Genomic DNA, 57,671 nt, shown 5'->3' with positions numbered 1-57,671 from the left:
TTTAATGGAACAGGCAACGCACCTGATCTAATGAGGGTAGCTAATTTTGACGCCTCTTCAAAGGTCTGTAAACCTGTTATTATAGCGTTTCCATCAGTTATATGAGCCTGTACCACAGGATTTGATATCATTTTTTTATCTAGGTATATAGCGATAGGTTGCCCCAAAAACTTTTGTGTCGCATCAGAAAATAATTTTGTTCCCTTGGCATTGAATACTAAAGTCACCACAGGCTCTTCCAGACCCGCATTTGTCCTCTGCAATTCCGCTTTAGAAGTTTTTACTTCCGCACCTGTCAATATAGTCTTACCATCCGGTCCTACAAAACGCAGCTGAGCAGTTTGTCCTAAAACTTTTATCGCAGATTCAGGATCCTTTATGCCAGGCAGCTGAACCATAATTGCATTACTGCCGACAGGTGTAATTACAGGTTCTGTCACTCCCAGCATGTCCACCCTATTTCTCACAATAGCTATAGCTCTGTTCATAGTATCTGAATCAACTTTGCCTTGTGCAACAAGGGTTGCATAAACCCCGCCTTTAAAATCAAGTCCGAGTTTGATGTAATCTTGAACAGGTTTTATCTTTAAGCTCCCTATATTTATTCCGAAAGCCGTACCCAGTGCTAATATGGCTATAATAGCGACGGCTACAAGGAACTTCAAAGCATTTTTATAGTTCATTTATATGCCTCCTTTACACGTTCTAATTTGACAAAACAGCCTTTATCATAAGCGCATATTCTGTCCTTATCTTTAATATGTCACAGCTTAATTTGTGGGGCATATTGATGTTACCGTTATACTGATACGCATTGGCATGGCATCCACCACTGCAAAAATACTTTGCCCAGCATTTACTGCATTGGGGCTTTGTATAGATATTCGTCTTCATAAAATCAATCTGCATGTTCTGGTTAAATTCACCTGTTATGACATTTCCCATTTTGTACTCCTTTATGCCTACGAATTGGTGACATGGATAGACATCGCCTTCAGGTGTTACAGCAAGGTATTCATTTCCAGCACCGCAGCCTTTTATCCTTTTATACAGGCATGGTCCCTGAGTCAAGTCTACATTAAAATGGAAAAATATAAATGGTCTTCCTTCTTTATATCTCTTAATATATTCTTCTGCCAGTATTTTATACTGTTCTTTTATAACCGGCAGGTCTTCCTCTCTTAATGCATAATCCGCACTTTCTGGTGCCACAACTGGTTCAACAGATACCCTATCAACGCCGAGATCTACTATATGCAAGACATCCCTAGCAAAATCAAGATTATAACGCGTATAAGTCCCACGTACATAATATTCTTTATTTTTTCTCATTTCGGCCATCTTGACGATTTTATCCACTATATGTCCATAGCTGCCTGCACCATCTAGATGCACTCTCATCCTGTCATTTACTTCAGGTCGTCCATCAAGACTCAATACCACATTGTAGAAATTCTCGTTTATATAGCGCATATTTTCATCGTTTAACATAACAGCATTGGTAGTTATAGTAAAATTTATTGATTTGCCATATTTTTGGGCCTGTTCTCTGCCATATTCCACTACTTCTTTTACCACGTCAAAATTCATCAATGGTTCTCCGCCAAACATGTCAACTTCCAGATGATTACGCGAAGCAGAATGTCTTATTAAAAAATCTATGGCTTTTTTACCCACTTCAGCGCTCATCAATTGTCTTTGACCTTTAAAATCGCCTGCAGACGCAAAACAGTATTTACACCTTAGATTGCAGTCATGGGCTACATTGAGGCATAAAGATTTTACTACCGGCTTCCCATAAGGTATTTCTATATTTTCAAAAGGATCCTGCGTAAAAAGCATACCTTCCCGTTTTAGAGAGATCAATTCCTCATATGCCTCTTTTATGTTTTCAATATCATAAAAGTTTCCTAAATCCCTTACCGCGTCATCCAGTAATTCCTTTTCGATGTAATCAATAAGGTCATAAGACAAATCATCCAGCATATACAAGGCATTGCTATTTACATCCAGAGCTATTTTATTGCCATTGGCTTCAAACTTGTGTACTCCCAAATCCCTCTCTCTCCTTAAATATTAATGACATACACAAATAGCAGTAATAATAAAAATTATTACTGCTTTTATGTATTATATTATTTATTGTTTAAACAAACCTGATTTGCAACCGTGCACGATGTCTTACATGCCGACTGACATGATGACTGGCACTCTCCACAGCCGTACTTTTCTAAATTTTTATTCATAGAACCTTTGTTTATTATTTTGACATGCTTCACTGTAATTCCTCCCTTCCTGATAGATTATAGCATAACAATCAACGATTGTCATCTGTATCATCATAGATTTATTCCAATCATTCCACCAATGCAACCGCAAACCATACTTATTAGCAAATCGGTTAAAAAACTCTTTAAAGTCAAATCATCGTATATAAGCACATTTAACAACAAAAGTATTAATACATAGCATAGCCCTGCCACCAGACCATTTAGCCATCCCATGTTTTGAGCAATTTTAGCAGCTATAACACCTGATACAAAAACGCTAATCGCCACAACTACATGTATAAACATAGGTATGGTAGATTCTGAAATGGATGTAAATGAAAGCAATGTTGAATAAAACAAAAACAACACTAAAGATAAAATTAACCCAAATAATGTTCCCTTGATTATACCTCTAATTCCTATTATGCTATCAGAAGAATGCTGAACCTTTGCCATAAAATTCCCTCCTTCTACAAACGTCTTCAATAAAATCTATGACAGGAGGTACATTTTATGACAATTTATCTTTTAGTCTTTTATAGTCAATATTTTGCCAACAGCCCATTTGGCTATTTTTAATTTTACTTTATCAGCTCCCACTTCTATGGTAATGGTATCATCTTTTATATTAAGCACCTTTCCGTATATTCCGCTTTTTGTAATTATCTCATCGCCTGGCTTAAGAGATTCTAACATCTGTCTTTCCTTTTTATCTCTTCTCTGCTGTGGCAAGATGAGAAACAAATAAAAGATGGCTACAAACAGCAAGAGCTGCACAATTACTGCCACCGTGGCACTTGTCTGTTGTGACATATACATTCCTCCCTTTTTTTATATCATTTATTTTAATACACATAGCCATATTTTGTAAAGAATTCTTTTCTAAATTCAAGCAATCTATCTTCTTTAATTGCCTGTCTGATTTTTTCCATGAGTTTCATAAGAAAATACAGGTTGTGAATTGTAGCCAGCCTTGCAGCCAAGATTTCACCGGCTTTAAATAGATGTCTTATATAAGCCCTGGAAAAATTTCTGCAAGCATAACAATCACATTCTTCATCCAGTGGGCGAAAATCCTCAGCATATTCGGCATTTCTAATTACAAGCTTGCCGTGGCTCGTCATTACTGTTCCATTTCTGGCAATTCTGGTGGGTAAAACGCAGTCAAACATATCTATACCCCTTATAACACCTTCTATAAGTGCATCTGGGCTTCCGACTCCCATGAGGTACCTTGGCTTATCAAAAGGCAACAAAGGTGTAGTATATTCAATAACTTCGTACATGAGTTCCTTTTCCTCACCTACGCTCAGTCCACCAATAGCATATCCTGGAAAATCCAAATCAACCGTCCGCCTGGCGCTTTCTTCTCTTAAATCCCTGTAAGTTCCACCCTGTACAATGCCAAATAACGCCTGTTCATCAGGGCGCTTGTGGGATTCTTTACACCTCTTTGCCCATTTAAGGGTAAGTTCCATAGAATTTTTCACATAGTCATAATCAGCTGGATATGGCACGCATTCATCGAAGGCCATTATTATATCCGCTCCAAGAGCGTTTTGTATCCGCATATTTTCTTCTGGCCCGATGAAATGCCTGGAACCATCTAAATGAGAAATAAATTCAACGCCATCTTCAGATATATTCCTTAATTTATTTAAACTGAATATCTGAAAACCTCCGCTGTCTGTCAAAATAGAACCATTCCAGCTCATAAATTTATGTAATCCACCGGCTTTTTCTATAAGCTCATGGCCCGGCCTTAAATATAGATGATAGGTATTGGAGAGGATAATCTTGGCCCCTATATCTTTCAATTCATCGGGTGTCATAGCCTTTACTGTAGCTTGAGTCCCTACAGGCATAAAAACAGGCGTCTCAATAGTTCCGTGGGAAGTCTGAAGAAGGCCTAAACGAGCCATTGTATTTTTTTCCCGTTTGTGTACTTCAAATTTCAGCAAAAACCCTTCATCCTTTCCTGTATATAATATTAAAATTAAATTACAATTAAATAATCAACATAGCATCGCCAAAACTGTAAAACCTATATCTTTCTTCAACAGCTACACGATAGGCTCTCATTACATGATCATATCCACCAAAAGCGCATACCAGCATTATCAGCGTTGACTCGGGTAGATGAAAATTGGTTATAAGTCCATCCACCACCTTATATTTATAGCCTGGATATATAAAAATGTCTGTCCACCCTGAACTACTATGTATTACACCTGAATCATCTGCCACAGTTTCTAAAGTTCTAACTGAAGTGGTTCCTACGCATATGATGCGTCCGCCTTTTTTTCTAGCATCATTTAATGTCTTTGCGACCTCATCTGTTACAACATAAAACTCTGAATGCATCCGATGTTCCTCTATCTTTTCCACCTTTACCGGCCTAAATGTGCCCAGACCTACATGCAACGTGATAAAAACCACATGAACACCTTTTTCTCTAATCACATCCAATAACTCATTGGTAAAATGAAGACCCGCAGTAGGTGCAGCAGCAGAGCCTTCATGTTTAGAATATACCGTCTGATACCTTTCTTTGTCTTTTAATGACTTCTTTATGTACGGAGGAAGAGGCATCTGTCCCAGTTTATCCAATATCTCTTCAAAAACTCCTTCGTAGTAAAATTTAGCAATCCTTCCACCTGCATCTGTATTATCAATGACTTCTGCTTCCAATTCACCATCGCCAAAAACAAATCTCGTACCTATTTTTGCTCTACGCCCTGGTTTTACTAATACTTCCCACGTGTCAAGGGCTGTTTTCCTCAGCAGCAAAAACTCTATAATACCACCGGTATCCTTTTTATGGCCTATCAGCCTGGCTGGAATCACCCTGGTATCATTCAACACTAGGCAATCTCCTGGATTTAAAAACTGAACGATATCCCTAAATATCTTATGCTCTATGCTGCCATCTTTTCTATGAAGAACCATCAATCTAGAACTATCCCTTCTTTCTAACGGCTCCTGAGCTATCAGTTCCTGCGGTAGCTCGTAGTAAAAATCGTGTACATTCATTTTAGTATTAACTCCTTTTACAAAGATTTATTGGCTGTAGTATCAAAAACCGTTATATCTTTATAATAATACTTTAATATATCTATAAAACTTTTACCAGCTTTCTCGGCAAGCCCTCTGGCACCGTACTGACTCATGCCTACCCCATGACCCGAACCGCTACCGACAAACGTAAAACTCTCGGGTATGCTTTGGTTTTGTGGTTCATTAACAGCATCATTTAATTGCCCTAACCCGAATTTGCTGATAACAAAAAGGTTTCCCGATACTTTCGACGTCGACCAATCGCCTTTTATAGCATAAAGACTTTCTATATCTTTTGCAATAGTCATCCTACCATCAGTAACAGTCACAACTCTATTAACGGTTTTTTCTCCAGCTTTTGCTATGCTCTTGATCATTGCACTTTTTAGTCCGAGGCTCATCCTAATATTAGTTTCTCCCTGCAATGTATAATTATTTTTTGTTCCACTAATAATCACTGAAGTAGCTCTGCCCGACGAGCTTTTATCAGTAATCTTAATATCCAATATATCTCCTACATCAATTCCCTTCTTTTTAAGCATATCTTTTAATTCTGCCTGTGTGTATGTAACACTCCAGTTATCCAGATCTGGGTTATAACCCAGGGAATACGGGTCGTTAACACTTCTATAATAAGGTTCAGCGTATTTAAATACATCTTCGCTATTTTCGGTATATCCACCGCTATGAGAAAAATACAATGCATCAATAACTTTGCCGTTATATATAAGTACAATCCCTTTAGTATCATCAACAGCTTCGTTAGTTCTTGAACTTTCACCGGAATATTTATTGCCATTGTAGGTGTAAATATACCCGTTATACGCCTGGCTTGATACGTCATTGCTTACGTCAAAACCATATTTTGCATATTTAGAATTAGCGCCCAAATTTGCAACAGCATAACTTCTGGCTGCTACAGCCTGAGCTTTAAGCGCTTCCATAGGCCACGACGAGGGCATCTCCGAAGGCACTACACTGTATAAATACTGCTCTAAAGGGAGATAATTGATCACGGTCATATCACTGCCATCTTGCCTTACAAACCACAACTCGCCTCTATACGTCGTATCGTTATCTATCTCAATAAAGTTATTAGATGGCCTTACAATAAGCCTATCCGTTCTAACAGAGATCTTCTGAGATGTGATTATATAAATAGCTTTTGCAGGATTAACAACTGTAAGTTTTCGATCCAAAATGATATTTTTTAAACTATTTAGAGCATTGTTTGCATCTTCTTGACTCATGTATTCACCTGTTACTACCGAATATCCTCCTTCGTCGTACATCAAAAAACCATCTACATTTTTCTTTCTAAGTTCATCTATATATGAAAGACCTTTGTCCAAATCGCCACCAAAACCGGCAATGACTATATGATAATAATCATCTTTTTTGATAACTGCCTGTTCTCCCTCTTTACCTTTATATAAAGGAATAAAATTATCACCGTTATATACACCATAGGTTATAATACCTTTGGTATACACCTGCGAAGCATTGACCGCCTTGCTGCCATATTTTAAACCAACCCGTATGTACTGCGTTTCAACATGTAAATTTTCAGATGCACCCCTATTAAACCCCGTAATTGAAAAGGTGATAATCATCGTTAATATAAATAACGTTAATTTTTTCATTTCATGGTAATCCCCCTTGTGACTAATAATCTCAATGTCTGAATATCAGGTTCAATATAATTGTCAATATAATGCTCAACAAAATACCCGAGACAAGCGGGAAATAAAATGTAACATTACCTTTTCTTATTACAATATCCCCTGGCAACATTCCAAAACCTAATTTTTTACCCACTATAAATGCAATGCCTATCAAAATAAAAATAACTCCTACCAGGATAAAAGTTCTACCTAAACCGTCAAACATTATAAACCATCCCTCCCTATAGGGCAATCTTTAAATGCTCTAAAGCCAGGGGAGTAATTGTTCTCCCGCGGGGTGTTCGCTTTATAAATCCTATTTGCAACAAATAAGGTTCATAAACCTCTTCAATAGTTCCTGTATCTTCTCCTATAGATGCCGCAAGGGTCTCAAGCCCTACAGGACCTCCACCAAACTTCAATGCGATAGTTTTTAAAAGCAATCTATCGATTTCATCTAATCCTAATTTATCAATATCTAACATCTCAAGAGCAGCCCTTGTTATTTCCTGGGTAATATTGCCATCAGATTTTACCTGAGCAAAATCCCGGATACGTTTTAAAAGCCTGTTGGCAATCCTGGGCGTACCCCTTGAGCGCCTTGCTATTTCGTATGCGGCATCATCATCAATAGACACACCCAATATACCAGCAGATCTCTTAACAATTTTATATAGATCATCCTCGTTATAATAGTCCAATCTACTCACAACACCAAACCTATCTCGCAGTGGAGATGTCAAAAGGCCTGTTCGCGTTGTCGCTCCTATAAGAGTAAATCTAGGCAAATCGATCCTTATAGACCTGGCACTGGGTCCTTTACCTATTACTATATCCAGAACGAAATCCTCCATAGCAGGGTATAATATTTCTTCCACAGCTCGATTTAACCTATGTATTTCATCTATGAATAAAATGTCATTTTGACGAATATTGGTTAAAATAGCCGCAAGATCTCCTGCTCTTTCAATAGCAGGTCCTGATGTAATTCTAATCCCAACTCCCATCTCGTTAGCAATTACATTAGCCAATGTGGTCTTACCCAACCCTGGAGGGCCATAAAGTAAAACATGATCAAGGGGTTCATGTCTTGCCTTTGCTGCATCTATATATATTGTCAATAGCTTTTTTATTTTCTCTTGCCCAATGTATTCATGTAGATACCTGGGTCTTAAATTATACTCCAAACCACTATCTTCATTACTCATCTCCGCGGCAACTATTCTTTGCTGCACTATCCGCTCAACTCCTTTAACGCCATTTTTATAGCGTCGTCAATTTCGAGTCCTTCGATCTTATCCACGACCTTCGCAATCTCGCTTTTGTTAAAACCTAATGCCATCAGAGCCTGAACCACCTCTGAAGTTGCCTCTCCAAAAGAAGATACACTACTTATAAGGTCTTCCTTATCTACCCTGTCTTTTAATTCCACAATAATTCTTTGAGCTGTTTTCTTGCCAACACCAGGTATACTCGTCATGGATTTGACATCATCTGTCGCTATAAAGGTTAATATTTCTGTAGGAGTATATTTCGAGAGAATATTTAAAGCCACTTTTGGTCCTATCCCTGAAACTGAGATAAGACTTCTAAAAACTCTCCTTTCATTCTTATCATAAAACCCAAAAAGCTTTATTTCATTTTCCCTTACATGGAGATACGTATACAGCTTAACTGTATTGCCAAGATTTAACATTTTTGCTGTCGCTTTTGATATATACAGTTGATAGCCTAACCCCGATACTTCTACAACCACACTTTCATCATCGATTTCCACTACTTGTCCCCAAATATAATCAAACATACCACTAAACCCCAAAATTATAATTTGAATATGTTCCTGTGCTGTGACAATGACAAATAGCAACAGCCAACGCATCCGCGACATCATCAGGCTTTGGAACTTCCCTTAAATTTAACAAGGCTTTAACCATGAGCTGCACCTGTAATTTCTCTGCTCTTCCATAACCTACCACTGCTTGTTTAACCTGTAAAGGGGTGTATTCGTAAACTTCTACATTTTTTTTAGCAGCAGCAACTATTGCCACCCCTCTTGCTTCTCCTATTACAATAGCTGTTTTAGCATTTTTATTAAAAAATAATTCTTCTATTGCGAAAGCATCGGGTCTATATTTATCGATCAGATCGCCCATTTCATCGTAAATTTCTCTTAGTCTATCAGCCAAACACATATCTGAAGGCGTTATTATAGCTCCATATTCAATAACATTAAAATGATTGTATTCGTAATTTACAATACCATAGCCTAACGTAGCGAGTCCCGGGTCGATTCCCATTACAATCATTTGACAAATCCCCTCTCTTTTCAATTTTAGCATCAAAGGAGGACTTTGACAAGAAACAAAAAATAAAACACGTAATTACGTGTTTTTAAGTACTTAAATCTGAGAGTACCCGTGTAACTTCATCTTCGGTATCCACCACTATATTATCCTTTAAACGCCTCTGTTGTTGTTCATTTAACGAGCCATAAAAAATATCAGTTTTTTGAATTTCCTCCAAACCTTTATCAGCGTCATTTTTAAACACGCCTACATAGCCATTACTATCAATCTTTATAATAAAATGATTAGGACAATATCCTTCTGCTGTCCTATATAAAATAACTATTTTATTATCAAATCGCTGCAATTGCCAATTCGCAAATTTATTTTTTACTTGCCCCTCATTCATGCCTACTTCATCAATGTTTGCATCTCGCTCAGTAGTTATAATATGCCCGCACGCCATATACTTAGTTTTAAAGACAATTTGAGTTTTGGGGTATACCGTCGTTTGCATCATAACCTGTCTATCCGGTTTTTTCTCAGCAATGTTTCTACTACGGCTGTTACTCATATTTATATAATAACCATACCCGAATCCCAATAATAAAAACAGTATATAAACTATTACAAGTGGACCAGAAAAAAGTCTTTTTCTCATTTTTATTACCTCCATTTATATGTATTACCATATTATTGTCAATTATACATTATTTATATAAAAATATGTTTTTGTACACGACCTAAAACAAAGTACAAAGTGATATTAATTTAATTCAAAAAGGTACTGGTAAATTGGCAAGATTTTTGTTATCTTATTATTATAAATGTAGTATCATAAAAAATACTGTTCAGAGGTGTATGTAGTATGGAAAAACAGTTTATCGTATTTAAATTAAATGATTATAAATTTATGGCAGACATAATGGATGTAGTAGAAATAATCAATTATAGAGAGCCTACATATGTTCCCAATGCCCCATCTTTCATATCAGGTATTATCAAAAATCGAGGCGTTATTGTGCCTATAGTCGATTTAAAAAAGAGGTTTCACCTCGAACAAACCTCTAATATTAATATAAACAAAAAAATTGCTGTTATACAGGTAGACGAAATTGTCGTAGGGTTGATAGTTGATGACATAACTGAAATAATTGTAATAGATGACAACAATATCAAGGATGTCCCTGAAATTGTAAAAGAGATCGATAAAAAATATATCATAGGTTCTCTGGAATACAACGACCAGCTTATATTAGTCTTCAATTTACGAGAAATTTTATCTCGCGACGAAAAAGAAATGATAAAGGAGATAGGGTGATTACTCTATCTCCATCTCATCAGTTATCTCCAGATTATGATATACGTTTTGTACATCGTCGTGATCATCAAGGGTTTCTATAAGTTTTAATGCTTTTATAGCCTGTTCTCCCTCAAGCTTTACTGTGTTTTGCGGTATAAGTGATATCTCCGCCGATGTAATATTGTAACCGCTCTGCTCTAAAGCTTCTTTAACCTGATATAATGCTGATGGATCTGTTATTATCTCATAATCCTCATCTTCCACCGAAAAATCTTCGGCTCCCGCATCAATGGCTTTAAGCATTAACTCATCGCTATCTATATCATTGCTTTTTTCAATAGAAATAACACCTTTTCGCTCAAACATCCACGACACACAACCGGCAGCACCTAAACTGCCACCTCCTCTGTCAAAAAGGTGTCTCATCTCACCAGCTGTCCTATTTCTGTTGTCAGTAAGTGCTTCTACAATTATAGCAACACCGCCAGGCCCATAGCCTTCATAGGTTATACTTTCGTAACTGACACCTTCTAACTCACCTGTGCCTCTCTTTATAGCCCTCGTAATATTCTCACTAGGCATGTTAGCTGCCTTGGCTTTAGCAATAGCATCCCTAAGCTTGCTATTGGCATTAGGGTCTCCTCCGCCTTCCTTTGCTGCCATTATTATTTCTTTTGTTAATTTAGTAAACAATTTACCTTTTTGAGCATCTGTTTTCTCTTTTTTGTGTTTTATATTAGCCCATTTAGAATGTCCAGACATATATAAAAACCTCCTCAACATCTCTCAAATGCCAAATTACATTTTATCACACTATGTCAACGGTGTAAACTCATGCTGCCCATGTATATACTGATAACTTCTGTAAATAATATAAAAGGTGATAAAATGAAAAAAACAATCAAACTGTTAGCACTAGGATTTATAACGGGTATTTTAAATGGACTTTTTGGATCTGGAGGAGGTACTATTGTGGTACCTGCCCTCGTATTTCTATTCCTCATCGAGGACCACAAGGCCCATGCATCGGCTATAGCTGTAATCTTGCCCTTTGCTCTTATAAGCTCGTTTATCTACATAAAAAATGGCATTTACGATGTGCCTTTAACTTTTAAAGTTGGTGCAGGAAGTATATTAGGTGGATACATTGGAGCGAGGTTATTAAATAAATTATCTTCAGACTCATTAAAAAAAATATTTGGTACTTTTATGATAATCGCTGCTTTAAGGATGTGGTTTTCATGATCCTTTTTATAATAGGGATCTTATCTGGAATCATAGGCGGAATGGGGATAGGCGGTGGCACCATACTTATCCCCGCTCTGAGCATATTTAGTCGCGTCGACCAGCACATAGCTCAAAGCGTAAATCTCTTGGTTTTTATACCAATGGCGACCGCCGCATTGATCACCCACTATAAAAATAACAACCTCATTTTCAAGATTATTATATCACTAATTCCAGGAGGCATAATGGGTAGTATTTTAGGAGCTTACATAGCTATATGGCTGTCGTCAATGATTTTAAAAAGGATGTTTGCGGTGTTCTTGATCTTAATGGGTATATATGAAATACTTTATAAAAAAAGCGGGAAAAAACACTGGTGAAGAGGGATTATTTTGATTCCAAAAGTACGCAGGCGTTATATATAACCTTTAAACCCTTTGACTTTGCGGCCTCTATAAGTTCATCACTCTCTGCCCCTGGTTGAAACCATATATATTCTACTCCTAAAATCCCCGCTTCATCTACATAATGCATGCCAAACTTAGGTGCAACTACCATGTCTATAACCCTGGGAACAACAGGAAGCGATTTGAGGTTTTGATAGCAGGTATCTCCATCAATACTTTCATACAGAGGGTTAACTGGGTATACCTCATATCCGTTATCTTTTAGCTTTCTGTATATCTTATAACCATATTTCTCTTTATTGGGAGTTGCTCCCACCACTGCCCAGACTTTTTGGTCTAATGCATCTTCTATATAGCTATACATATTCATCACTCCATTTCATAATATTCATAGCCGGTTATATCAATTTTAGCTTTTCCATAAGTCATATCCATTATAGCGTGATTAACATAATTGATTTTATCATGAGGTACAGCAATAATAAGATCAACTGTTTCTGAATACTGAATGTCAACAACCCTTAATCCTTGTTTTGATAAATAGTTCTGTATTTTTCCCAGTGAAGTATAATCAATTTTAATTTTTACAATGGCATGTAAAACCTTTTTCACAATTCCTGCTGCATCAATGGCTATTTTTGCCCCTTTACTATAAGCCCTTATAAGCCCCCCTGCTCCCAACAATATACCACCAAAGTAACGTGTAACCACCACAGTCACATATATCAGTTGTTCCCTTTTTATCACCTCTAAAACGGGCATACCTGCAGTACCAGAAGGTTCCCCATCATCGCTAAACCGTTGTATTTCCCCACTATCTCCTAATATATACGCATATACATTATGAGTCGCATCATTATGCCGTTCTTTTATATTATTTATAAATAGATGAGCACTTTTCTCATCGGGAGTATATTTTGCATATCCTATAAAACGAGATTTATTAATAATTATTTCTGCACTGCCCTCGTCTTTTACAGTTATAAATTCGCTTAACATAAACCAACCCCTGTTAAATTATATAATAAAAGAAAACGCGTTACAAGCCAACAACGCGTTTTACCACAAAAGATTTTAAAAATAAATTTTAAACAAGGGCTTCTTGAATTATGTTTCGATATTTTTTATACGATAAATTAACCAACGCCTTATCCTGGCTATAAGTGATTTTCAACAATGCTTCATCAATTGGATAAAATCCTCCTCCTGTAAAACCGTCTTTTTTGCTGATATTAAATGATTGATCATCTGTTACCATTATATACCATGTGATTTCATTGCATACAGGAATTTGCCTTGTAATAGAAAAGAACTCATAACTTGTTTCCCCAGCAGACGAGATAATTGTTAGGTGATTTAAGCCAGTTTCTTCTTTTACACGCCTTAATGCCACATCAACAGCCAGTTCGCCGTTCCTGATGACGCCCTTGGGAAGCACCCATTCGTTTTTCTCATTTCTCAAGAGAAAAACGCTATCACCTCTAAAGACAACTCCCCCCGCGCAAATTCGTTTTAACATGGCTACACTCACCTTTCTTTTATCATATTTGTAATTAATATATTCTACATAAATTTAAAAATTCCTCTAAAAACTTTACGAAAACTTAACAAATTTATATTTTTATGAATAATCACAAATGAATAAGAACTATCATGAAGCTTAAAATAATATTGAGGTGATGTTATGATTATCCTTTATCACTGTTACGGTGGAACCCATAGTTCTATTATAGCCTGTTGGATGCATCTAAACAGATTGCCAATGGACAGTATACCGGACAGAAAGACAATTGAAAACCTGCCGCTTTTTGATCAGCTGACATCTCAAGATCACGGCAGGATAATAAAAATAGGTACAGATGAATTAGGCAATACGATTTGTTCACTGGGACTTAAGAATCAAAAAAATATGATAATTCCTGCACTAAAAGATCTTTATTATGAAATATATAAATCTACAGATGGTTTTTTAGACGTAGATACATCGCAGGCTGTCAATATAACTATGAAAATAGGAGGATTTATATCCCGTTCATTAAAACTGACAGCTTTAGGCAGGCCTATCGTGGTTTCAGGATCTATAAAAGCTTACAAAAATATAGCTCAAATTGTAGCTAACACAAAAAAGCAAGAACAAGAAGCTTCAAAGCAAACTGTCACATAGGTTATTCATACAACCTCGTTTCAAGTATCTTATCCACATCAAGATCTTCTAACTGCATATAATATTTTAAGCTATCTAAAATAGCTTTGATAGGGACAAGGCCAATTATTTCCGTCCCTATCACTGAAACTCCATATCTTTTGGCCTCTACTTTTATAAGTTCTAAGACGCGATATATGGGTGTCTTTTCATAATCAACCAGATTCATAGATACCTGAACAATACCATCTCTATTGAGCCTTATACCCAACGCTTTAACATATCTCAGTCCACCGCTTATATACCTTACAGATTTGGCAATTTCTTGTGCTATTTTTATATTATTCGTATTTAAATTTACATTAAACGCTATAAGAGGTTTTCTTACGCCGACAGCTGTTACTCCACTCTTCACATTCACTTCATAAGGTCCATAGTCTGGAATCCATTCAGGTTTTTTTATCTTAGAAAAAAAGCCTTCATACTGCCCCTTCCTTATGTCAGATAGTTCAACCCTGTTAGGTTTTGTGGCGGCATAGCCATACAAATAAACAGGTATAGAGAGTTCCTGGCCTATCAGGTTACCTAATTTTTTGGCTAATTCAATGCATTCCTCAATAGATACACCAGATATAGGAATCAATGGAACCACATCAGCAGCTCCCATTCTGGGGTGCTCACCTCTATGCTGTGACATGTCAATACGCTGCGCGGCTACCCTACACGCATTAAAAGCTGCATTTACAACAGATTCCGGTTGACCGATAAATGTATAGACACTCCTATTATGGTCCGGGTCTCCAGAATAATCCAGTAATTTAACGCCGTCAACTTGTCTTATGGCATCAGCTATAGCTTCCATAACATCCTTATCTCTTCCTTCGCTAAAATTAGGAACACACTCTACAATTTTTTTTGTCATTATTTCCGTCACCTTTCTAATATAAAGTCATATATTGCTTAATTCATATATAGCCATAGAGTATATTTTTGCCAGTTTAATCAGATGCTCGATCTCAATATATTCATCTTTCTGGTGAGCCAATTCTGCTCCACCGGGAAATACAGGCCCAAAAGCCACAAAATTCTTAAAGGCTCTGGCATATGTACCTCCACCTATAGCTATAGGATTACTTACATCGTCTCCAGTCGATTGCCTGTATACCTTCAACAAAGTTTGAGCTAATACACTGTTTGTAGAAACGTGAATGGGATCAAAGCCATTTAAATAAACGTAATTGAATTTTTCCGGCAAATGCCTTTTTATGATTGATTCTACTGTATCTCTAGAAGCCGTAACAGGATACCTTATATTTATTTCTACAGTACCTTTTTTATCATCCACATTTATTACCCCAATATTAAATGTAAGTCCACCAGAAATATCATCAGATATGTTTAAACTCATATTTTTACCTGTATAGTCCATACCTACCTTTTCTGCAAAATACGAAATAAATTGGTAAACATCATCCCTGGCAAAGTCAAGCCTATATAAAATCATTATTAATTGCATAATAGCATTAACGCCTTTTTCAGGGGTACTCCCATGTGCCGATATACCATACGACTTAATCAGTATATCATCTCCTCTATCCAGGAGCTTTACATTTACGTTGTCTTCATTGATCATTTTTAAAACAAGCATTTTTATGTAATCTTTTTTATCAGGATTAACCGACAGGCAAGCTTCACAATAATCGGGCACCATGTTTGCAGCGTTACCACCTTTTAAATGCTTCAAAAAAATATGGCCTTCCTTTTTGGTTTCAAAATCCATTTTTATTTTAAATGTCAATATACCCTTTTCTGCAAAAATAAGTGGAAAATTAGCATCTGGAGTAAACCCTAAATCAGGATATATTTCATGCTTTTTATAGTACTCAATATCTTTCCAGCCACTCTCTTCATTGGTGCCAAAAATTATTCTGACTTTCCTCTTGAGGGATACACCAGAGTCTTTAATAGCTTTTAATGCGTAGAGACAAGCTATGGCTGGGCCTTTGTCATCTATAGCTCCTCTTCCATATATTCTGTTATCATGTATCTCACCTGAATAAGGAGGATATGTCCATCCATCTCCCTCTGGCACTACATCCAGATGGACAAGAATACCTACCATCTCATCTCCATCGCCATATTGAGCATAACCGACGTATCCATCTAGATTTTTAGTCTCAAATCCCATCTTTTCTGAAAGACTTAAAACATAGTCCAGTGAGCCCTTTACGCCTTCGCCAAACGGCGCTCCTGGCAATGGCTCACCCTGTACGCTCCTATATTTTAGCACATCCTGAGTAGACTTTATAATATCGCCGGCCATACCCTCTATTAACGCATCAAACTTCATCCCCACACCTCCATATTGTCTATTTATATTCTCATACATTATTCTATAACTTTTTGTGATTATAAAAAAGAGGGGCGGCCTATTTTATGTTTGGTCCAACCCCGTCAACACCTGGTCAAACAGGTTTATCCTGCACTTTTGCTTGGTTACATCCCACTGTTTGCATACAGCGCAGCTTCTTTCTCCCTGTGATAATACATCTTTAAGATTAATAGTCGAATACAGTGAATCATCCCTGGCAAATCCGGGACAATTCATCCCGACGGCATTTAATTGTTCTTTAGTAGCCATTTTATGACCTCCTCACACTTATTTTTCCTTGCTTATAAAAATAAATTCGTAAAATTTCTCTAAAAAATTAAACATGCGCTTGATACCATATAGTAATATTCGTATTTCTGCCAAAATTAAAAGATTTATATGATAACCTTGAAAAATGTGCATAGAGATAAGGAACAATGGCTTTTATATCACCGGGCGCGACGACAATAGGTTCACTATCATCTAACCAATCTTCTCCATTAGGACTAATTTGCAGTTTCACTTCGGCAGGATTCACACCATTATTTTTCACAAAAAATGAATACATACTCATCTCCGATGTATCATATACATTTCCACCCATATATGAATCTGTCGTATTTACTGTCTGACTTTCGGAGTTCTTTAATCTACTGTATAGCGTAAAAAGATTGGTAGCTTCATAGGTTATAATAAGAGACGGTCTTTTGGAAATATCTTCATATTCTCGTGTGGCTATTACTTTTGCTTCATAATTTCTGGTCTGCAATGATTTTAACATCATACCGTAATTGGGATATAGCCCTATATACCATCCTTTTACGAGATTTGTTACATCCCATGAATATTTGTTGATGCTAAAAAGATTTACAGAACTGCCAAATGTATGGTCATCTACAATAGGTGCATTAGACCAATTGACAGTATACTCATCCCAATCCTGTGTTACCCTATACGGTGTAACCACATCAATTATATTGGTATTGTAGATAGATATAACATTTAAGGTCATAACTGCATTAGTAATGCTGACGCCAGCAGGGATTGATGAAATATCAAATTGAACTAGAGCCATAAACACTGTATAATTATCATATCTGCCTACATTCATATAATTGAGAGTCCCATAATTTTCATTAGGGTATCGAGAATTTATTTGTGCATCTTTACTTGACGAAGGAATAATAAGTGTAGGCAAATCTCATTCCTCCATAATTATATGATTTAATATAGACAATGCTTCCTGATCGTAGATGTTAAACAATTTCATAGATCTCAATATCTCGTTTTCTGCATTCTGGACAAAGCCGTAACGGTAGTACAGCTTGCCCAGTCTCAGAAGTACTGTTTTGTCTTCTATCAAATTTAGAAGGCCTAAAGCGTTTTCAAAAATTTCAAATTCTTCTAAATATAGTAGTTTGTCAAGGATATCAAATATGATATCTGAATATTCTTTTGAGGTCTCTATATCATCACTTAATATGTCCGGTTTTTTTCGGTTTAATAGATCATTTAGCCTCTGAAAAACTTCATATTTTTTAGCTTTTTTAATTCTGCAGCATTCAGCAATTGTTTCCTCATACTCATTCTTTATCACACACCTCAACATAAGATCATCAATTACCATATCATAGAAATGACTTTTTGAATCAATCATTTTCCACATATCATATGCCTTATCCAGTTGCTTAAGGTAAAAAAGACATCTTCCATAGAGATAATATATTTCGTCATTGCATTTATCGTTCCTTAACAAAGGATCAAGGTATTCAAGGCATATATCATATCTTTTATACCTGAGAAATATATTTATCATAAGTGATATTCCATCGGGATTCTGTATATCAATCATGTCTTCGAGCTTCTCTCTGGCTTCAGATACGCCTCGTGTTTTCATGAGTATTTCACACATTTTGAAAAGAGGTTCTTTAAAAGAATTATTCATCTTATAAGCCTGTTCGAAATGCACATAAGCTTCATCGTAATCTTCTAATTCTAAATACAATTCGCCTAAGGCATGATGCGCTCTGAAACTCCCTACACCCATTATAAATCCTATATCAAAAGGCGCTTCCCCCATCTCAATACATTCTTTAAACAATCTCTCTGCTATCGTATACCTTTTGTTTACATGATGTATATATCCTTTTAGAAATACAAGATCCGTCAAATCCGGGTAATCGCTTAAACCCCTTTCAATAATACTTAAAGCTTCATCATATCTTTTAAGTTCATTGTAACATAATGTCATCCTCACATAGAGCTTAGATAGGTAACCTGTTTTTCCATGGGTATTATTAAGTGAGAGCATATACTCGTAAAGTGCCTTATTGTAATCCGAGAGAGCAAAGTACTCATTGCCCATGTTAAATCTCATAAACGCATCGGAAGGATTTTCCTGTAAAACCCTTTCTATAATACGCATATTTCTCTTCCGCTTTTCTTTTATAACCACTTCATCATCAAGGTAACCATAATGGTAAACTTTTATATCTGTACTCACCAGCTTGGCACCAGGTCTTATTTGCTGTATGACTGCGGCTATCTGCTCGTGTATAGGATATATAAATCTGTATTCAGGTCTATTTCTCATAAGCCTGAAATTCATATTTAAAGCTACTTCAACTCCTGGGTTTTGCCCCACATAGTTTATTGTCTTAAAAAAATAGCCTTCCACATCATCTGTTAAAAGATTTCTTATTTTTTGTTTATCTTCTTGGTCCAGCTCATCATCAGCGTCCATAAGCAGTATCCATTTGCCATTGGCTTTTTCCAGCGACGCATTTCTGGCTTCACTAAAATCATCATTCCACCGAATACTAAAAACCTTTGCTCCATATGATTCCGCTACTTTCACCGTACTATCTGTAGAACCCGTATCTACTATTATCATCTCATCAACTATATCCTTTACGCTGTCAAGGCATCGGGGCAAATTTTTTTCTTCGTTCTTTACGATCATACATAAGCTTAGCAGTGGACTTTCGATCACTATCACCACCTCACACTATTTATGTTATGTAGTGGGTGCACATAAGTGCACCCTTTCTTTAAATCACGTCTGAGCATTGTAGTAAAATACGGCTGTAACAGTTGCAGTACCGGCATTGTAATAAAGCCTGGTATAATTTAAGAATCTTTGCGCTACCAGCGTTGTAGCAGATCCAGGAACAACGCTCACCTCTCCGCTGAGGTCATCAATAAAGTATGCATCAGCTGTTGTTGGACTTATCTGCAGTTTTACAGATATGGCAGCAGCACCGGTATTATACACATAGTAGGTGTACATCCTCTTTTGAGACGTATCTTCAAGGAGCAGTATTCCTGTACCTGTAACATTGTTGATAGATGTCGTTGCCGAAGTAAATACCCTACCTGAGAGAATATTTGATACGGTATCTGTAGCAGGAGAAAGAGATCTTATATTCACGGTATTTGTAACGTTAGTATTTACTGTTTCTACGATGCTCTGCACTGACACTGTATCGGTAGTATATGACAAAGATCTTATATTAAAATTCGTTGCCGCCACAGTAACAGACGCATTCTGAAGCATCGTCTGAAGATTGCCACTGGCATCTGTTAAAAGCGCTGTAACAGTTCCTCCTGCAGTCCTGCCGTGTACTAAAGACTTTAACTGGTCAGCTACAGGGTTAAATACGATATTATTGGGCATATATTATCCCCCCTTATTTAAATATTCTATATTATCTATACTCATACATATTCGAATTAATATATTTTTGTGCATCAATTTTTAATATCCATTTACATATTTATTCTGGTGTAAAAAGTATCAATTATCGTATAGCTCTACAACCCTATACAGTTTTTGCACTAAAAGCATATATTGAAATTAAAAGTCGTTGAATTGGAGTGAGATAAATGATTAAGATATTATTAGGTAGTCCTGTAAGACAGGAATATGCTATATTAAAAGAATTTCTTGAATCTGTTGATAGGCTAGAGACAGATGACATTAGTTTAGATATAATGTTTATAGATGACAACAATGACCAAAAATCAAAACAATTGCTCAGAGAATATAAAAGGGATGACAGTAAAATTATACTAAAAGAAACAAAAAGTACAGCCGAAAACTACAAAGATGAGATAACCCATCATTGGAGAGAAGATCTTATATGGAAAGTGGCAGCATTTAAAAATTCAATCATAAAATATGCAAAAGATAATTGTTATGATTACTTATTCCTAGTGGATTCTGACCTTTATTTGCATCCCATGACGCTAAAGCAACTGGTCGCCTCAAAAAAAGATATCATATCAGAAATCTTTTGGACCAAATGGACCCCTGACTCTATTGAATTGCCGCAGGTTTGGCTAGAAGATAACTACACATTATATGCGCAAAAAAGAGGAGAAGTATTGACACAAGATGAAATAAACAAAAGGATAATGGATTTTTTAAATATGCTTCTAAATCCCGGCATATACAGAGTCGGTGGGCTGGGTGCCTGCACGCTTATTAGCAAAAGAGCATTGGACGCCGGCGTATCGTTTGACGAAATATATAATATATCCAGCATTGGCGAAGACAGGCACTTCTGTATACGAGCAGCAGTCCTCGGGTTTGAACTCTTTGTTGACACTCATTGGCCGTTATTTCACATATATAGAAACAGCGATCTTCAGCGCCTAAAGGAATATAAAGAAACTTTAAAAAAGGTAGACAACAAGTACAAATATATTATGCTACCAAATCAGAGAAGAATAAACGTGGATCAAAACGAGATTACTCTAGCTATGGTAGTTAAAAACGAAGCGGACAGATATTTGCCAGAGGTTTTAAAAATAGCTTCAAAAATTGTCGACAAAGCTGTCATCATCGATGATGCCAGTACAGATAACACCAGAGAAGTCTTTGAAAGTTTTTTTAAGGGTAAAGAATTGATTTACATTGTAAACGACGTTTCCATGTTCAACAATGAAGTGGAGCTCAGAAAAAAATTGTGGAAAGCGGTGGTTGCTACCAATCCCGATTGGATATTATGCCTGGATGCTGATGAGATCATCGAAGACAGAATTGTAAAACACATAAAAAATATAATTAATCAGCCTTATTACGATGTAATGTGTTTCAGATTATACGATTTCTGGGATGAAAAACACTACAGAGAAGACATGTACTGGAACGCCCATACAAAATGCTGGCCATTTCTTTTGAGGTATCAACCACAATTTAACTATATATGGAAAGAGACACCTCTTCATTGCGGCAGATTTCCTTCCAATATATTAGAACAGCCTTACGCCATTAGCGATATCAGAATAAAACATATGGGGTGGTCGAAAGAAGAAGATAGAATCAAAAAATATCAGAGGTATATGGAATTGGATAAAGAGGGAAAATACGGAATTCCTCAACAGTATACATCTATATTAGATAAAAATCCTTCACTAAAAGAATGGGAGGAATAAGCCTCCAACTATTTTTGGAGCCTTATTCCTTTCGTTATAATTGCTGCTGCCTGATTCCTCAATGTCTCATCATCAGGAGCAAACTTATACTTATTATATCCATTAATAAGTCCTGCACTATATAATGCAATTATGTCATCTCTAGCCCAGGAATTCTCTATGTCTTTAAATTCAGAATGTCCATGCCCTACGGGTAATTTAAGAGCCCTCGTCATGATCGCAGCCATCTGCGCTCTTGTGAGATAACTGTTGGGATAAAAATTCCCATCGCCAGCTCCATATATGATTTTTGCATCCTGCGCCGCTCCTATATATTTATCTGCCCAATGGTTCCGAGTGTCCGGATATGTACTTTCTTTTAATGGAATTTTCAACGCCTTAACGAGCATTTTAATAAATTCCGCTCGCGTAACCCTATAGTTAGGATAAAACCGCCCGCCATCTCCATCAACAATCCCATTGTATTTTAGATAATTGATTTCATCGATAGCCCAATCATCTAATATATCCGAAAAACCTAGATAACCATAAGGAACGCCGTATTGATTTTGCATACCCTTCAGCGTCTTCATATAAGCATCGCTTTCAAAACCCAATCGCCATAGCGCGACCCCTTCAATTCCCAATTTTCTAGCAAGATCTAGTTTATACTTTAGGCTATACTCATTTTCAAACCAGACCTGGTGTTTAACTCCATCCTCGTAATACTGATAATAGGCTTCTTTATAATAATCGCTCCAGCATATCTTACCGCCATAAATTGTTTGTAATCTCTTAACCGAATCAGCCGTCACAACTTTGTTACCTGTACTAGCCCAATCATATCCATAATTAGCAACACCCAATAAAATTTTTTCTTTAGGTATTTGTGATATAGCGTAGTTCAATGCCTTTTCTACCCATGGATATGAAGCTATAGGCCCTGGTTCTCCTTTAAACCAATGTTCATCATATGTCATCAAGATAACCTCATCAGCTATTTCACCGATTTTCGCGTAATCAAATCCTCCTGACCAGTTATTATCCGGAGAATCATGGGTTATAGCAGGAATTGCAACTGATAACATATATTTGCCATTTAATTGGCTTTTTAACTCTGTTAAAAAACTATTAAATATGCTTCTTTGAGCATATGATAAATTTTCTATATCAATATTGACGCCAGCATAACCCTTTGACAATACCTTTAAAATATTTGATATCAAATTACGCCTGGCATAAGAATTTTTTAGCACACTATCAGCTAACACCTGATCAAAATTATCAGTCAAATTGTTAATAACGATAATCGGTCTAATACCATGACTTTTAGCATATCCCAATATATCCTCATTTAAATAACCGTGTAAATTTCCGGACTTATCAAAAGTATAAGCAAATACTGCAACATCTGATATATAGTCTTTATACTTTACCAGTGATTCAAAGGCCATATTATCGCCATAATAATCAACAGGTGCATATCCCATTACTTTCAGCGACGAATACCCATCGGCTGGAGAAACCAGCAAAAGCGCTAAAAGCAAAACAATAAACAAAATCTCCCTCATATCTCTCCACTCCCTTTGCACCTTTATACTATATTTTAAGTGTCAAAGGTCTTTTAAAAAAGAGGGTAAAAAATGGAATATGGCAGGGTACCCTGCCATATATGTGATTAGTTTATATTGAATTTCTTACGATGTTCTGAATGTTGTTTTGCATCTGCCTCTCTATATTTGTGGTAAAACCTGTTGCCCCTGTCTGCCCTGCCGTGCCACCCTGCGCTTGATAAGCACTGGCTTGTTGAGGTTGATTCCCTGAAAACTGAGCATAGCTACTACCTTTTCCTGACGTCATATAACCAGGCTGTCCAGCCCCCAGAGCCTGTCCGCTTTGAATTGCCCTCTGATAACTGCTTTCCATTGGTGATCTTCCCTGGTATGTGGCATTGGATTGACTGGCTGTGGTGCCGGCCTTATAGCCTGTTGCGTACTCTCCTTCCATTTCAGTCCAGTATCCAGCCATGGGGCCACCCTGTGCTCCTGTATCTGCACTTATATTTGCCAAACGATTGACTGTTTGCTGAATATTGGACCTCATTACCTGCTCTACAGAAGCTCCAGGCATAGAACCTGTCATAGGCATACCATATGTACCGCTCTGCTGCCCTCCATACTGTGCTACCGTAGTATAACCAGTAGGTTGCGCATATTGGGGCGGTTGTTGATAGCCTGCTCCCATTATCTGACTTTGAACATTGGCAAATTGAGCCTGAGCCGTTCGCAAATCATTGGGGTTTACCATATAAGGTTTGTACCAACCTTTTCTATTCATAGTGTTCCAGAAAATCATTTGATTTTCGTGTTCGTCATTTAAAATGCTCATAATATCCTGTTTCAAATTGACATCAGCGCATTCAGATGCTGCATAATTATAGGAACTCTCAATCCATTTTTGTGATGCAACACAATCAGTTATAATATCTTTATCAGATAACATTTTTTTACCTCCTTTTTAATACATCCTTTGTGGCATATATCCCTGACCGTATTGTCCCTGTGCTGCTGCACTATTGATATGTCTCATCAGCATATTAAAATGATTCATATGCTTTTGTGCTATTCTGTTGCATTCATCTTTTATTTCAGGATCACTGGATTCATTTGCATATGACCTGAATTTTTTAATCAACAACTCCTCGTTGCTCAACTGATCCTGAAGTACCAGTAACTCCCTCTCTGTCATATCTGTCCCTCCTTTTTAACATTTTCGATTTTATTTTTACACGCCAGAAGGATTTTATTCAAAATGAGATTAATAAATTTAAAACATTTAAGCTGGCAGTTTATACTGCCAGCTTAATTTGTGCAAATCATATAAGGGGCATTATTTTCTCTTCAGTCCTGTTTTCCATCAACTCGCCAATAGCATCACTTAATATGTCTATACCCCTGTCTATCTCCTGGTAAGAGAGAGCCGCAAAACTTAACCTAAAATGGTTATCTTCTTCATAGTTAGGATAAAAAATATTGCCAGGGGCTATGAGGACACCTCTTTTAAGGCACATCGCATAAAGTTTAACCGATGAATACCCCTCAGGTAAACCTATCCATATATACAATCCTCCGGATGGTTTTTCAAACTGTATTCCTTTTATAGATTCTAATTTTTTACATACATATGACATCTGATTGCTATAAATTTTCTTTATATATTCCAGGTTTTTCTTCCACAATCCCTTACGCAAAAATAAGTCAAAAGCCCTTTGTGTCAGCCCAACTGTAGATATATCTGTAATATGTTTGGCTGCTATAACTTCACTGTTTATTTTTTCAGGCAACGCTAAAAAAGCCAATCTTAAGCCTGGCATAAATATCTTTGAAAAACTCTTCAGATAGATAACACGTCCATTATCATCATATGATTTTATGGGTTTTATATCCTCGCCAGAATAAGCTAAGTCATTTAAGTAATCATCTTCCAATATATAGATATCGTACTTATTTGCTATATCCAGAAGTCTTAACTTATTTTCGTCAGAATAACAATAACCTGTAGGATTTTGAAAACCAGGCATAACGTATATAAATGCAGGTCTTTTATTCTTCAAGTTTGCCTCCAATATCTCAAGATCTATACCGTTTTTACGCAAAGGAATACCTACAATGTTCGCTCCCCTGGACTTAAAAGCAGCTATAGCTCCATTATAGGTTGGACTTTCAACAAAAACATAATCTCCATAGTTGAGCATTGCCTTTGAAAGAATATCAATTCCCTGTTGCCCACCTGATATAACCTGTATATCTTCTGGTTTTGCCTTAATACCGTATAACAGCAAAAATTCAGATATGGACTCCCTTAAAGGCCTAAAACCTTTGCTCTCCTGATAACTAAAAGCTATACCTCCATCCCTATCCAGCACTTCATTTATTATAGTTTTAAAGTCTTCCACAGGAAACAGCTCTGGCGATGGCGTAGCACTGGCAAAGTTTATCGTACCTGGTGCCATAACCAGCTGCCCACGATCCAGGAGTTTTATTTGGTCCATAATATCATCATCTTTTTTAGCTAAATCCGCCACATACGTTCCGCTTCCGATTTTTGTGCGCACATATCCATGAGATTCTAAAAATCTATAGGCATTAGCTACCGTGGTATTATTTACATCCAGTAACTCTGCCAATCTCCGCACGGGAGGAAGTTTAAAACCTCTTTGTATCTTATTTTCTTCTATAAGCCTTTTTATCTGATCAGCAAGCTGCATATAAAGAGGTTGTGGGCTGTTTTTATCTAAATATAATTCTTTAAACACCTCCAAATTCATATCCCTCTTTCAATAAAAATTCCAGTCATAAATAATTATATCACTACAGTATATAAAATAAAAGAAACCTCATGCGAGGTTTCTGCTACCGGGCTTTACAAGATTTATTCCCTGCTTACACAATGGACACTCTTGAGGTTCATACGATTTTACATCAAGCGTAACTATAGGAACAAATTTCACGCCAAAGTCCACTGTACCATTGCTCCTGTCTACTAATGAACCAACACCAACCACATTGCCACCGCAATTTCTCACTACCTCTATTACTTCTTTTACCGAGCCCCCTGTCGTAGTGACATCTTCCACCACCAGGACATTCTCCCCTTCTTTTATGTAAAAGCCACGCCTTAAGGTCATAATGCCATTTTCTCTTTCAGCAAAAATAGCCCTCACGCCTAATTGCCTGCCTACCTCATAGGCAAATACAATACCACCCATAGCCGGCCCTACTACCACGTCAATATCATCGCCTTTAAACGCTTCCGCCAACTGCTTTGAAAACATCTCTGCGTATTCAGGGTATTGAAACACCTTAGCACACTGAATATATTTATCGCTGTGCCTGCCTGATGTAAGGAGAAAGTGGCCTTCCAGCATTGCCTCCGTCTCCCTTAATATCTCTAGTACCTCTTCTTTTTTCATTGTCCATCTCTCCTTTTTTATATATTGTCATGATATATTATCATGCGCTTAACGCTCCTACGATATCTTTTATGCTTTTGATATCATGCCTTTGCATGTAATCGTATATACCGTCAATAACGTCAATAACCGCAGTGGGATTTACAAGGTTAGCGGTACCCACTGCTACAGCTGTAGCACCTGCCAGCATAAATTCTATTGCATCAATTCCTGTCATTATACCGCCCATACCAATTATAGGTATATTTACAGCTTTATGAACTTCGTATACCATTCTAAGCGCTATGGGCTTTATCGCGGGTCCCGATAAACCTCCAGTTATATTTTTTAATATCGGCTTTCTGCTCTCTGCATCAATAGCCATACCTAAAAGGGTATTTATAAGGGACAAGGCATCCGCTCCACCATCACATGCCGCTATTGCCGAATCTACGATACTGGTTACATTAGGTGAAAGCTTTACTATCAATGGCTTTTTGCTACGGTTTTTTACCTTTTTCGTGACCTTTTCAATCATATGAGGGTCAGAACCAAAGGCCATACCACCATGCTTTACATTAGGACATGATATGTTGAGTTCAAAGGCAGCTATAGGTAAATCGTTTAATTTCTCTACAACCTGACAATATTCTTCAATAGTATTACCTGCTACATTCACGATGATAGGTACCTGATACTTTATAAGTTCAGGCAAGTCTTCCCTGATAAATGTGTCAACTCCCGGATTTTGCAATCCTACACTGTTTAATATTCCAGAAGGTGTCTCAGCAATCCTGGGGGGCGGATTACCTTCCCTGGGTTCCAAAGTTATAGCTTTGACGGTAATAGCACCCAATCTATTTAAATCAACGTATTTAGCATACTCCACACCATGACCAAAGGTGCCCGATGCTGTAGTAACAGGATTTTTCATCTTTATACCTGCGATCTCTACTTCCATGTCAATCATCAAAAATCACCTCATCTGCCATAAACACCGGCCCATCAGCGCAAACCCTCATATAATGCCAACCATCTTCTGCCTTTATCTTGCACGAACACACAAGGCAAGCTCCTATGCCACATCCCATACGCTCTTCTAGAGATACCTGGCATGGTATACCGTAATGTTGCGATATGGACTTAACCGCTTTTAACATTCCTACAGGTCCGCAAGCGTATATGATATCTGCCATAGGACTACTTTCAAGATATTCTTTCAAAGCATCTGTAACAAAACCCCTATAGCCTGATATGCCGGTCTCGGTGGATACTATTGGATGCTCAAACTCCTCCACAAGAAACAAATGATCTTTATATCCCAGAAAAACTTCCGATTTATTACTCAGCATTCTTGATAGATAAAGCAGCGGTGCTATGCCAAGTCCTCCTCCTACGATTAATGCGCGGTTTTTTGTACGGCTTATATCAAATCCCCTACCTAATGGCCCTATCACATCAATTTCATCACCTGATTTAAGGCGTGAAATAATTAGCGTACCTGAACCCCTGACCTGATATACAATATATACAATATCGCCAATGATATTACTTATGCTAAAAGGCCTCCTTAAAATATGCCCACTGTCATTGAGTTTTATATGAACAAATTGACCAGGGCTTGCAGACCTGGCAATATCAGCACAGCTAAAAGCCATCTGATATATACCCGGAGCAAGCAACCTGTTAAACAATATACTGCTCTTCAATTTCTCACATCCTCATCTTTTAATGCATACACGGGTAGTTCACCCAAATTTTTTTGAGATTTTATACACCTTAATAGGCCATATGCTGTGTCAATAGACGTTATGCACGGTATCGAAAGCCTTACTGCTCTACTTCTAATATTGTAACCGTCTCTCATAGGTTCTTTGCCCCTCGTAGGCGTATTGATGACAATTTGTATTATACCTTGATCCATCAAATCAATTATATTGGGGTGCCCATCCTCCAGTTTTGACACCATTTGAGCCTCAATACCATTGCTGCGCAAAAATTCAGCTGTACCCTGGGTTGCCAGTATATTAAATCCCAATTCGATAAATTCCTTAGCCAATGGCAATATTTCCTTCTTATCCACATCAGCCACTGTTATGAGTACATTGCCTTTTTGCGGTATATTAATGCCCGCTGCAATCATACCTTTATATAATGCCTCTGTAAAGTCAGGAGATACGCCCAAGACCTCGCCGGTGGATTTCATCTCAGGACCCAGAGCTACTTCAACCATCGGCAACTTCTGAAACGAAAAGACAGGCACTTTAACCGCGTATTTATCAGCCTTTTTGTACAACCCGGTCCCATACCCCATATCGGCAATCCTTGCTCCCATAGCAGCTTTTGTAGCAAGCTCTATCATAGGAACACCAGTCACTTTGCTTATATACGGTACCGTTCTGCTGGACCTGGGATTTACCTCTATAACATATAGCTCGTCATCGTATATGACAAACTGAACATTTATAAGCCCTTTCACGTTTAATGCTTTTGATAGCCTCTGGGTATAATCGACGATTTTGTCCACCATATCCCGACTGACGGTTATCGTAGGATAAATCGATATGCTATCGCCAGAATGAACACCTGCCCGCTCCAAATGCTCCATTATACCTGGTATCAAAATGTCCTGGCCATCGGATATGGCATCAACCTCAACTTCTTTTCCCATAAGGTATTTATCAATTAATATAGGAAATTCATCAGACATATCCAGGGCAGCATTGACGTATTTTCTCAAATCATCATCCGAATACACCACTTGCATGCCCTGTCCTCCTAAGACATAAGAAGGTCTTACCAACACCGGATAGCCCAATTCACCAGCTGTCTTCAATGCTTGTTCCAGACCCACAACGCCTTTGCCTTTAGGCCTCTTCATGTCCAGCCTCTCCAGCAGTTCATCAAATTTATCCCTGTCTTCAGCCTCGTCAATGCTCTGCGGACTTGTTCCCAATATTTTTACTCCCAATCTACTGAGGGCATTTGTAAGCTTTATAGCCGTCTGGCCTCCAAACTGTACCAGTACTCCTTCAGGCTTTTCTTTCTGTATCACTGCTAGCACATCTTCTAGAGTCAACGGTTCAAAATACAGCCTATCAGATGTATCAAAGTCTGTACTCACCGTTTCAGGATTGTTGTTTATAACCACAGCCTCATATCCCATCTTTTTTAACGCCCATATTGAGTGTACAAGGCAGTAGTCAAACTCTATACCCTGACCTATCCTTATGGGGCCGGATCCTATGGCAATCACCTTGGGCTTATTAGAATACGCCACCTCATCAGAACCATCATAAGTAGAATAATAGTAGGGTGATACCGCCTCAAATTCCGCTGCGCACGTATCCACCATTTTATAAGACGGGGTAATGCCATATTCAATTCGCATATTTCTTACGTAATCCTCTGTTTTACCTATTAACCTCGCAATAGCCTTATCCGAGAAACCCTTCTTTTTAGCCTTTAAAAGCAGATCGCTATTGATTTCTGATGAGCACAATTCACGTTCCATCATTATTATATTAAATATTTTATCAAGGAAAAACATATCTATATGGGTGATACGATGTATCTCATCCAGAGGCATGCCCCTTCTCATAGCCTCTGCCACAGCAAAAATTCTCTCATCGTCTTCCATTTTCATTTTCTCGATAACTTCTTCATTTGAAAGCCTAGATATGCCTTTATGCCAAAGGTGATCTACACCTATTTCCAGAGATCTAATCCCTTTTAAAAGAGCCGATTCAAAAGATGTACCTATGGCCATTACTTCTCCTGTAGCTTTCATTTGAGTACCTAATTTTCTATCAGCAGTATAGAATTTATCAAACGGCCACCTGGGTATCTTTATCACAACATAATCTATAGATGGTTCAAAACACGCATAGGTCTTACCTGTTACTGCATTTTTTATCTGATCAAGGCTATAACCTAGCGCTATTTTCGCGGCAACTTTGGCAATGGGATAACCGGTAGCTTTAGAAGCCAGGGCGCTGGAACGGCTAACCCGCGGATTTACCTCTATGACGTAGTACTCAAAGCTTTTAGGGTTGAGGGCAAACTGTACATTACAACCTCCTTCTATCTTTAATGCGTCGATTATCTTGAGTGATGCACGCCTTAACATCTGGTATTCTTTATCAGATAATGTTTGAGACGGTGCTACTACTATGCTGTCACCGGTGTGAATCCCTACAGGATCGATATTTTCCATATTACAAACCGTTATGCAATTTCCCTTGCTATCCCTCATAACCTCATACTCAATCTCTTTCCAGCCGTACACACTCTTTTCTATTAGCACCTGGTGTGTTCTGCTGTACTGCAAACCTGATGCTGCAATCTCTTTAAGCTGTGCTTCATCCTGCGCTATGCCACCACCTGTTCCCCCTAGTGTATAGGCAGGCCTTACTATAACCGGATAGCCTATCTCACCAGCTATTTTTACAGCTTCATCAACGCTATTGGCCACATGGCTCGGTAGTATAGGTTCACCTATTTCCAGCATGGTCTTGCGAAACTCATCCCTGTCTTCTGCTTTCTTTATAGACTCCAATTTTGTACCCATGAGTTCCACACCGTATTCATCGAGCACACCGGATTCTGCCAGCTCTACAGCCAGATTTAATCCCGTTTGACCGCCCAATGTAGGCAACAGGCCATCAGGGCGCTCCTTTGCGATGATATTTTTTATAACCTCCACTTTTAACGGCTCAATGTATATCTTATCAGCTATTTCTGTATCTGTCATTATAGTAGCGGGATTGCTGTTTACCAATACAACTTCGACCCCCTCTTCTTTAAGGGATCGACAAGCCTGTGTTCCCGAATAATCAAACTCAGCTGCCTGTCCTATGACTATTGGTCCTGATCCGATTACCATTACCTTTTTATACATCTGCCACCCTCCTTTTCATCATGTCGACGAAGACGTCAAATAGGTATAATGTGTCATAAGGTCCTGGGGATGCTTCAGGGTGAAATTGCACACTATACACTGGCAATTTTTTATGCCTTATTCCCTCTACGGTATTATCGTTGATGTTTATATGGGTTATTTCCACATCATCAGGTAAGCTTTCGGGTATGACTGTATACCCATGGTTCTGTGATGTGATATAAGTTCTATCACTTTTCAGATCCTTAACAGGATGATTACAACCCCTGTGTCCATACTTTAACTTACTGGTATCTGCTCCTAAAGCCAGCGATAATATCTGATGGCCGAGGCATATGCCAAAAACAGGTACTTTCCCTATGAGCTTATCTACCTGTTCTACGGCATACATCGCATCTTTAGGGTCTCCAGGTCCGTTGGACAAAAGTATACCATCTGGTTTTATATCCAGTATATCTTCAGCGGCACAGCGTGCAGGAAATACTGTGATATCTAAACCACGTATTTTCAAATTCTCAATAATATTTGTCTTTATCCCATAATCTATTACCGCTACCCTATAACCACTTCCATGGATATGATAGACTTCTCTGGTTGTTACTCGCTCTACGTGATCCCTTTCTATATGACCCCTGATGGCCTTGAGCTTTTCTTCTATATCCGAAATATTCAATGTGATCATGCCCATCATAGTGCCTTTTTCTCTTATTATCTTGGTAAGAGCCCTGGTATCAACCCCTTGAATACCAACAATATTATTAGCTTTAAGATATTCGTCAAGGGTATACTTATACCTGAAATTACTGGGCTTTTCACAAGCTTCTCTGACCACAAAACCTCTCACATGGGGCTTATAGGATTGAAAATCCTCTTCGTTTATACCGTAATTACCTATCAACGGATATGTCATAGTCACGATCTGGCCATAATAAGAAGGATCTGTAAGCACTTCCTGATAACCGGTCATCCCTGTGTTGAATACCACTTCACCTACAGTTTCTCCAGGTAAACCAATGGATTCCCCTTCAAAGTACACGCCGTTTTCTAATAAAAGATATGCTCTCATTTTTTATCACCCCTGATTGCGCTGTTGAGATCATCCCTCATCCTTATAACCTCCTGTATTATCGCATCTTCTAAGCCTATTTCGGGGTGTTTTTTATATGACAGGAGAATCCCCCTGGATGAATTTACAATGGCACCTAGGCCATCTCTATTAAAAGCAGCTGCAGCATCCTGAGCTGTCGCACCCTGCACCCCGTATCCAGGCACCAGTATATATGCATTGGGCATCAAAGCCCTGAGCTTTTTGGCCTGTTCAGGATAAGTAGCACCTATTACCGCTCCCACAAAAGAATAGCCTCTTTCTCCTACATAATCTTTACCCCACTGATCGACCTTTATAGCAACGTGCTCATATATTGGACGCCCATCTGCAATCAGATCCTGAATATCACCAGAGGAGGGATTGGACGTTTTTGTTAGAATAAAAATTCCCTTATCGTATTTGACACAATCATCTATGAACGGTTTGATAGAATCATATCCCATGTAAGGATTTACCGTCACAAAATCAATATCCGGTCTTGTTAAAAATGCTTTAGAATAAGCGACCGCAGTTGAAGATATATCCCCTCTTTTTACATCCGCTATGACGTACATACCTTTTTCCTTAGCATAATGCGATGTCCTGTAAAACAGATCCAAACCAGCCACACCATATTGCTCATACATCGCTATCTGAATCTTAACTACTGCCACAATTTCATAAATAGCATCAATTATCCTCTTATTGAATTCCCATATAGATTCTATAGGATCGCTTTTTTTCATCTTATCAGGCACATATTCATATTGCGTATCAAGGCCTACCACTGCACAATTTCGCTTGGATTCTATCTCGCTGATAAATTTATCTATCAACACAATATCCCCTCCTCGCTATTGTAAACCACCTTGCCGCCGACCAAAGTCATCTTTATAACTCCCTTTAAAACCTTTCCATCATATGGAGTATTTTTACCTTTTGAGTAAAACTTATTTTTATCTACCACGTACGCTGCCTCAGGATCTACCAGCACAATATCAGCAACGGCTCCTTCTTTAATGTATCCTCTATCTATTCCAAGAATTTTAGCAGGGTTTGTTGACATAAGTCGCACCACGTCTTTGTAATCAATATGCTTTTTCTCTACAAGGTAAGTATTTATCACCGAGAAGGCCGTTTCAAAGCCTGATATGCCAAAAGCCGCTCTGGCGTATTCCACATTCTTATCCTGTATACCGTGAGGAGCATGATCTGTGGCAATACAGTCAATAGTGCCGTCTTTTAATCCGTCTATCAACGCCATGATATCTTCGCGCGTCCGCAAAGGCGGGTTAACCTTGGTGTCAGTATTATAACCGTCCACTTCCTCCTCCGTGAGAGAAAGGTGATGGGGTGTAACTTCTGCTGTTATATTTACGCCCATTTTTTTAGTCCACCTTATAATATCCGTAGATATCTTCGTGCTCACATGGGCTATATGAAGGCGCGCCCCTGTATGCAGTGCCAGAATGGCATCCCTTGAGATCATAACTTCTTCTGCTTCAGCAGGCATACCTTTTAACCCTAAAAGCGTGGCCATGTAGCCTGAATTCATTACTCCTTCTCCTGTTATATTCACGTCCTCGCAATGGGATATGACGAGCATATCAAGCATCCTGGCATAAGACAATGCCCTTTTCATGAGGCCTGCATTCATTACCGATTTTCCATCATCAGACAGTGCCACCACGCCATTTTCCTTAAGTTCACCCATTTCCGACAATTCTTCGCCATTCAGGCCTTTTGTTATGGCACCGATGGGCAATACATTTACAACGCCCTCTCTTACAGCCTTTGATTTTATATACTCCAACACCACTTTGTTGTCCACCACAGGATTGGTATTGGGCATACAGGCTATTGTCGTAAATCCTCCCCGGGCAGCGGCCATTGTTCCTGTCCTTATGGTCTCTTTATATTCATATCCAGGATCTCTCAGATGGCAATGCATGTCTACGAATCCCGGCATAACCAACAATCCTCTGGCATCTATTACCAATGCATCATCGGCATCTATCTCGTCAGCTATAGCTACTATCTTTTTATCTTCAATCAATAAATCGCAGACCTTTTCTTGATCACAGTTTACAATCCGTCCCGCTTTAAACAATATTTTCATAAGCCGCACTCCTCTCAGATAACAGCGTAAGCAAGGCCATTCTGACAGCTACTCCACTGGTAACCTGTTCATCAGCCGTACATATTCTTTCATCGGCAATCTCATATGATACCTCTACACCTCTGTTCATTGGTCCCGGGTGCATCAATATAGCATCATCTGCCGCCAATCTCATCCTCCTGTCATCTATGCCGTACATCCTGTGAAATTCTCCTAACGAGGGAAATAAGCCACTTTTTTGTCTTTCCAGCTGTATCCTCAAGGCCATAACCACATCGGCTCCTTTAACCGCTTCATCCGCATCATTGTAAACCTCTACTCCTAAATTCTGCAGACCTGGCGGTATGAGGGTTGAAGGCCCTGCCACCCTTATATTTATGCCCATTTTAGTCATGCCGAATATATTAGAACGAGCTACCCGACTGTGAAGTATATCGCCCACAATTGTCACCGTAAGGCCTTTTAAGCGCCCTTTCTTTTCTAAAATAGTCAGCATATCCAAAAGTGCCTGAGTCGGGTGCTCGTTGATACCATCTCCAGCATTTATAACTGCGGCCTTTACTTCCCTGGCTATAATCCCTGGAGCCCCTGTCATAGGATGTCTTATGGCTATCATATCTACTCCCATGCTATCTATGGTCCTGGCTGTATCAATCAGAGATTCCCCTTTGACCACACTGCTGGTCGCTGTCTCTATGCACACCACATTGGCTCCCAGGTATTTAGCTGCCAGTTCAAAGGACGTTCTGGTCCTGGTACTGGGTTCATAAAACAAGGTAACAAGCGTTTTGCCCTTAAGAGTAGAAGTCCTATCTATCTTATACACTAGAGATTTTTTCATATCCCTAGCTAAATTCAGAATTTCTTCAATTTCCTTTGTCGTTAAAAATCTCAATCCCAAAAGATCCTTTCTTAACATGGTTACTAACCTCCTCAATATTTGTTTCATCGCACAAAAAAATAGGATAGAACGACCTATTCTATCCTATTTTCTACCACCTGTTTAGTTTTAACCATAATAATCTCCTCCCATCTATTATTCAGGGAGTCCCGCTCCCCTTATTAGCCTCACAGGACTAATTTAAAAGGTCATTCCATAATAAATACCTTATTCTCTTTATCTACCTCAACCACTCTTACGGATATAACTTCAGCTCTGGAAGTTGGCACATTTTTGCCCACGAAATCGGCTTTGATCGGTAATTCTCTGTGCCCTCTGTCAATAAGAATCGCTAGCTGAATAGCTTTAGGCCTCCCCAATCGTATAATGGCGTCCATAGCAGCTCTAACGGTTCTACCGGTATATAGGACATCATCTACCAGTACGCAAATCTTCCCTTTTACATCAAAGGGTAAGTTAGGCTTGCTCACGATGGGCTGCTCAGCAAGGGCACTTAAATCGTCGCGGTACAAAGTGATGTCTAGTTCCCCTACCGGCACGTTTTTGCCTTCAATCTTGGCTATTTCTTTTGCGATTCTCTCCGCCAAAGGCACGCCTCTTGTCTTTATGCCTATTAGCACCAGATCCTCCACGCCTTTATTGCGCTCTATTATCTCATGGGCAATCCTCACCAGCGCTCGCTTTATCGCATTTTCATCCATTATCTCAGCCTTTATTTTCAAGACCATTCCTCCAAAAAAGCCTCCCAACCAAACCGGCTGAGAGGCTTCATATTTATTATCTCCGAATAGTTACAAGCTTACACTCTATAAAAGATTTATAAAAATCTTTTATACCTTATTATACGATCCGTCACCTTGCCAACCTCTCAGGGTTGATTTAAAGGCCTTTATTTAACTAGAATTATTATATACTATTATTGAGCCTTTTGCAAGTACGTTTTTACTTTTAAATATTAACCTTCTCTACTGCCCTTGTCCTATCCTTTTTTATAAAAAAGTATCCAAAAACCAACACCGTGGCGAAAGCCAACAGCGAATTATACATAAACATCATCTTTATGCCATAGATATCGCTTAAAAATCCGCCAAGCAAGCTACCTGTTATCCTGGCAATTCCCATACCTATCAAGCTGTTTATCGTTTGCCCTGAAGCTTTTAACTCCATGGGTACTTCCTGGTTTATATACGTGGCCATGGAATAATAGAGGACGATAAATATCAAACCGTGTAAAAGCTGCAATGGCAAAAACATATAGGCCTTTGGCACAAACGACATCAAAAGCCACCTGATACCCGCTACTGTGGTAGCCCCCAGAAGGGTGTAGCGAGGACCTATTTTCTTTAAAATCCTGTCAGCATACAATAAAAACGGCACTTCACTCAAGCTGGATATAAAGTACGCCCATCCCAGAAGGCTATTACTTCCACCCAGCTGTTTAAAGTAAAGCGGAAAATAAGTATAGTAAAATCCAAGGGTTACCTGGACCATAAAGTTTAATGCCATGAGTATAACCAGGTTTTTGTTTGAAAATAACTTCCATATGGGCACGCGATTTTTTTTCGATTGATGTCCTTTTATCCTGGGCAGTTTAAAGACCAGCATAAAGGCAGTAAACATAACAGCAATATTAAGCGCAAATATACTGCCTATGTATCTCTGTGCGAAAAAGCCAGCCACTATTGACATCAACGAATACCCCAATGTACCCGCCATCCTTATAGGTCCAAACTTTTGTTGAGTTTCATCCAGGTATTCTAGCGTTATAGTATCTCCAATGGGACCTGTCGAGGTTTGAAAGAATGTAAATGCGGTTATAACGACTATTAAATAGTAAAAATTCCTGGACATCGGATACAAAGCCATTATAGCGATGCTGCACAAAAACAAAAGCTGTAATACAAAATTTTTTGATCTGGCCCTATCACTGGTAATACCCCAGAACGGCTGTGCAATTATAGCAACAAAAGGTCCAAGTGACATCAACACGCCTATTGACGCTTTATTATAACCTATATGGTCCAGATAAACAGGCAAAAACGTCCCGTAAATCGCGCCGCTCATAAAAGAAATGGCATAAAAAGCTACAAAAAAATAGTAAAACCTTTTACTTTTGTCCATAAATTTTTCCCCCTTGTATATAATTAATATAATTCAATTACCAACTTAGCATTATAATAACCATAAACACGAGGCTTACAAGAATCGTCGCTGTCACAAAAATTGACGACAGCTTGACATTTAATCCTCTATCACTGGAATAAATAACAGCCACCATAGGCGTGGGCAAAATTGCTCCTATGGTTATAACCTTTATTATAAGCAATTTAGTGCTAAATATCAACGGGATCAATAGAAATAAAAGCACTCCAGGTAAAAACTTTATAAACAATCCTGTGACAAGCGCTTTTAATTCATCTTTATTTAAATTAAAATCTAAAAAATAACCTATTGTAAATAAAGCAAGAACTCCATTGGGAATTGACAGCTGTGATATAAACTGTTGAGGAATTTTCCCAAATTTTATACCCATCAGGTTCATTACGATAGATAGCACATACACATCCAATGGTAAAAACAGTAATATCTTTTTTACGATAGCTTTTAAATCAATTTTTTCTTTTTCTGAAGCCAAAAAAGATATACCATATGCCAGACCGAATACAATAAACGAATTCCCCATATCAAACATAGCCATGTTAATCAAGCCTTTATTGCCGTAAACCTGTTGAACAAAAGGAAACGCAAAAAGCCCCACATTGTACCCGCATATAGATATTAATAGTGTCCATTTCGTCTTACTTTCTAAATCAATTTTTCTTATTACAAAGTAACCAAAAACAAAAGTTAAAACACCTAGAATTATACTTGTCACAGGCAAAATAAAAAGCTGAGGGTAAATCTTAGAGTTCATAAAAACGTTTAAAATTGTTGCAGGCAATGTGATGTACAATATAAATTTGCTGAGTACATCTCCGGTACCCTCAGGTAAAATCCTCAACCTTTTTATGATATACCCAAAAAAGAGTGTGGTTATATTCAAAAGTATTTTTTCCTCTATTATAAGTTGATTCAACGCTTTTTCCCCCTATATCGTTTTGCAACCACTCATCATTTTATAAAAACACTATTTTTTGTTTATAAATACACCATCCTGGATTAAAAAAAGCAGCTGTTGCCTATAAACTCTCTCAGTATGGAATTGGCAGGTATATCCTGCTCATCTTCAATGGGCTTTATGTAGCTTAAAATGTCCAGTAAATATTGTGCCATATAAAAAACACTGGACGACCTTTCTACTTTTGCCAACAAAGGTTCCGCATATTTTTTAAGCACACCTAACTCATACACCAGTGCAGAATTAAACATTACATCAGCTTCTTCTTGATATGGAAATATATTCTTCTCTTCTCCGCGCCTAACAGAGTTCCACATTTCAAGAGTTTTTTCAGCATCAGTAGCTCTGAACATATAGTCTCTCACAATACGCCTTACAAGCCTTGAATCAGTGGTAGGTATCCTATTGTGATCGTCTAAATTTAATTGAGTTAACGCACTTATGTATATCTTAAATTTTCGATCCTTGGGTATGGCTGCTGTCAACCTTTCATTTAAGCCATGAATTCCTTCGATGATCACAGGTTGATCGGCATCGATTTTAACTCTTCTGCCCTGAGGTGCTCTTGCCCCAATAGTGAAATCATATTTAGGTAAAATCACCTCTTCTCCCTGTATCAGCTGAGTTAATTGTTCATTGAACAATTCCAGGTCAAGGGCTTCAATGTCTTCAAAGTCGTATTTACCATCTTCATCCCGCGGTACTTTTTCCGACGGCAAAAAGTAATCATCTAGAGAAATGGATATAGGCCTTAATCCATTAACCCTTAACTGGATATACAGTCTTTGAGCAAAGGTGGTTTTGCCAGAAGAAGACGGACCCGCTATCAATATAAGCCTTACATTATCGCGATTTTTGTTTATCATATCAGCTATCTGCGCAATTTTCTTTTCATGCAACGCTTCTGCAATTCTTATTATCTCTTTTATATCCCCTGACTCCACGAGCTCATTTAAAGAGGACACATAATCAACCTTCATTATCCTGCCCCATTTTTCAGTCTCCTGATATATGGCGGCAAGCTTGTGTTGATCTACAAACTGTGCCACCTTTTGCGGATCAGAGACATCAGGAAACAGTATTATCACACCTGGCAAATAAAATTTGAGATCAAATACTTTTAAATATCCAGTATAAGGCGCCAGAATACCGTAAAAATAGTCGCAATAACCGTCAAGTCTATACAGGTACATCCTATCTTCCGTACTGTACTTAAGCAATTTTACCTTTTCAGGTTGACCCTGCCTGTTAAAAATGTCTGCAGCCTCTTCTATAGACACCTTTATTCTCTCAAAAGGCAAATTTTTAGAAACAATCTCTTGCATTTTCTGTTTAATAAGCTCCACGTCACCTCTAGTCAATGAGCGCTCTTTGTGTATCTCACAGTACAGGCCTTTCCCCAGAGAATGCTCTATTGTAACCCTGGCATGGGGATAGATTTCATGTACAGCCTTTATAAAAACAAAGCTCATGCTTCTCCTGTATACCTTCATTCCCTCTTCGCTTCGTATGTCCACCGCTTTTACAGTACAATCCCTATGTATTCTGTAGTTCAAATCAACCAGCTTGTTATCTACGAGACCAGCTATGATCATATCATAAGATTGATCATTCTCTTTAAAAAAATCCATAAGCCTGGTACCTTCTGTGCATTCATAATTTTTATTTCCAAATTTAACATTAACAGTTTTCAACCTTATACCTCCTTTACTCACATTATTATATGGAGAACATAAACAAAAAAACATTCATTTGCATTATGTTATACCATTATATCATCTAGAAACTCCGTATGGAAGTCCCTTACATCAATACAATGCTATAACCCGAACAAGTTAAAATAAAATTATATTCAAACAGCAAATAAAAAATCCGACACCTAAACAAAGTGCCGGAATCCTTTTGTAATGCGTGTGGGGTTAACAGGGCTCGAACCTGTGACCTCCACGATGTCAACGTGGCGCTCTAACCAGCTGGGCTATAACCCCATCCCTCCTGACAAGTTATATTATATACACTACAATCAACATTGTCAAGAAAAAAATGCAGGCATGCATTCTGCATGCCATAAAAGGGAAACCTGGTTTTTATCTGTTAGAAAGCGACGTATAATTAAGAAGCCCACCTGCAATCAAAAGCTCTCTATTTCTATCAGATACATCTAAATTGGCAATTATCTCTTTTCCTTTAGTTATATTCTTTATAACTATATTATCCTTTGATCTCACCTGTGCAACAGCATCATCTAATACCAGGACGTCACCCTGTGATATCTCATCATAATCCTCTTCATTTACAAAGGTCAAAGGAAGTATCCCGTTGTTTATCAAATTGGCTTTGTGTATTCTGGCAAAAGATTTTGCCAGTACAAATTTGATACCAAGATACAAAGGCACTAACGCTGCATGTTCACGGCTAGATCCCTGGCCATAATTTGCGCCACCAACGATAAAACCTCCGCCTTTTTCTTTTGCACGCTTTGAGAAATCAGGATCTACTCCTTCAAAGCAATGTTCTGAAAGTTTAGGTATATTTGACCTGAAGGGCAACAACCTGGCATTGGAAGGCATTATGTGGTCTGTTGTTATGTTATCACCTACTTTTAATAATACTTCACCTTCCAGCTTTTCAGACAATGGCTCATGAGATGGGAACGGTTTGATATTGGGACCTCTTACCACTTCTACTTCGTCCGGATTTTCAGACGGTGGAATAATCATATTATCATTAATTTCAAATCTTTCAGGTAACCTGATCTGAATCTCTTTGCCCCATATCCTTGGATCTTTTATACATCCATATATCGCAGCAGTAGCAGCCACCTCAGGACTGGCAAGATATACTTTAGCGCTCTTTGTACCACTCCTGCCTTCAAAATTCCTATTGAAGGTCCTTATAGACACCGCATTGGTAGCTGGGGCCTGCCCCATACCTATACACGGTCCACACGCGCATTCCAATATTCTAGCACCTGCAGCTACCATATCTGCGAGAGCGCCGTTTTTTGCCAGCATCTGAAATACTTGTCTGGACCCAGGCGAAATAACCAGTGAAACATCAGGATGCACTGTCTTTCCCTTTAGTATTGCTGCAACTTTCATCATATCCATATATGATGAATTTGTACAGCTGCCAATTGCCACCTGATCTACTTTTAATCCTTCTAATTCTTTTACTTTTACCACATTATCGGGGCTGTGAGGTTGCGCTATTAACGGCTCTAATTTATCGAGATATATATCTATCACTTCATCGTATTCAGCATCCTCATCAGCTTCTATAAGTTTCCAATCTTTCAGTCTACCCTGCGCATTTAAGAAATCTCTTGTAATCTCATCGCTAGGGAAGACAGATGTAGTCGCTCCCAGCTCAGCTCCCATATTGGCAATAGTAGCTCTTTCTGGAACGGTCAGAGTTTTTATGCCATCACCGGAATACTCGATGATCTTACCTACACCGCCTTTTACTGTAAGCCTTCTCAATAATTCTAAAATAATGTCCTTCGCAGAAACCCATGGACGTAATGAACCATGCAATCTAACGTTAATAACCCTTGGCATTATAAGATAATACGGGCCACCGCCCATCGCCACAGCTACATCCAATCCTCCTGCACCTATAGCGATCATTCCTAAAGCTCCATTTGTCGGCGTATGGCTGTCAGAACCCAACAACGTCTCTCCCGGTACACCAAACCTTTCAAGGTGCACCTGATGGCATATCCCATTACCTGGTCTTGAAAAATATATGCCATGTTTTGATGCCACTGTCTGAATATATTTGTGATCATCTGCGTTTTCAAAACCTTCCTGCAACATATTATGATCCACATATGCTACAGAAAGCTTCGTTTTGACACGGGAAATACCCATTGCTTCAAATTGTAAATATGCCATTGTTCCAGTAGAATCCTGTGTCAAAGTTTGGTCGATCTTAATTGCAATCTCGTGGCCCGGGACTAAACTCCCTGAAACCAAATGTTCTTTCAAAATCTTTTGAACAATATTGTAACCCACTGTAATCCCCCTTGATGCTATTATTGTGCTTTTTTACCTTCTTCCTTCTCTCTTAGATAGTCCTCATAGATATAAACGAGTTCTTTGTCAAAAAGCGACCTCTTCAACGAAACGGCAGCTGCTCTCACACGAGGGAGTAGTTCTCTGGCTGTTGCCTCATCAATATCTATTCCATACTCAGTAAATTTCTTTCTGATCGCAGCGGTTCCAGAATGTTTGCCTATGACGATCTGCCTTTCAAGACCTACTTCACTGGGATCAAATACCTCATAGGTCCTGGGATCTTTTATAGTACCGTCAGCATGAATGCCCGACTCATGAGCAAACATATTGGACCCTACAATAGCCTTCCACGAAGGCAACTGTCTTCCCGACGCCATAGCTACATATTCAGATATCTCTCTGAATCTCCTGGTATCAATGTTTAAATCTATTCCCTCTACGTATTTAAGCGCCATTACCACTTCCTCTAAAGCAGCATTGCCCGCCCTTTCACCTAACCCGTTTACAGTTACACCTACGTAATTGGCACCTGCCATAATACCAGCTATGGCATTCGCCGTAGCCATGCCGAAATCATTGTGTGTATGCATCTCGACATCTATATCAACATTATCCTTTAAAAATTTGATTTTGTCAAATGTCTTGAATGGATCTAATATACCAACTGTATCACAAAAGCGCAACCTATCAGCTCCTGCGCTTTTAGCCGCCTTTGCAAACTCTATTAAAAATTCCGGATCCGTCCTTGATGCATCTTCTGCATTAACAGAAACATATAGTCCATGTTTTTTAGCATATTCAGTTGCCTGTACCATGCTCTCAATTACCCATTCTCTGCTCTTTTGAAGCTTATGTTTTATATGGATATCAGAGGTGGAAATTGATATCGCAACAGCATCCACGCCACAATCGATAGACTCCTGAACATCGTTTATAACTGCCCTATTCCACGCCATGATGCTAGCTTTAAGTCCCGCCTTAACAATGGCCTTTATCGCTTCCTTTTCATCTCCGCCCATCGCTGGAATGCCAACTTCTAATTGATGAACGCCTATTTCATCTAAAAATTTTGCTATCCTAACCTTTTCATCATTTGCAAAAACGACTCCTGCAGTTTGTTCGCCATCTCTAAGCGTAGTATCAACGAGATAGATCTTTTTAGCAATATTAGACATGGTACGTCATTTCCCCCTCCTGAATTATTTTAAAGATATTTTATGCCAATAGAATAACTTTGTCAATAGATTTTTGAATAATTTTTTATAGATCTTGCAAAATTATATAAATACCAGTGAATATACACTTTTATTTTCCTTATTATATCGCTCATTTATCGATATAAACATCGCAAAGATCCTTAAATTTTGTTGCATATTTGAAAAAAAATTTTTTTCCCTTTCATTTTACGAATTCTGCATAATTAGAGCCTGCTTTAAAGATAATACATATGAGGTGGTAAAATGGGTATTCTTGATGATATTAAGAAATTAATGGAAAATCTCAAAGAATCAGAACAAGAAAAAAATAGGGCAAATGAGGAAATGCAAAGGGTTATGCGAAATTGTGTAAAAGAAATCATTGATATATTTTTAAATCTGTCAGAATATACTAAAATCGATAATATCATTTTAAGAAGTTATATGGGCAAAATATTCGAGATAGGTGAAGGTATTGTAATATTTGATAAAAATATTGAAGAAAAATTAATACTCAGATTAGACGGTACCATCCACTATTATCGAATAGTAAATGAAGACTTAATAGATATACCCTTAAATGAAGAAAATATCACAGATTATATTACCATAGACGCCCTTTTTGACAGCGTAAAAACAGCTTTAATAAGCTGTATAAATAAAAATCAACAACAAATATTAAACTACAGAAGTATCACAGCTAAAATCAACCGATACACAGAAGACCTGGAAAAAATCATAAAAACCCGTTTAGATCAAAACGAAAAATCGACGGATAAAAATAAAAGCCCTGACACCAATGCCAATAATACAGTTTAATACAGCTTATCCAGAACAGCTTCAGCTGTTTTGTTTATGTTCTCCAGGGCTTTTTCTTTTATTCTCATCGCTACAGCCGTATATAAAATATCCAGTATATATAACTGAGCAATTTTCGATGTCAAGGCTCCACTTCTCAAAGGGGTTTCTTTTATCGAAGTCAACAATACAATATCTGCATATTTTGTTATTGGCGATCGCGCATGATTTGTTATACAGATTACCTTAGCTCCTGCCTTTTTAGCAATTTCCAGTGAATGGACAGTATCTCTCGTGCTGCCGCTAAACGATATACCTATAGCCACATCTTTTTCTGACAAAGTCGTAGCAGACATAGCCTGCATATGGGCATCCGGATAGGTATTAGCAAACAACCCCAATCTCTTAAATTTATACATAGCATCAAAAGCCGTATAGCTTGAGGCACCAACGCCATAGATCTCAATTCGCTGAGCATTAATTATGGCATTAACAGCATTCTCCAGCTGAGTTATTGATAAAATCTTCGTGGTGTTATTTATCACTTGTATATTATCAGCCGCGATTTTTTGAACCAATGTCTCAAGATCGTCATTGGCACTGATATTTTCATGGAGATTTTCTTCAGGGACTACAAGATCTCTCGCAAGCAAAAGCTTGAATTCCTGATATCCCGATAAACCTATTTTCCTGCAAAATCGTATTATGGTGGTTTCGCCAACGCTACATTTTTCAGCCAACTCGGTTATGGAATCGTATATAATCTCATCTGCTTTATCTAATACCACATCTGCAACCTTTTTCTCTGCTTTGGTTAAAGAATCGTATATGCTTCTTATTTTTAGAATAATGCTTTCAGTTTTGTCTGTTTTATCCACCTTTTTTTCCTCCTACAAAGCTGTTAACGTTCATTAAACCCATTGTAGAATACAATTTCATCCAGAGGCTTTCTAAGCCTTGCATTGGGAGTTTCTGCCGGATATCCCAAGGGGGTAACTGCCACCACCTCATATTGCTCAGGTATGCCCAACAACTTCTTTATGGGAGCACCATCAAACCATCCTATTATGCACGTTCCTAATCCCTCTTGTGCTGCTGCCAATACCAGATTCTCCATAGCCAATCCCACGTCGAACATAAAATACTCTTTGCCGTCGTGAATGCCAGAATCTTCCCTTCTCGCACATATCACAATATCTATAGGAGCATCTTCGTAGCACGATTTATTTGGATTATTCTTCATAACTTCACCTAATTTTAATCTCAATTCAGGATCTGATACAACAACAAACCTCCAGCACTGTTTGTTAGCCCAGGATGGAGCTAATCGTGCTGCATTTAACACCTTTTTTATAGTATCTTCAGGGATAGGCTTATTAATATACTTTCTAATACTCCTTCTTTTTTCCACAACATCATAAAATTCCACTTCAATCACCCCACAACACTTATATGATAAGATTTAACGCTAATCTGGCTGCGCCTAACATGGTTGCTTTATTACCTAATTTTGCCGGAAGTACCTTAAAATTCGGTTGATATGCTGATAATTTTTCCATAAAATCTTCCCACCACAATTTCATACTACCTATAAGGCCGCCGCCAATTACAAAAAATTCAGGATCAAATGCATTATTTAAACTAAGTATTGAATAAGCCAAATCCGTAGTGAATTCATCAATAACAATTTTAGCAAATTTATCAGAACTTTGCAATCTTTCCATCACATCCTTTGCCGACTTTATATTTTCTCCTGATAGCTCGTTATATCTTTTATACAAAGCAGTACCAGATATGTACTGCTCGATGCATCCTTTTAATCCGCACAGACATTGTCTGCCTCCCGCGTGCAGCAGAACATGGCCCAGTTCAGCACCGCCCCAATGTCTGCCGTGCAATATATGCCTGTTTTCTACATAAGCACCTCCTACACCGGTCCCCAATGCGAGACAAAGATATGTATTATAATCTTTAGACGCGCCCAACCATCCTTCACCAATAGCCATGGCATTAACGTCATTTTCGACAGCAACAGGCAGCCCAAAGTTTTTCTTTATTATACCCGCCACATCTACTCCTGTCCATCCTGGCATCATATCAGTAGCGTGATAAATGGTACCCTCATTTACATTTACCCTGCCAGTGGTCCCCACTCCTATGGCTTTTACATCAGGTACATTGTCTAGCAACTGTTTTAATATATGTAGCATGTTTTTTATAACGGCGTCTCTCCCCAACTGGGCACACGTAGCTATTTCCTCAGAATACAATATTTCGCCATCTTCCGAAATAATCCCGCCAAGCATCTTTGTGCCGCCTATATCCAAAGCCGCTACCCTATACATAAAATTATATTCACCTCAATCTATTTTCTTGAGCTCAATGCCTATTTCAAATAACCTGTTCCACGGGAAATAAACTCTTTCAATCTCATATCCTCTCATAACCTTTTCGAGGTTTTTCGATTTAAAATCCATCAACCTTCTCTTTGCTTTTTCAGCCACTTTTTCATTCTTATCTTTTATATCAAAATAGGACAACCCCAGGACTGGAAGGTCTTCTCTACTTATGTCCTGTCTTATCATAGCCTGATAACCCCAATCCTCTAATAGCCTGAGTACATAAAAATCATCAATACCGCTTTTATTACAATTAAATTTTATCATAGAATGAGATATGACAGTGCCCAATGTATTTCCAGATGTATTCCAACCGGCATAAGAATATATCTTGTCTATTAAATCCTGTTTTAATAGCATATTTAAAAGTTCTTGATCTGCCCCATTGCAAAACGCCACATCAGCAATAGAACACCTTTTATTTTTCCCTATATAGTATTTCAAGGCTTCTACGAATTCCCTCAAATTCCTCATAGAATAGTAAGATCTATCTTTGTAGTAGACAGCCTCTGGAGATTCTCCCATCTTGTGCCCGCCCAGAGCAGGTGAATTTACCATGAGCACAATATCTGCATCACTGGAATTATCTACAATTATGCCACCTGCCGCTATGACCTGGGACTTTATGCTCTCATTTAAAGGCCTGTCTTCATATTTAGGTATGATTTGCGGACCTATGGTTGAAGAATACCTTACATAAACACAGGGCTTTGTATTATTTAATTCGTTATACGCCCGCGCTAGCAGTGTACAACCAACTTCATCGGCGCCCGGATAAATATAAACTTTATCCTGAAGATTATTTTTTTCAACTTCATCAAGTATTTTTTGCTGTTCCAATGAAGAAAAGCCATATTCAGAACAATCGTCAAGGGGGATAATTAAAAAATCTATTATACCGCGCTTTACCATATCAACTGCTTGCAAGTTTACAGATGAATTAACCTTGCGCCTATTTATATAATCATCCAAAACATCGTCAGGAATTTCTTTTTTTAAGTTTTCAAATTCATTTTTATCCCCATCAGATGCCATGCCTCTATTAATGATATCCCAAAGCCAGGAATATCTGAATATTCTCGCTCCGTAATAAGCATAATAATCCGGTTCTTCTTCACTGCTGTCATATGATGGCACTCTCATTATGAGATTAAATGCCATTATTTTTAACTTTTTATTGCTATCCTTTATTTCTTTTAGCCGCTCAAGTCTCTCAAGACACTCTTTTTCAGTAAAGCTGTGCAATCTGGATGGAACGATTCCCCCATATACGAGCATGTCTATGGAAACTATTAAGTAATCACAATCAGATATATTCTTTATAAGCCACTCCCATAAATCATCAATTTGGGCGGGTTTTTTCTTGTACCCAAGGATCTCTCTAGGTGGTAATAACAAATTAACGTCTGTATCTCTGGCCAGCATTAAAGGATAATTATAATTGCACGGCCTTTCATCTAAAGGAATTAACATTATATTTCTCATAACTACTTCCCTTTCCAACATGTGAATATGCCCATTATATCCATCATTTATTCCAGCGATTTGAGGAGGATGTGTCCTCAAATCGCTGGATGTTTTATTTACTTTTAATTAGGTGCATATGTTCCATCAGAGAATTGCTTGCCCTGACCTACCCACAAATACCAGTGGTCATCGAGAATCTTTACATTTTCTGGATCTGTCTGTAACGGTACGTTTCTATTATACTTTTTCACCAAATCAGGCAGTGGATAGCCTTTAATCCTCTTTATGTTTAGCCAAAAGCCGGATACATTCTGGTAATAAGGTAATCCAAAAGCATTTTCATTGGCAATCCATGCCAAAACACTGCCCACTTTCTTCTGATCTTCATCGCTCATAAACAGCATTTCTTTTAAAGTCTTATCTATATCTACAGGCTGACCATCAGGACCCGGCAATACCATATTCAGTTGCCCGGCTTTTGGACCTGTTTTATAACGCGGGAAATTACCAGCACTGCTGGCAAATCCCCAATAAAACCCTGACAATGCGCCATACGGGCTGTACAATCCCCATGAGTTTTCGATCCAGCTCGACGACATATCATATTTATTGTTGGGATACTGGGCATTAGTATAGAACATAGATGGATCTACAGCCATTAACTTAGTCGGAAAACCAAATTTAGTCAACTGTTCTGCTGCGACCTCAGATGGATTTACAAACTGGAAAGCTGTAGAATCAGTAGCTATAACAAAATTGTATTGTTTACCATTTTTATCTCTCCATATACCATCAGAGCCTTTCGTCCATCCGTCTTGTTTTAACAATTCTTCAGCCTTTGCAGGATCATAAGTAAATTTTGTCATTTTATCCATTATATCCTGTGTCACCCATTCCTTTGAGTAGGAAAAAGGCATACCTATCGTCGAGTATTCTGTCGTGGTACCATAATAGTTACCTACATCCTTTATTTTCTGTTTATCAAAGACATACATCAATGCCCTTCTGAATTTAACATCATTAAATGGTGGTTTTTGAATATTAAATACAAAACCAGCTGAAGCATTGTCCAGTGTCATATAGTGAGCAAGATCTTTATTTGTGTTTAACATGTTTTCCAATATATCCTTATTGGGCGTACCATCAAACCTATCCAATTGACCTGCTTTGAGCATAGCCCATGCGCCTGCCTGGTCCACTTGCTTTAGAATGATCTTATCAAATTTTACATTTTTGGCTCTCCAGTAATATGGATTTTTGACAAGAATCATATCAGAAGCAGTAACACTTTTAACCATAAATGGTCCCGTACCTAGAGGCAATTTAGGGCCTGCTTTTGTAAATTCTTGCCAGTTTTTATTTAATTCATCATTAGTTTTTTGATCGTACTCTTTGCCAAAAGCGCCTTTTTTAGCTGGATCATTGGTGGGCTTTCCATTCTTCAGCAGTTCGGCAGCTCTATCGACGTACTTTTTATAGTATTCGTATTGAACAGTACCTTGCATATCCTGAGCAAGAAGAGCAATTTTCAATCTGTCGTTTGGAGCCGGTTCGGCCCATTTGAACACAATTGTGTTATCATCAGGTGTTTCAATATCTGTCAAAAATTTCATAACCGCAGCGCCATTGTTAATCATATAATACGCCCATACATCCTTACTGGTAAATGGTTTGCCATCATTCCACTTTACATTTGGCTGTAATTTAATTATGGTTTCATTCCCTTTGTTTTCTACACTTTTAGCCAATCTATTGTATATAGTACCTGATACTGCTATATTCTCAAATAATCCCTCAAAACATGTAGAATATGCTTGCCAACCTACGCCACCTGCTGCGAATGGATTACCTTGATAAAGAGGTGGCTTAGGCCATGAACTTATATCCCTAAAACTCCTGTCTTTATTATATTTAGGAGTATCACTGTATTGCGTCGATGCTGTCTTATTGTTTGAAGCAGTATTACTGGCCTTGCTACATCCCGAAAAAATTAGAGAGACAATTATAAGGAACGTGATCAATACCGCTCCGCCCTTTTTAATACTCATTCTTAACCCCTCCATAAATTATAAATTACGCAACCTAAGACCTTAATTTTATTGCCCTTACAAACCTGGCGGTTATATCTTTTGGCCTTGTTATGGCCGTACCCACAACCACAGCGTGTGCGCCCAAGTCTAATGCCTTTACCACCTCCTCAGGCGTCCAGTATCTTCCTTCAGCTATGAGGGGTATCCTGAGGTCTTTCGCCAGTCTTTTAACCAGCTCAAAGTCAGGACCTTCTAATTTAGGACTATAAGGGGTATAACCAGAAAGGGTGGTGGAAACCATATCTGCTCCCGCTTTCTCAGCTTCCATTCCTTCCTCATATGTAGATACATCCGCTAATATCATAATATCAAATGTTTTCTTTATGTCCCTTATAAATTCAGCAGTGGTTTTCCCATCTGGCTTTAACGATTTTGTAGCGTCAATGGCCACAATATCCGCACCGGCTTCTACTACATCTTTTACTTCCCTCATAGTTGGAGTTATATATACAGGACAGCCATCATACTTACGCTTTATAAGACCAATAACAGGAAGATCCACCACCTCCTTAATGGCCTTTATATCCTGCGCATAATTGGCCCTTATACCTGCCGCGCCGCCCAACTTTGCTGCATAAGCCATCTTTGCCATAATTTCTGAACCATACAATGGTTCATCCTCCAGTGCCTGACATGACACTATAAGCCCACCCTTGAGCTGTTTCACAATGTCTGCATCGACCACTTCTATCAACCTTTCTGCTAATACTTCAATACCGCTTTTAAGAAATCTACAGCCTCCCTTATATCCTTTTCTGGGTTCTCGCCAACCTCTCTTTCAATGGTAAGGAAGCCATCGAATCCTATATCCCTTAATGCTTTAATGTAAGCTGGAAAATCTACCTGCCCTTTGCCAAGGGGCACTTCTACAAAATAATCTTCAAGCCTGAAATCCTCAATACCGCCTTCAGCGAAAAAGCCATATACTACCTCGGGGTCTGACTGCTTTTTCATTATGCCATCTTTGGCATGGGTATGCACGATATAATCTTTAAGATTGTATACACCTTTAACCGGATCATCACCACTAACCATCACCAGATTAGCAGGATCATAATTGACCTTTACACCCCTGCTATGCAAACTATCTAAAAATCTTTTCAATGTCTCGGTCTTTTCTGGTCCTGTCTCTATAGCGAAATATGCACCTACTTTATCGCCATATTCTCCTAACTGCTCGCATGCCTCCTGAAGAACTTTAAACCTATCGTGATTAGGATCCGACGGTATAACGCCAATATGAGTGGTAACCACCGAGGTTTCCAAGTCTTTAGCTAGATCCATTATGCGCTTGGAACGCTCTATTCTCGCCGGATTATCCTCTTTTATAGCAAATCCATGGCCTCCCAGGTCTCCACACAACGCTGAAACTACAAGGCCATTATCTTTAATATAATTTAAAAGCTCTTTTCTCTTGGACGAAGACATGTTTTCAGGAGCCATTTCGCCCGATACCGCATAAATCTGTATACCTTCTGCTCCTAATTCTTTTGCTTTTTTGATACCCTCCTTTAATGGCAATCTAAAAGAATCTACCATTACGCCAATTTTCATAAGACTCACCCTCCTAATAGTTTTTTAACAAAATTTATACTCTCCACAGTACCTTGAATCTGAGGATCTGCACCCTCAAATTCTATTGCAAGGTAGCTGTTATAACCTGCTGACTGAATGATATCAACAATCCTCTTCATCTCCACATCTCCCTGGCCTAGAACACATCCAACGTAATAGACATCTCCAAGGCCTTTATACCCTTTTCCTGGCTCAGATCTCTTAAAGTCTTTAAAGTGGACGTGGACTATGTATTCCTTGATATTATCTACTGCTTCATCAGGTTTTTCTCCAACCAAAAAGAAATTACCTGTATCAGCTGTAGATCTAAGGTATTTAGATCCTACTACCTCTATTATCTCCTTTACCTGCTGACTCTTACCAGCAAAGAGACCATGATTTTCAAGGGCAAGAACCACGCCTTTTTTTTCTGCATACTTTACGCATTCCTTAAAGCACTCTATTATCCATCGTTTGCCATCTTCATACGATACACCCTCTTTTGGACTACCACTAAATACCCTAAGTTTATATGAACCAACTCTGACGGCATCGTCAATCCCCTGTTTTACGTATTGTATTTGCTTCTCTCTTGCTTCTTCATCTGGCAATACAAAATCATTTCCTATAGAATAACACGCAATTTCCATATTATAATTTTTTAATTTCTGTACTGCCATCGGAAGCTCTTTTTCTTTATCTTTCCAGAAAAAATCCAACAATTCTACCCCATCGACACCCTGTTCATGCATCAAGTCAATGAACTTTGCTACATCCATATTACCTTTTTGAAACTCATTGACTACACTCCACATACTCACCCCTAATTTCATAATTCTCACCCCACCATAACTTCATGGCCGGTCTCTGCTGATTTATATATCGCGTCCAATATCTTCATCAATTCCACACCATCTTCTCCTGGACTTATACAGGGAGTACCATTTAGTATACAATCGACAAAGTGAGCAATTTCTTTATCAAAATTATGCTGAAAATCCACAAATGCTGGTTCTAATACGGGTTTTTCGTCGGTTAAAAAGTCATTTTTTTCAGAAAATATCTCTAACTCCGGCTCCATAGTTGCACCTGCTTTGCTCCCATATATTTCTAAATACAAATAATCTTTCTTTATGTGTTGAGTCCAGCTGTTTTCCACAACCAACGTCGCTCCGTTATCGAATTTGACAAAGCCCACAGCAAAATCCTCTACATCGTTATAATCGCTGTAATCAGCAGACTTATATTGATATATACCTTTTATATTGGACCTGGGACCTACAAGGCTATAAGTCGAACCCATAACTGACACAGCTTTAGGCTTACCCATCAAATACCTGACAAGGTCGATCATATGAACGCCTAAATCAATTAATGGACCTCCGCCAGATCTTTTTTTATCGGAAAACCATCCGCCAGGGTTACCCACTCGCCTGATACAACCTGTTTTTGCATAGTATATTTGTCCCAGTTCACCCTGCTCTATTCTGTCCTTTAATACCTTTGTATTCATTCCAAATCTACGCACAAACCCTACCATCAATAATTTTTTGTTTTTTTTCGCTGTATCCACCATCTCCTGAGCCTGCTCTGCATTCATAGCTAAAGGCTTTTCACACAACACATTGACACCTGCATTAAGGGCCGCAATAGATGCCGGTGCATGAACATTATTCCATGTACATACACTAACACCGTCCAGTTCTTCCCTCTTTAACATTTCGTTATAATCTGTATAGGTATGAGGTATACCATATCGTTCCGCGTATTCTTTTGCCCTTTTCTCGTTTATATCACAATTTGCTACTATTTCTACATTCTCTAATTTTTTATACGCTGCCATGTGAACATGGCTGATACTTCCATTTCCAATTATTGCAATTTTCGCTTTTTTCATAAAAAATTCCTCCTTCCATCAATGTCTTGATATTAATAAGTATTCGACACATAAACAAAAATTCCTCCTGTTTTTTAAACTATTTTTGAATATTTTTTTCAACGAGTTTGGTTATTGCTTTAGTCTGTAAACGCATGGTATAATATACACAAATATAGATAATTGTAGAAAATATCAGAAAAAGAGGGAGAAGTGAGGAAAAAGGCGCTTTTGTTTGTTGCCATTGAAGCAGCATGTTTGATAGAGCGTCTTTTGTAATAAAATGAAGATATTTTACTTATTGATGTTTTTTATTTTTGTACACATCTTCATAACAGGTTTTCACGACGAGGGAAACCTTATTGCCACTATAATATCATCTAGATCTATAAAAGCCGCTACAGCTTTTGGGTTGGCCGCTATCTCCCAATTCCTGGGCGTGGTCTTTATAGGTACATCGGTGGCTTCCACTATCGGAAAATCTATTATTAAATACGACTACATCATAAAAAGCCATGATCATTTATACCTTATGCTCCTAACAGGTATATTGGGTGCTATTGTGTGGAATATAATAACATGGTATATAGAAATTCCCACAAGTGCATCCCACGCGTTAATTGGTGGATTATTAGGGCCTTTTTTTGTAGAATATGGCTACAAATCAATAAATATATACGGAACATTTATTAAAGTCATTGCTCCTTTATTTATATCGCCTATGATTGGCTTTATAATAGGCTATATAATTATGGGTATAAGCACGATTTTGTTGTATAGATTCGACCCTGGCGTAAATAAAACCTTAAAAAGGTTACAATACATAACTATTTTTATACTTAACAGCAGTCAAGGAGCCAACGATGCCCAAAAAGGAATGGGTATCATCGCTATTGCTATGTTACAAGCAGGCATGACAAAGAGCTTTACAGTGCCACTATGGGTCAAATTTATCTCCGGCTTAATGATTTCAACAGGACTGATATTAGGCGGCTTAAAAATGATTAAAAGCGTTGGAGCAAGAATTTACAAGGTCAGGCCTTTGCATTCTTTTAATGCACAGTTAGCCTCTATTATTGTAATAATTACTTCCAATTTAACAGGAGCCCCTATAAGCGGAACCCAGATCATAAACGCATCAGTAATGGGTGTAGGTGCAAAAGAACGGCCAAATGGTGTAAGATGGCAATTTGTAAAGAACATGATGATTGCCTGGTTAATAACCATTCCGGCTTCTTTTATGATCTCGATTATATTATATTCAATCGCGCACAATCTATAATGGAGGAATGAATATGCATTTTTTAAAAAAGCTTTTCTCAGAGAAAACCGATTTTTACAAGCTGTTACAGGAACAATGTCAGTTAACATTAGATGGCGTTATATCATTGCAGAAATATCTTGAAACCGCATCCCGTGAATACGGCGATAAGGTCACGAAATTAGAAAAGACGGCAGATAGAAAGCGACAAGAGTTAATAGATGCATTGGATGAAACCTTTATTACACCTTTTGAAAGAGAAGATATTTTTGCGTTATCAGGAGCTATAGACGATATACTGGACTACTGCGATACCACTGTTAAAGAAATGGATGTATATGAGATCAAACCTACTGATAAATTAAAAACAATGGTCGAAACCATAAGAAAGGGAACAGAGTTAGTTAACTTGTCACTCTGTAACATGAACAAAAACAAAAAAGAGGCCATGAGGTTTGCCGTAGGTGCGAAAAAATATGAAAATGAGATTGAGAGCCTCTACAGAAAATACGTGGCAGAACTGCTCAAAGAAGATGACATAAAGTACATCTTAAAAATGAGGGAAATATACAGGCATTTGAGCAACTGCGCCGACAAAATAAGCCTTGCAGGTGATATTCTTGGCCATATATTGATCAAGATGATATAAATCACGATGGCAATAGAAGATTCACCACGCAAGGCACCAGATTCTCTTCAGTTACAACACTCTCATCTGTTTACTGCCGAAAAATTTACCAGCTGTATATTATTTCTTAATATCGCCTCGTAGACAGCAGGATGTGTCAGCACCTCCAATTCTCTTTGCCTTAAATGCCAGAAACCGTCCACATATTGATGCTCTATAGATACAAAGCCCGGATGGCACATAATCTCGGTGATACCATCAGGAAGGCTGTCGAGGAACTTCACCATATTATCAACTGTCATCTCATTCTCTCCAAAATAATAAGAGGTTTGATCGGGAACCTTTATTTTATACTTTTCAATCAATTCCTCCGCATGATATTCCTGAGGTGGTCTCCTCGTGGGCAAATTTTCTTCAGTTATTATCTTTAATATAACTTCCAGAATATCTCTACGCCTTGTGCCCATGTGCAAATCTATATGGGTTGGATTAATGCCCAATCTTTTTGCCTCGGCGACCTGCGCCCTCAGTTCTTTCTCCACATCGACTATATCATACCTATCGTGCTTTGACGTATCATAAATGAACCAGCCGTTTGCGTCAACTAAACTTGGTACCTCAGTCGGAGGCAATAAAGGCTTATAACAAGTTAGATTTAAATGAACACCAATGCCAAGAGATGGATTTTGTTGGGCCAATTTTGCCGCTAAAAACCGGGAAGGCATATTTGCCATCAAAACCGTGCTGGTCAATATCCCTTTTTGATAACAGTGTATTATACCTTCAGTAACACCAACGGTCATCCCGAAATCGTCGGCATTGACAATCAACCTTTTCATGACAATCCCCCTCGTATAATATGATTTGTAATCAACCAAAAAGGTCGACCTTTAACAAGATTAATAAAGATCTTTGATATTTAAATATTGTTTCTTTAAATTTCACCATGATTAAATCTATCAAGTGCCACTTGATACTTATGCATACATCGCATAGCTACTACCCATGGTTGGGAAGATGGGTTGTCAAGCCCGAACGCAGTGAGTTCATTTTAGGCTTGACTACTCATCGACCAAACATATAATCCTCTCTGCGATGTATGCTCGATTGCTGCATTTTGTATTGTAGTACACGTATTCCCTCTTTCTTCTTCAGGTTGTCT

59 protein-coding genes and 1 tRNA gene (1 of these 60 running past the window's edge) are annotated in these 57,671 nt (G+C 38.2%); 8 read left to right on the top strand and 52 right to left on the bottom strand.

The genetic code is table 11. The features are described 5' to 3' along the window. The 13 genes from secD to BUB87_RS01555 all read right to left on the bottom strand — a co-directional run. Positions 1 to 683: the 5' portion of a protein translocase subunit SecD gene (secD, locus tag BUB87_RS01615; protein ID WP_073341352.1), read on the bottom strand. 550 nt of this gene lie to the left of the window's left edge; the window shows 683 of its 1,233 coding nt (coding positions 1-683); its start codon is at positions 681 to 683; its stop codon lies off the left edge, out of view. A 22-nt stretch (positions 684 to 705) separates the two neighbouring features. Beyond that, positions 706 to 2,055, bottom strand: a complete 1,350-nt coding sequence (gene scfB / locus BUB87_RS01610) for a thioether cross-link-forming SCIFF peptide maturase (protein ID WP_073341351.1) — start codon at positions 2,053 to 2,055, stop codon at positions 706 to 708. An 80-nt stretch (positions 2,056 to 2,135) separates the two neighbouring features. Continuing rightward, positions 2,136 to 2,279, bottom strand: coding sequence for a six-cysteine ranthipeptide SCIFF (gene scfA, locus BUB87_RS01605; RefSeq protein ID WP_073341350.1), 144 nt, complete (start codon positions 2,277 to 2,279; stop codon positions 2,136 to 2,138). Between the two features lie 60 nt (positions 2,280 to 2,339). Further along, a complete protein-coding gene (locus BUB87_RS01600) occupies positions 2,340 to 2,726 on the bottom strand; it encodes a TIGR04086 family membrane protein (protein WP_073341349.1) in 387 nt (128 codons plus the stop codon). Positions 2,727 to 2,798: 72 nt separating this feature from the next. Beyond that, entirely contained in the window at positions 2,799 to 3,083 is a 285-nt protein-coding gene (yajC, locus tag BUB87_RS01595) for a preprotein translocase subunit YajC (protein ID WP_073341348.1), read from the bottom strand. Positions 3,084 to 3,115: 32 nt separating this feature from the next. Next, the gene (tgt, locus tag BUB87_RS01590; protein ID WP_200792732.1) at positions 3,116 to 4,231 is read right to left on the bottom strand and encodes a tRNA guanosine(34) transglycosylase Tgt; all 1,116 of its coding nucleotides are present in this window, start codon (positions 4,229 to 4,231) and stop codon (positions 3,116 to 3,118) included. A 46-nt stretch (positions 4,232 to 4,277) separates the two neighbouring features. Then, complete coding sequence (gene queA / locus BUB87_RS01585) at positions 4,278 to 5,303, bottom strand: tRNA preQ1(34) S-adenosylmethionine ribosyltransferase-isomerase QueA (RefSeq protein ID WP_073341347.1); 1,026 nt, start codon at positions 5,301 to 5,303, stop codon at positions 4,278 to 4,280. A 17-nt stretch (positions 5,304 to 5,320) separates the two neighbouring features. After that, entirely contained in the window at positions 5,321 to 6,970 is a 1,650-nt protein-coding gene (locus BUB87_RS15005; RefSeq protein ID WP_073341346.1) for a SpoIID/LytB domain-containing protein, read from the bottom strand. A gap of 31 nt (positions 6,971 to 7,001) precedes the next feature. Next, positions 7,002 to 7,217 (bottom strand): DUF2905 domain-containing protein, encoded by a 216-nt coding sequence (locus BUB87_RS01575; protein ID WP_073341345.1) that lies wholly within the window; start codon positions 7,215 to 7,217, stop codon positions 7,002 to 7,004. Between the two features lie 16 nt (positions 7,218 to 7,233). After that, positions 7,234 to 8,199: a Holliday junction branch migration DNA helicase RuvB gene (gene ruvB, locus BUB87_RS01570; protein ID WP_407641815.1), complete on the bottom strand. Its 966-nt coding sequence runs from the start codon at positions 8,197 to 8,199 to the stop codon at positions 7,234 to 7,236. A 26-nt stretch (positions 8,200 to 8,225) separates the two neighbouring features. Further along, on the bottom strand, positions 8,226 to 8,795 hold the full coding sequence (gene ruvA / locus BUB87_RS01565) for a Holliday junction branch migration protein RuvA (RefSeq protein WP_073341343.1): 570 nt from the start codon (positions 8,793 to 8,795) through the stop codon (positions 8,226 to 8,228). 4 nt (positions 8,796 to 8,799) lie between these two features. Then, the gene (gene ruvC, locus BUB87_RS01560) at positions 8,800 to 9,297 is read right to left on the bottom strand and encodes a crossover junction endodeoxyribonuclease RuvC (protein ID WP_073341342.1); all 498 of its coding nucleotides are present in this window, start codon (positions 9,295 to 9,297) and stop codon (positions 8,800 to 8,802) included. Between the two features lie 85 nt (positions 9,298 to 9,382). Further along, positions 9,383 to 9,937 carry a hypothetical protein gene (locus BUB87_RS01555; RefSeq protein WP_073341341.1) on the bottom strand — a complete coding sequence of 185 codons (555 nt, stop codon included), beginning with the start codon at positions 9,935 to 9,937 and terminating at the stop codon, positions 9,383 to 9,385. Between the two features lie 207 nt (positions 9,938 to 10,144). Between BUB87_RS01555 and BUB87_RS01550 the strand changes: the two genes are divergently transcribed. Then, positions 10,145 to 10,597, top strand: a complete 453-nt coding sequence (locus tag BUB87_RS01550; protein ID WP_073341340.1) for a chemotaxis protein CheW — start codon at positions 10,145 to 10,147, stop codon at positions 10,595 to 10,597. Here the strand turns inward: BUB87_RS01550 and BUB87_RS01545 are convergent, their stop codons facing one another. After that, positions 10,598 to 11,341, bottom strand: coding sequence for a YebC/PmpR family DNA-binding transcriptional regulator (locus tag BUB87_RS01545; protein WP_073341339.1), 744 nt, complete (start codon positions 11,339 to 11,341; stop codon positions 10,598 to 10,600). A gap of 72 nt (positions 11,342 to 11,413) precedes the next feature. Between BUB87_RS01545 and BUB87_RS01540 the strand changes: the two genes are divergently transcribed. Together BUB87_RS01540 and BUB87_RS01535 are read left to right on the top strand one after the other, a co-directional pair. Next, a complete protein-coding gene (locus tag BUB87_RS01540) occupies positions 11,414 to 11,824 on the top strand; it encodes a sulfite exporter TauE/SafE family protein (RefSeq protein ID WP_456059091.1) in 411 nt (136 codons plus the stop codon). Further along, positions 11,821 to 12,186 (top strand): sulfite exporter TauE/SafE family protein, encoded by a 366-nt coding sequence (locus BUB87_RS01535; protein ID WP_073341338.1) that lies wholly within the window; start codon positions 11,821 to 11,823, stop codon positions 12,184 to 12,186. The genes BUB87_RS01540 and BUB87_RS01535 overlap by 4 nt, the downstream gene beginning before the upstream one ends. Before the next feature lie 7 nt (positions 12,187 to 12,193). Here the strand turns inward: BUB87_RS01535 and BUB87_RS01530 are convergent, their stop codons facing one another. The 3 genes from BUB87_RS01530 to BUB87_RS01520 all read right to left on the bottom strand — a co-directional run bounded on the left by BUB87_RS01530 (position 12,194) and on the right by BUB87_RS01520 (position 13,732). Continuing rightward, positions 12,194 to 12,577 carry a CoA-binding protein gene (locus BUB87_RS01530; protein ID WP_073341337.1) on the bottom strand — a complete coding sequence of 128 codons (384 nt, stop codon included), beginning with the start codon at positions 12,575 to 12,577 and terminating at the stop codon, positions 12,194 to 12,196. A 5-nt stretch (positions 12,578 to 12,582) separates the two neighbouring features. Next, the gene (locus tag BUB87_RS01525) at positions 12,583 to 13,212 is read right to left on the bottom strand and encodes a YigZ family protein (protein WP_073341336.1); all 630 of its coding nucleotides are present in this window, start codon (positions 13,210 to 13,212) and stop codon (positions 12,583 to 12,585) included. 88 nt (positions 13,213 to 13,300) lie between these two features. Beyond that, on the bottom strand, positions 13,301 to 13,732 hold the full coding sequence (locus BUB87_RS01520; protein ID WP_073341335.1) for an NUDIX hydrolase: 432 nt from the start codon (positions 13,730 to 13,732) through the stop codon (positions 13,301 to 13,303). 165 nt (positions 13,733 to 13,897) lie between these two features. On the opposite strand from BUB87_RS01520, the gene BUB87_RS01515 reads away from it, so the two are divergent. After that, on the top strand, positions 13,898 to 14,377 hold the full coding sequence (locus tag BUB87_RS01515) for a DUF3189 family protein (RefSeq protein WP_073341334.1): 480 nt from the start codon (positions 13,898 to 13,900) through the stop codon (positions 14,375 to 14,377). Between the two features lies 1 nt (position 14,378). On the opposite strand, the gene ftcD is transcribed toward BUB87_RS01515, so the two are convergent. The 6 genes from ftcD to BUB87_RS01485 all read right to left on the bottom strand — a co-directional run bounded on the left by ftcD (position 14,379) and on the right by BUB87_RS01485 (position 20,403). Next, positions 14,379 to 15,278: a glutamate formimidoyltransferase gene (ftcD, locus tag BUB87_RS01510; protein ID WP_073341333.1), complete on the bottom strand. Its 900-nt coding sequence runs from the start codon at positions 15,276 to 15,278 to the stop codon at positions 14,379 to 14,381. A 27-nt stretch (positions 15,279 to 15,305) separates the two neighbouring features. Continuing rightward, the gene (gene pepV, locus BUB87_RS01505) at positions 15,306 to 16,706 is read right to left on the bottom strand and encodes a dipeptidase PepV (protein ID WP_073341332.1); all 1,401 of its coding nucleotides are present in this window, start codon (positions 16,704 to 16,706) and stop codon (positions 15,306 to 15,308) included. Positions 16,707 to 16,790: 84 nt separating this feature from the next. Then, positions 16,791 to 16,997, bottom strand: coding sequence for a hypothetical protein (locus BUB87_RS01500; protein WP_073341331.1), 207 nt, complete (start codon positions 16,995 to 16,997; stop codon positions 16,791 to 16,793). Positions 16,998 to 17,064: 67 nt separating this feature from the next. Then, on the bottom strand, positions 17,065 to 17,925 hold the full coding sequence (locus BUB87_RS01495; protein ID WP_073341330.1) for a DNRLRE domain-containing protein: 861 nt from the start codon (positions 17,923 to 17,925) through the stop codon (positions 17,065 to 17,067). Between the two features lie 3 nt (positions 17,926 to 17,928). Next, positions 17,929 to 19,725 (bottom strand): tetratricopeptide repeat-containing glycosyltransferase family 2 protein, encoded by a 1,797-nt coding sequence (locus BUB87_RS01490; RefSeq protein ID WP_159432343.1) that lies wholly within the window; start codon positions 19,723 to 19,725, stop codon positions 17,929 to 17,931. A 57-nt stretch (positions 19,726 to 19,782) separates the two neighbouring features. Further along, positions 19,783 to 20,403 (bottom strand): DUF6385 domain-containing protein, encoded by a 621-nt coding sequence (locus BUB87_RS01485; RefSeq protein ID WP_073341329.1) that lies wholly within the window; start codon positions 20,401 to 20,403, stop codon positions 19,783 to 19,785. Positions 20,404 to 20,612: 209 nt separating this feature from the next. Between BUB87_RS01485 and BUB87_RS01480 the strand changes: the two genes are divergently transcribed. After that, positions 20,613 to 22,166 carry a glycosyltransferase family 2 protein gene (locus BUB87_RS01480; RefSeq protein ID WP_073341328.1) on the top strand — a complete coding sequence of 518 codons (1,554 nt, stop codon included), beginning with the start codon at positions 20,613 to 20,615 and terminating at the stop codon, positions 22,164 to 22,166. Between the two features lie 8 nt (positions 22,167 to 22,174). Here BUB87_RS01480 and BUB87_RS01475 read toward each other — a convergent pair whose 3' ends face one another. From BUB87_RS01475 to nifV, 19 genes are all read right to left on the bottom strand, one after another. Then, a complete protein-coding gene (locus tag BUB87_RS01475; protein WP_073341327.1) occupies positions 22,175 to 23,716 on the bottom strand; it encodes an S-layer homology domain-containing protein in 1,542 nt (513 codons plus the stop codon). 112 nt (positions 23,717 to 23,828) lie between these two features. After that, positions 23,829 to 24,647, bottom strand: coding sequence for a spore coat protein (locus tag BUB87_RS01470; RefSeq protein ID WP_073341326.1), 819 nt, complete (start codon positions 24,645 to 24,647; stop codon positions 23,829 to 23,831). A gap of 15 nt (positions 24,648 to 24,662) precedes the next feature. Continuing rightward, positions 24,663 to 24,893, bottom strand: a complete 231-nt coding sequence (locus tag BUB87_RS01465) for a hypothetical protein (RefSeq protein WP_073341325.1) — start codon at positions 24,891 to 24,893, stop codon at positions 24,663 to 24,665. 127 nt (positions 24,894 to 25,020) lie between these two features. Beyond that, the gene (gene pdxR / locus BUB87_RS01460; protein WP_234945927.1) at positions 25,021 to 26,460 is read right to left on the bottom strand and encodes a MocR-like pyridoxine biosynthesis transcription factor PdxR; all 1,440 of its coding nucleotides are present in this window, start codon (positions 26,458 to 26,460) and stop codon (positions 25,021 to 25,023) included. A gap of 81 nt (positions 26,461 to 26,541) precedes the next feature. Then, positions 26,542 to 27,117: an orotate phosphoribosyltransferase gene (pyrE, locus tag BUB87_RS01455; RefSeq protein WP_073341323.1), complete on the bottom strand. Its 576-nt coding sequence runs from the start codon at positions 27,115 to 27,117 to the stop codon at positions 26,542 to 26,544. A 40-nt stretch (positions 27,118 to 27,157) separates the two neighbouring features. Then, positions 27,158 to 28,063, bottom strand: a complete 906-nt coding sequence (locus tag BUB87_RS01450; RefSeq protein ID WP_200792737.1) for a dihydroorotate dehydrogenase — start codon at positions 28,061 to 28,063, stop codon at positions 27,158 to 27,160. Beyond that, positions 28,059 to 28,805 (bottom strand): dihydroorotate dehydrogenase electron transfer subunit, encoded by a 747-nt coding sequence (locus BUB87_RS01445; RefSeq protein WP_073341321.1) that lies wholly within the window; start codon positions 28,803 to 28,805, stop codon positions 28,059 to 28,061. The genes BUB87_RS01450 and BUB87_RS01445 overlap by 5 nt, the downstream gene beginning before the upstream one ends. After that, complete coding sequence (carB, locus tag BUB87_RS01440; RefSeq protein WP_073341320.1) at positions 28,802 to 31,996, bottom strand: carbamoyl-phosphate synthase large subunit; 3,195 nt, start codon at positions 31,994 to 31,996, stop codon at positions 28,802 to 28,804. Before carB ends, BUB87_RS01445 begins: the two co-directional genes overlap by 4 nt. Continuing rightward, positions 31,989 to 33,062 carry a glutamine-hydrolyzing carbamoyl-phosphate synthase small subunit gene (carA, locus tag BUB87_RS01435; protein WP_073341319.1) on the bottom strand — a complete coding sequence of 358 codons (1,074 nt, stop codon included), beginning with the start codon at positions 33,060 to 33,062 and terminating at the stop codon, positions 31,989 to 31,991. Before carA ends, carB begins: the two co-directional genes overlap by 8 nt. Beyond that, positions 33,059 to 33,922 (bottom strand): orotidine-5'-phosphate decarboxylase, encoded by an 864-nt coding sequence (gene pyrF, locus BUB87_RS01430; protein ID WP_073341318.1) that lies wholly within the window; start codon positions 33,920 to 33,922, stop codon positions 33,059 to 33,061. The genes carA and pyrF overlap by 4 nt, the downstream gene beginning before the upstream one ends. Beyond that, positions 33,916 to 35,202: a dihydroorotase gene (locus BUB87_RS01425; RefSeq protein ID WP_073341317.1), complete on the bottom strand. Its 1,287-nt coding sequence runs from the start codon at positions 35,200 to 35,202 to the stop codon at positions 33,916 to 33,918. Before BUB87_RS01425 ends, pyrF begins: the two co-directional genes overlap by 7 nt. After that, positions 35,186 to 36,121: an aspartate carbamoyltransferase catalytic subunit gene (locus BUB87_RS01420; RefSeq protein ID WP_073341316.1), complete on the bottom strand. Its 936-nt coding sequence runs from the start codon at positions 36,119 to 36,121 to the stop codon at positions 35,186 to 35,188. Before BUB87_RS01420 ends, BUB87_RS01425 begins: the two co-directional genes overlap by 17 nt. 170 nt (positions 36,122 to 36,291) lie before the next feature. After that, positions 36,292 to 36,825, bottom strand: a complete 534-nt coding sequence (pyrR, locus tag BUB87_RS01415) for a bifunctional pyr operon transcriptional regulator/uracil phosphoribosyltransferase PyrR (RefSeq protein ID WP_073341315.1) — start codon at positions 36,823 to 36,825, stop codon at positions 36,292 to 36,294. Positions 36,826 to 37,051: 226 nt separating this feature from the next. Next, positions 37,052 to 38,224, bottom strand: coding sequence for an MFS transporter (locus BUB87_RS01410; protein ID WP_073341314.1), 1,173 nt, complete (start codon positions 38,222 to 38,224; stop codon positions 37,052 to 37,054). A gap of 37 nt (positions 38,225 to 38,261) precedes the next feature. Beyond that, positions 38,262 to 39,179, bottom strand: a complete 918-nt coding sequence (locus BUB87_RS01405) for an AEC family transporter (protein WP_073341313.1) — start codon at positions 39,177 to 39,179, stop codon at positions 38,262 to 38,264. An 83-nt stretch (positions 39,180 to 39,262) separates the two neighbouring features. Further along, a complete protein-coding gene (locus BUB87_RS01400) occupies positions 39,263 to 40,915 on the bottom strand; it encodes a nucleoside kinase (RefSeq protein ID WP_073341312.1) in 1,653 nt (550 codons plus the stop codon). A gap of 220 nt (positions 40,916 to 41,135) precedes the next feature. Beyond that, positions 41,136 to 41,209 (bottom strand) — tRNA-Val (locus tag BUB87_RS01395). A gap of 99 nt (positions 41,210 to 41,308) precedes the next feature. Beyond that, positions 41,309 to 43,237: an aconitate hydratase gene (locus BUB87_RS01390; RefSeq protein WP_073341311.1), complete on the bottom strand. Its 1,929-nt coding sequence runs from the start codon at positions 43,235 to 43,237 to the stop codon at positions 41,309 to 41,311. 20 nt (positions 43,238 to 43,257) lie between these two features. Further along, positions 43,258 to 44,415, bottom strand: a complete 1,158-nt coding sequence (nifV, locus tag BUB87_RS01385; RefSeq protein ID WP_073341310.1) for a homocitrate synthase — start codon at positions 44,413 to 44,415, stop codon at positions 43,258 to 43,260. 285 nt (positions 44,416 to 44,700) lie between these two features. On the opposite strand from nifV, the gene BUB87_RS01380 reads away from it, so the two are divergent. Beyond that, entirely contained in the window at positions 44,701 to 45,255 is a 555-nt protein-coding gene (locus BUB87_RS01380; RefSeq protein WP_073341309.1) for a hypothetical protein, read from the top strand. Here BUB87_RS01380 and BUB87_RS01375 read toward each other — a convergent pair. The 9 genes from BUB87_RS01375 to BUB87_RS01335 all read right to left on the bottom strand — a co-directional run bounded on the left by BUB87_RS01375 (position 45,252) and on the right by BUB87_RS01335 (position 54,641). Further along, positions 45,252 to 46,112 (bottom strand): MurR/RpiR family transcriptional regulator, encoded by an 861-nt coding sequence (locus BUB87_RS01375; RefSeq protein ID WP_073341308.1) that lies wholly within the window; start codon positions 46,110 to 46,112, stop codon positions 45,252 to 45,254. The two genes, BUB87_RS01380 and BUB87_RS01375, sit on opposite strands and share 4 nt — an antisense overlap. A gap of 23 nt (positions 46,113 to 46,135) precedes the next feature. Next, the gene (locus BUB87_RS01370; protein WP_073341307.1) at positions 46,136 to 46,663 is read right to left on the bottom strand and encodes a nitroreductase family protein; all 528 of its coding nucleotides are present in this window, start codon (positions 46,661 to 46,663) and stop codon (positions 46,136 to 46,138) included. A gap of 19 nt (positions 46,664 to 46,682) precedes the next feature. Then, on the bottom strand, positions 46,683 to 47,579 hold the full coding sequence (locus BUB87_RS01365; protein ID WP_073341306.1) for an ROK family protein: 897 nt from the start codon (positions 47,577 to 47,579) through the stop codon (positions 46,683 to 46,685). A gap of 15 nt (positions 47,580 to 47,594) precedes the next feature. After that, the gene (locus BUB87_RS01360; RefSeq protein ID WP_073341305.1) at positions 47,595 to 49,118 is read right to left on the bottom strand and encodes a DUF4127 family protein; all 1,524 of its coding nucleotides are present in this window, start codon (positions 49,116 to 49,118) and stop codon (positions 47,595 to 47,597) included. A 104-nt stretch (positions 49,119 to 49,222) separates the two neighbouring features. Continuing rightward, a complete protein-coding gene (locus BUB87_RS01355; protein WP_073341304.1) occupies positions 49,223 to 51,148 on the bottom strand; it encodes an ABC transporter substrate-binding protein in 1,926 nt (641 codons plus the stop codon). Positions 51,149 to 51,182: 34 nt separating this feature from the next. After that, positions 51,183 to 51,875: an N-acetylmannosamine-6-phosphate 2-epimerase gene (locus tag BUB87_RS01350; RefSeq protein ID WP_073341485.1), complete on the bottom strand. Its 693-nt coding sequence runs from the start codon at positions 51,873 to 51,875 to the stop codon at positions 51,183 to 51,185. Between the two features lie 17 nt (positions 51,876 to 51,892). Then, positions 51,893 to 52,744: a sugar phosphate isomerase/epimerase family protein gene (locus BUB87_RS01345; RefSeq protein WP_073341303.1), complete on the bottom strand. Its 852-nt coding sequence runs from the start codon at positions 52,742 to 52,744 to the stop codon at positions 51,893 to 51,895. 5 nt (positions 52,745 to 52,749) lie between these two features. Then, positions 52,750 to 53,577 carry a sugar phosphate isomerase/epimerase family protein gene (locus tag BUB87_RS01340; RefSeq protein WP_073341302.1) on the bottom strand — a complete coding sequence of 276 codons (828 nt, stop codon included), beginning with the start codon at positions 53,575 to 53,577 and terminating at the stop codon, positions 52,750 to 52,752. Between the two features lie 5 nt (positions 53,578 to 53,582). Next, positions 53,583 to 54,641, bottom strand: coding sequence for a Gfo/Idh/MocA family protein (locus tag BUB87_RS01335; protein WP_073341301.1), 1,059 nt, complete (start codon positions 54,639 to 54,641; stop codon positions 53,583 to 53,585). A gap of 262 nt (positions 54,642 to 54,903) precedes the next feature. Between BUB87_RS01335 and BUB87_RS01330 the strand changes: the two genes are divergently transcribed. Further along, the gene (locus BUB87_RS01330; protein ID WP_073341300.1) at positions 54,904 to 55,902 is read left to right on the top strand and encodes an inorganic phosphate transporter; all 999 of its coding nucleotides are present in this window, start codon (positions 54,904 to 54,906) and stop codon (positions 55,900 to 55,902) included. Positions 55,903 to 55,915: 13 nt separating this feature from the next. Beyond that, complete coding sequence (locus tag BUB87_RS01325) at positions 55,916 to 56,530, top strand: DUF47 domain-containing protein (protein WP_073341299.1); 615 nt, start codon at positions 55,916 to 55,918, stop codon at positions 56,528 to 56,530. A 62-nt stretch (positions 56,531 to 56,592) separates the two neighbouring features. On the opposite strand, the gene BUB87_RS01320 is transcribed toward BUB87_RS01325, so the two are convergent. Continuing rightward, a complete protein-coding gene (locus tag BUB87_RS01320) occupies positions 56,593 to 57,348 on the bottom strand; it encodes a carbohydrate deacetylase (protein WP_073341298.1) in 756 nt (251 codons plus the stop codon). Positions 57,349 to 57,671: the final 323 nt, after the last annotated feature.

It is taken from the genome of Caldanaerobius fijiensis DSM 17918 (assembly GCF_900129075.1).
Classification (GTDB): domain Bacteria; phylum Bacillota; class Thermoanaerobacteria; order Thermoanaerobacterales; family Caldanaerobiaceae; genus Caldanaerobius; species Caldanaerobius fijiensis.
This window is presented reverse-complemented; position numbering and strand designations above follow the sequence as displayed.

Excerpts from the sequence above, each read along its gene's own strand:
- BUB87_RS01500 (WP_073341331.1), bottom strand. The coding sequence starts at position 16,997 with ATGGCTACTAAAGAACAATTAAATGCCGTCGGGATGAATTGTCCCGGA.
- ruvB (WP_407641815.1), bottom strand. The coding sequence starts at position 8,199 with ATGAGTAATGAAGATAGTGGTTTGGAGTATAATTTAAGACCCAGGTAT.
- BUB87_RS01575 (WP_073341345.1), bottom strand. The coding sequence starts at position 7,217 with ATGTTTGACGGTTTAGGTAGAACTTTTATCCTGGTAGGAGTTATTTTT.
- pyrE (WP_073341323.1), bottom strand. The coding sequence starts at position 27,117 with ATGAAAAAAGAAGAGGTACTAGAGATATTAAGGGAGACGGAGGCAATG.
- BUB87_RS01465 (WP_073341325.1), bottom strand. The coding sequence starts at position 24,893 with ATGACAGAGAGGGAGTTACTGGTACTTCAGGATCAGTTGAGCAACGAG.
- carA (WP_073341319.1), bottom strand. The coding sequence starts at position 33,062 with ATGAGAGCATATCTTTTATTAGAAAACGGCGTGTACTTTGAAGGGGAA.
- BUB87_RS01425 (WP_073341317.1), bottom strand. The coding sequence starts at position 35,202 with ATGAAAATATTGTTTAAAGCGGGACGGATTGTAAACTGTGATCAAGAA.
- BUB87_RS01420 (WP_073341316.1), bottom strand. The coding sequence starts at position 36,121 with ATGTTAAGAAAGGATCTTTTGGGATTGAGATTTTTAACGACAAAGGAA.
- BUB87_RS01360 (WP_073341305.1), bottom strand. The coding sequence starts at position 49,118 with ATGAGAAATATAATGTTAATTCCTTTAGATGAAAGGCCGTGCAATTAT.
- BUB87_RS01485 (WP_073341329.1), bottom strand. The coding sequence starts at position 20,403 with ATGCCCAATAATATCGTATTTAACCCTGTAGCTGACCAGTTAAAGTCT.
- BUB87_RS01330 (WP_073341300.1), top strand. The coding sequence starts at position 54,904 with ATGAAGATATTTTACTTATTGATGTTTTTTATTTTTGTACACATCTTC.
- BUB87_RS01555 (WP_073341341.1), bottom strand. The coding sequence starts at position 9,937 with ATGAGAAAAAGACTTTTTTCTGGTCCACTTGTAATAGTTTATATACTG.
- BUB87_RS01380 (WP_073341309.1), top strand. The coding sequence starts at position 44,701 with ATGGGTATTCTTGATGATATTAAGAAATTAATGGAAAATCTCAAAGAA.
- BUB87_RS01355 (WP_073341304.1), bottom strand. The coding sequence starts at position 51,148 with ATGAGTATTAAAAAGGGCGGAGCGGTATTGATCACGTTCCTTATAATT.
- nifV (WP_073341310.1), bottom strand. The coding sequence starts at position 44,415 with ATGTCTAATATTGCTAAAAAGATCTATCTCGTTGATACTACGCTTAGA.
- yajC (WP_073341348.1), bottom strand. The coding sequence starts at position 3,083 with ATGTCACAACAGACAAGTGCCACGGTGGCAGTAATTGTGCAGCTCTTG.
- ruvA (WP_073341343.1), bottom strand. The coding sequence starts at position 8,795 with ATGTTTGATTATATTTGGGGACAAGTAGTGGAAATCGATGATGAAAGT.
- BUB87_RS01335 (WP_073341301.1), bottom strand. The coding sequence starts at position 54,641 with ATGAAAAAAGCGAAAATTGCAATAATTGGAAATGGAAGTATCAGCCAT.
- BUB87_RS01320 (WP_073341298.1), bottom strand. The coding sequence starts at position 57,348 with ATGAAAAGGTTGATTGTCAATGCCGACGATTTCGGGATGACCGTTGGT.
- BUB87_RS01345 (WP_073341303.1), bottom strand. The coding sequence starts at position 52,744 with ATGAAAATTGGCGTAATGGTAGATTCTTTTAGATTGCCATTAAAGGAG.
- BUB87_RS01525 (WP_073341336.1), bottom strand. The coding sequence starts at position 13,212 with ATGTTAAGCGAATTTATAACTGTAAAAGACGAGGGCAGTGCAGAAATA.
- BUB87_RS01530 (WP_073341337.1), bottom strand. The coding sequence starts at position 12,577 with ATGTATAGCTATATAGAAGATGCATTAGACCAAAAAGTCTGGGCAGTG.
- BUB87_RS01515 (WP_073341334.1), top strand. The coding sequence starts at position 13,898 with ATGATTATCCTTTATCACTGTTACGGTGGAACCCATAGTTCTATTATA.
- BUB87_RS01340 (WP_073341302.1), bottom strand. The coding sequence starts at position 53,577 with ATGAAATTAGGGGTGAGTATGTGGAGTGTAGTCAATGAGTTTCAAAAA.
- BUB87_RS01520 (WP_073341335.1), bottom strand. The coding sequence starts at position 13,732 with ATGTTAAAACGAATTTGCGCGGGGGGAGTTGTCTTTAGAGGTGATAGC.
- BUB87_RS01470 (WP_073341326.1), bottom strand. The coding sequence starts at position 24,647 with ATGTTATCTGATAAAGATATTATAACTGATTGTGTTGCATCACAAAAA.
- BUB87_RS01480 (WP_073341328.1), top strand. The coding sequence starts at position 20,613 with ATGATTAAGATATTATTAGGTAGTCCTGTAAGACAGGAATATGCTATA.
- queA (WP_073341347.1), bottom strand. The coding sequence starts at position 5,303 with ATGAATGTACACGATTTTTACTACGAGCTACCGCAGGAACTGATAGCT.
- BUB87_RS15005 (WP_073341346.1), bottom strand. The coding sequence starts at position 6,970 with ATGAAAAAATTAACGTTATTTATATTAACGATGATTATCACCTTTTCA.
- pepV (WP_073341332.1), bottom strand. The coding sequence starts at position 16,706 with ATGAAGTTTGATGCGTTAATAGAGGGTATGGCCGGCGATATTATAAAG.
- BUB87_RS01365 (WP_073341306.1), bottom strand. The coding sequence starts at position 47,579 with ATGTATAGGGTAGCGGCTTTGGATATAGGCGGCACAAAGATGCTTGGC.
- BUB87_RS01325 (WP_073341299.1), top strand. The coding sequence starts at position 55,916 with ATGCATTTTTTAAAAAAGCTTTTCTCAGAGAAAACCGATTTTTACAAG.
- BUB87_RS01600 (WP_073341349.1), bottom strand. The coding sequence starts at position 2,726 with ATGGCAAAGGTTCAGCATTCTTCTGATAGCATAATAGGAATTAGAGGT.
- carB (WP_073341320.1), bottom strand. The coding sequence starts at position 31,996 with ATGTATAAAAAGGTAATGGTAATCGGATCAGGACCAATAGTCATAGGA.
- BUB87_RS01475 (WP_073341327.1), bottom strand. The coding sequence starts at position 23,716 with ATGAGGGAGATTTTGTTTATTGTTTTGCTTTTAGCGCTTTTGCTGGTT.
- BUB87_RS01535 (WP_073341338.1), top strand. The coding sequence starts at position 11,821 with ATGATCCTTTTTATAATAGGGATCTTATCTGGAATCATAGGCGGAATG.
- BUB87_RS01545 (WP_073341339.1), bottom strand. The coding sequence starts at position 11,341 with ATGTCTGGACATTCTAAATGGGCTAATATAAAACACAAAAAAGAGAAA.
- BUB87_RS01410 (WP_073341314.1), bottom strand. The coding sequence starts at position 38,224 with ATGGACAAAAGTAAAAGGTTTTACTATTTTTTTGTAGCTTTTTATGCC.
- BUB87_RS01540 (WP_456059091.1), top strand. The coding sequence starts at position 11,414 with ATGCTGCCCATGTATATACTGATAACTTCTGTAAATAATATAAAAGGT.
- ruvC (WP_073341342.1), bottom strand. The coding sequence starts at position 9,297 with ATGATTGTAATGGGAATCGACCCGGGACTCGCTACGTTAGGCTATGGT.
- BUB87_RS01550 (WP_073341340.1), top strand. The coding sequence starts at position 10,145 with ATGGAAAAACAGTTTATCGTATTTAAATTAAATGATTATAAATTTATG.
- ftcD (WP_073341333.1), bottom strand. The coding sequence starts at position 15,278 with ATGACAAAAAAAATTGTAGAGTGTGTTCCTAATTTTAGCGAAGGAAGA.